Genomic DNA, 54891 nt, shown 5'->3' on the forward strand with positions numbered 1-54891 from the left:
AATGCCGCCCTTGGCCTGGCTGGCCTTGACGATGGCGTCGGCCGGCATGCCCTTGTAGAAGGCGTCCGTGCCCTTGTCGGAAATGCTCGACAGCACGGAAGCCAGTTCCGGCTGGACCAGCTTTTCGCCCGAGGTGAAGAGCTTGCCGTCGGGCTTGAGGAAGATCTTGGCGGCGGCTTCGTCCTTGGCCAGCCGCTTGGCGCTGCCCTCGATCGAGGCGACGTCGCCCTGCTCGAGGGTGAAGCCGTCCCTGGCGTAGCGGATGGCGGGAGCAAGGAGATCCTGGCGCGACTTGGTGCCGTATTTTTCGCGAGCGGTCTCGAAGCCCATGACCGAGCCCGGTACGCCGACGGCCAGATAGCCGTCGAGGCTGGCGCGGGGCACGATGTCGCCCTTGGCGTCGAGATACATGGTCTTGGTGGCGGCCAGCGGCGCGCGTTCGCGGAAATCGAGGAAGCTGGTCTTGCCGTCCTTCATGCGGATGGTCATGAAGCCGCCGCCGCCGATATTGCCGGCGGTCGGATAGACCACGGCCAGCGCATAACCGACGGCGACCGCGGCATCCACGGCGTTGCCGCCGTTCTTCAGCACGTCGACGCCGACATCGGTCGCCAGGTGCTGGGCCGTGACGACCATGCCGTTGTCGGCCTCGACCGGCGCGGGCGAGGCGGCGAGCGCCGGCGAGATTGGCGCGAGTGTCAGCGACAGGGCGGCTAGCAGTGCCGCGAATTTCGTGCGAAGGCGGTCCATGATATTCCCCTCGGTGGACGGCGGTAGGGAAGATATGGGGCTGCAGGCGCGGCGGGCAATGCGCTGCGCGCGTCAAACGCTGCCTTGCAGGTCCGGGGTGGCGATGGGTCGCGGCGCGGGGGCTTTCGGTAGATTGGCGTCAGGTGCAACAGCGGTTGCCAGCCTTGCCTCGGCGACGCGCGCGGCTGCCTGGAGATCGCGGTCGTGGCCTGCGATCTTCTCGAGCGCGGCGATGGCGACGTCGGTGGCGAGGTAATCCGGCTTGTGGCCGACGCCCTTGATCATGACCAGTTCGGAGCCGGCGATATCGCGGGCGAGGCCCTGCGAGTGCAGGTGCTCCCAGACGATGTCGTCGCTGTCGCCCGTGATGATGACGGTGGGCGCCGATATCCTGATATAGAGATGCGACTGCGTCTTGAAGTAATCGAGAAGACGCACGAAGTCGGCGGCGTTGTTGTGGAAGGTGGCGGGGCGCAGCACCAGCGACGGGCCTGTTTTCATGATGTAGTCGTCCGGCCTCGGGTTGGGGCGGAAGACGTTGTGCGTGCCGCGCTCCAGGCGCCTCAAACCCAGCGGTATGACGAGCGCGTGGTTGAAGAGCCAACCGATCACCGGCGCGGTGGAGACGTGATAGTACCAGTCGACGCCGCCTGGCCAAGGGTGGGTGGCGGGCGCCAGAAAGAGCAGGCCCGCCGTCTTTTCCGGGTGACGGACGCCGAAGGCGGCGGCGATGGCGCCGCCGAAGGAGTGCCCGACGATGATCGCCTTGTCGATGCCGCGTTTTTCCATCAGCGCGGCGATGGCGTCCGCCTGGCCTGAGGGCAGGGCATTGTCCGGTCCGCCGCGTTCGGAATAGCCGTGGCCGGGGCGATCGACGAAGAGCATTTCGGCGCGGCCGCGCAGAGGCTCCAGAAAGGCGCCGATCTGGTCGAGCAGGTTGCCGCTGGCGCCGTGGATGAAGACGAGCGGCGGCAGGTCGGCGGTTTCGGGGCGCTCGATATGGACGGCGTTCATGCGGTAGCCGCCGATATCCGTCAGTTCGCCGATGTTGGGATAGGCCTGCTCGAACTGGCGGGCCTTATAGGAGGAGTAGCCGATCGCGGCGGCTATGGGGGCGAGGATGGCGGAGACGAGGGTAAGCATGGCGTAACCTGCGGCATGGACTAACGGACCATACGTTAGATTGGCTCGCCCGGTTCACCTTCAAGAGGGCGAGGCTGCTAGATATTGCGCGTCAGGTGCGGCTGCCGGCAAGCTTTTCGGAGAGCGTGTTCAGCTGCTCCTGCGCATTGCGGTTGGCGGGGAATATTTCGAGAAAGCGCTCCCATGCCTTCAGCGCCAGCTGGTCGTTGCCGCTGTCGCCGAGGATCGCGGCCATGCCGGCGAGCGCGCCGAAATGGCGCGGCTCGATATCGAGCACACGTTCGATATCGGACATCGACTTGCGCATGGCGCCGTTGGTGTAGTTCAGCGTGGCGCGGCGGTTCCAGCTCTCGGAATAGCCGGGCTTCAGCGCGATGGCCTGGTCGAGGAAATCGAGTGCGGCGCTGTTGCGCTTCTCCTCGACCGCCTTGTCGGCCCACTGCATCAGGAGATTGACGGTGGCGCTGCCCGAATCGTTCCACTCGGCGCGGATCTGGTTGGCGATATCGTCCGCCTTGTCGGCATCGCGCTCGCGCTTCAATTGCGCGAAAAGCTGGTCGAGATGTTCCCTGGGCGAAAGGTTCGCGGCCTGCTGCTCGACGAGCTTTTCCTTTTCCCGCACGGGTGCGGGCTCCTGCGCGTGGGCAGGCAGGGACGTGGAAAGCAGTGCGAGGGAGAGCGGCAGGGCCGCGCAGGTCATAGCCAAAAAACGCATGGCGGGCATCATAGCCCGCCAACGCGAAAGATCAAAACACTTTAACGGGATCATTCATCGAGAAGATGAAACCCGGGACCCTTCCGGACAGGCTCAGGCGCTGAAACGCTGCCGAGCCATCCGGCCAGCAAAATCAGCCCTGACGAGCCTTGAAGCGTGGGTTCAGCTTGTTGATGATGTAGATGCGGCCCTTGCGGCGAACCAGGCGGTTGTCACGGTGACGAGCCTTGAGCGACTTGAGCGAATTCTTGATCTTCATTGTTTTGATCCGCGATGTTTGGGGGAATTCACATTCGCCCGTATCTATTACATTCAAAAAGCGCGCTCAGGGCGCGCTCTTCAGGTTGGGCGTGCAGATAACCCGGCCTCTTGTCTGTGTCAACCACGTGAAGGTGTTTTTCCCGTGGCGGTGGCCGGTTTTGTCAGGGAAAAACCCCTTATTTCCCCGCAAGTGTGGTGGCAAGCGTGGTGACATGGCCCATCTTGCGGCCGGGTCTCGATTCCGTCTTTCCATAGAGGTGAACGAGCGTGTCGCGCCGCTTCAGCCAGTCCGGAAGATCAAGGATATCGTCGCCGATCAGGTTCCGCATGACGCAGTCGGAGTGGCGATCGGCGTTGCCGAGCGGCAGGCCGGATACGGCGCGAATATGCTGCTCGAACTGCGAGATCACGCAGGCCGCTTCCGTCCAGTGGCCGGAATTGTGCACGCGCGGCGCCATCTCGTTGGCGATCAGGCTGCCGTCGGAGAGCGCGAAGAACTCGATGCCGATGACGCCGACATAGCCGAGCGTCGTCAGGATCTTCTCGGCGGCCTCGCGCGCGGCGCTGGCCGTGGCGTCGGTGATTGACGCTGGAACCGTCGACGTGTGCAGGATGCCGTTGCGGTGCACGTTTTCGGCCGGGTCGTAGCTGACGACGCTGCCGTCGGTGCCGCGGGCGGCGATGACCGAGATCTCGCGCTCGAAGGCGACGAAGCTCTCGAGGATCAGCGGCACGCCGCCGAGTTCGGCGAAGGCGCCGTCGGCGCTGTCCGATGTCGAGCGGAAGACTTTCTGGCCCTTGCCGTCATAGCCGAGCCGGCGCGTCTTCAAGACACCCTGGCCGCCGAAATCGGCAAGGGCTGCCTCGAGATCGGCCTGGCTGTCGACGGCGTGGAATTTCGCGGTGGGAATGGCGCAATCATTGATGAAGCGCTTTTCGACGAGACGGTCCTGGGCCGCTTCCAGCGCCTTCGGCGGCGGATAGACCGGCACGGTCTGGGCCAGCGCTTCGGCTGCGGAGACGGGGACGTTCTCGAATTCGTAGGTGACGACGTCGCAGACGGTCGCCAGTTCCTCGAGTGCCGCGGGATCGTCATAGGCGGCGACGATCTGCCGGTTGGCGACCTGCGCTGCCGGGCAATCGGCCTGCGGCTCGAGAATGATGGTGCGGAAGTTCAGGCGGGCGGCAGCCATGGCCAGCATGCGGCCAAGCTGGCCGCCGCCGATGATGCCGATCGTTGTCATGCTCATAGGTCGTCCATCGGATATTCGGCGATCGCCGCACTTTGGCTCTCGCGCCATTCGTCAAGCCGGTCGGCGAGGTCTTCGTCCGACAGCGCCAGAACCGCCGCGGCGAGAAGCGCCGCGTTGATGGCGCCGGCCTTGCCGATCGCCAGCGTTCCGACCGGGATGCCACCAGGCATCTGCACGATCGACAGCAGGCTGTCCTGGCCGGACATCGTCTTCGACTGCACGGGAACGCCGAAAACAGGAAGCGGGGTCATAGCGGCGGTCATGCCGGGAAGATGGGCGGCGCCGCCGGCACCGGCGATGATGACCTTGAAGCCTTCCGCCTTGGCGCCCTTGGCGAACTCGACCATGCGATCGGGCGTGCGATGTGCCGATATGATCCTGGCGTCATAGGGGATCTCGAGCGCTTCCAGCGTATCGGCGGCGTTCTTCATGGTCTCCCAATCGGACTGGCTTCCCATGATGATGGCAACGGTCGGTCTGTCTGTCATCGTCACGACACTTCCTTCAGGCGATGATATCCGGGATGATCTGGTCTTCGAGCTTCGACAGCTTGTCCTTGATAACAAGCTTCTTTTTCTTCATGCGCTGAACGCGCAGCGCATCGCAGCCAGTCGCGATCATGGCGTTGATGGCGACATCGTAATCCTCATGCTCCTGGCGCAGGCGCGCCACGATGAGCCTGACTTCCGCCTGTTCCTGATCCGGCATACGCAATCCCCATGATCGTCTTCAGACCTTCTCCGGCCTGTCGGTAATTTTTGCAAGCTCCTATCACCAAATAGCGGTAACGGCTAGTTAGTCTCGATCATGAATTTGCCACGCTCTCTCCTTGTTTTCGCCTTCGACAACCCTTCAAAAATGTGTCACAGTTTGAGGGTTGACGCCTTGGATCTCCGGCGGTGTTGGCTGGAGAAAGGCTAGAGGAAGGAAGGGTCATATGACTGTTCAAGCTCATCTTGAATCACTCCAGAAGAAGCATGGCGCTCTCGAGGAGGAGCTCCATTCACTGATGGCATCCCCCTCCAGAGACGACCGTGAGGTTGCCGAGTGCAAGCGCAGAAAACTGCGCATCAAAGACGAGATTGAGCGTCTTAAATCATCCGTACATTAAGCAGAATAGAACGTTACAGGGCGTGGTCGACGCGATGCAAAGGGTAAATATCGCAATATAACCAGTTGTTTAGTCGTTGATCGCGTCCGTTGGAATGTTCCTGCGCGTCGGTTGCCGAAAAGGTCGCAGCCGGCGCGTTTTCATGTCCGGGCAATGCTATGCCCAGAACTGATCCAGCCAGAGATTGAGCCTGTCGAAGCCACGATTGTTGACCGCGTAGATGCGTTTCGTGCCATCCGCGGTGACCGAGACGAGGTCGCAATCGAGCAGGGCCTTGAGGTGCTGGGAAACGGCCGGACGGCTGATCGGAAGCCCCTCGGCGAGCTCGTTGACGGTGCGCGGCGAGCGTCGCAATTCCTCCAGCAGGAAGCGCCGGTGAGGGTCGGCAATCGCAGTGAAGGGGTCCACGTTCGACATGGCGAAAAGCTACGTCAAATGGAGAATTTGGGCAAGCGGATTGTGCGCCGCAGCGAAACCCGGCAAGCCCTAATATCCAAGGCCTTCGCGGGCGATCAGCACGGCGGCGATCAGCGCCATCGCATACATGAACGGATAGAATATTCTCGGTTGCATGCGCTTCACGCACCACGCGCCGGCGATGGTGGCAAGCGGCGCGAAGGGGAGCAGCGTCGCCGAGGTCGCGAGGTTCTGGGTGTCGAGCTGGCCAAGCGCGAAATAGGGGATCAGCTTGACGGCATTGAGGATGGCGAAGAAGCGGACGCTGGTGCCGGTATATTCGCGCGGCGGCATTTGCAGCGGCAGCACATAGATCTGGAACGGCGCGCCGCCGGCGTGCGCCACGAAGCTGCCATAGCCGGAGAAGGTGCCCCAGAGCGTGGCGCGGACCGGCCGCTGTCCATGCGGTGGCACGATTTTTCCTCTGCCGGGGCCGAAGTTGTTCCAGAAATAGCGCAGGCAGAAGAGGATGGTGACGACGCCGATGACGACGCGCAGGACGCTGCCGGGGACGAGCGCCGATGTGGCCCAACCGAGCGCGATACCGGCGAGCGCGCCGGGGAGCATGATCTTCAGCGTCGTCCAGTCGCCGTGCTTGCGCCAGATGACCAGCGAGATCATGTCCATGAAGATCAGGATCGGCAGCAGGATGGCGGCGGCCTGCACGGGGGAGACGACGAGCGCCAGAAAGGGCAGTCCGATCAGCGACAAGGCGTCGCCCATGCCGCCCTTCGCGAGGCCGACGAGAATGACGGCGGGAATGGCGGCGTAGTAAAATGACACGTCCATCGGCATGCTTTTGAAGTCCTCCCCTTGCCAGCCCGGTCTAACGGAATTACTCACACAAAACGAGTGCGGATCGGCCGGCAGACGGCGAAATCCGCTGGAAATGGAAAGAGTTCATGAGCGAACCTGAAAACCGCTGCCGCCTGGTGCTGATCGTGCCCGATATCGCCGATGCCGACGAGCAGGCGAAAATCGTCGGCGATGCCTTGAAGGGCGGCGATGTCGCCTCGATCATCCTGCCGCAATACGGGCTTGGGGACGGCGAGTTTCAGAAGCATGCCGAGAAGATCGTGCCGCTCGCGCAAAACGCGGGTGCCGCGGCGCTGCTGGCCGGCGACAGCCGTATCGTGGGCCGCACCAAGGCGGATGGCCTGCACATCACCGGCGGTGCTGCGGAAATTTCCGAGGCGGTCGAGAAGTATGCCGACAAGCTGATCGTCGGCGGCGGCAACGCGGCCGACCGGCACCATGCGCTCGAAATCGGCGAGGAGCGCCCCGAGTATGTCTTCTTCGGCAAGCTCGAGGGCGACATCAAGCCGGAGGCGCATCCGAAGAACCTGGCGCTCGCCGAATGGTGGGCGTCGATGATCGAGATCCCGTGCATCGTCATGGGCGGCACCGATCCGGCGTCGGCTCTCGCGGTCGCCGAGAGCGGCGCGGAGTTCGTTGCCATGCGTCTCGCGGTTTTCGGCGAGCCGGCGCGGGCGGCCCTTGTCGTCGCGGAAATCAACGCACTTCTTGACGAAAAAGCGCCACGGTTTGAGGGTTGATATCGCCCTCATGCCCATGCTGACACGCCATTTGCGCCTTTCCTTCCTTGCCGCCGCCACATGTGTGGCGGCTTTCGCGCATGGCGCATCGGCCCAGCAGGTCGACAATCTGGTCACGCGGCCGCTTACCGGCGCGCCGGAAACGCTGAAATCCGGACGGCCGCAGCCGGACGGGGTAACGCCGTCCACGGGTGTCGGTGTGTTCGATCGCATGGGCGCGAAGCTTCCCGACCTGCCGCCGGAAAAGGACTACACGGGCAAGACCGACGATGCCTATGGCGCCTACCAGCGCGGCTATTTTCTGACCGCGATGGGCCTTGCCCTGCCGCGCGCGCAGCTTGGCGACCCGGCGGCGCAGACGCTGATGGGCGAACTCCTGGCCGAGGGCCTCGGTGTCAAGCGCGACGCCAAGAACTCCGCCTTCTGGTACGGAAAGGCGGCCGAGGGCGGCGACCCGTCGGCGATGTTCAAATACGCGCTCATCCTGATGGAGGGCCGGCTCGTTACGCGCGACAAGGCGCTCGCCGACGAATACATGCGCAAGGCCGCTGAAGCCGGCAATGCATCGGCTCAGTTCAACTGGGGACAGATCGTCGTTGCCGACAATCCCGGCGAAAAGGGGCTGAAACTGGCGCTGCCCTTCTATGAAAGATCGGCCGAGCAGGGCGTCGCCGACGCGCAGTACGCGGTGGCGCAGATCTATTCGTCGCTGGCCGATCTGCCGCCCGAGAAGAAGCAGCTTGCCCGTGAATGGATGGCGCGCGCCGCCCGTGCCGGATTCGACACCGCGCAACTCGATCTCGGCATCTGGTTCGTCAACGGAACCAACGGCCCCCGCGATTTCGACAAGGGTTTCCAGTGGCTCAGGCTCGCCGCCAATGACGGCAACGTGGTGGCGCAGAACAAGCTGGCGCATCTCTATATCAACGCGCTCGGCACGAAGCCGGACCCGGTCGAGGCCACCAAATGGTACGTGCTCTCGCGCCGTGCCGGTCTGCCCGACCCGGCGCTCGAGGATTTCTACCTCGGTATCGAGGAAGAGCAGCAGAAGGCGGGGATCGAAGCCGCCAACAAGTTCCGCCGCCTGCGCTGATCGCGCCCGATCGGTTTAGAACAACGCGTCCTCGAACAGGTCCTCGTCGCTGGAGGCCGCACTTGCCGGCTCGGGTTCGGCAGCGGCCGTTTCCTCGACCGCGGCGATGATGTCGCGGTGGACGTTTCGCTCCTGCACCATCGTATAGAGCTTGAAGATCCTGCGATCGAGCGGCGCGATGGTCTCGGCCAGGTCCGAGATGTCGGCGATCTCGGCGCCGGCCGCGTCCTCCAGCGCGTCGGCGCAGCCCGCCAGCACGTCACCGAGGTCCTTCTGGAAATCCAGCGTGCCGATCAGGAGATTGATCTTGCCGGCGACCTCGCGGCCGTGTTCGGAGAGGATTTTCAGCTCCGCCTCCATCGTATCGGCGGCGGTGCGGATATCGGCGACGGCGGTGGTGAGGTTCTCGGCCAGGCCACCTGACGTCGTCTCGCTCGAGGGCGCCACGCGACCGGCGGCTTCCTCCAGTGCCGGCAGGCCGTTGACGATGGCGTCGGCGCTGTCATCCAGCTTGCCGGCGAAAATGCGCAGCTCCGCCGTGACGACGTTGATCGACTTGCCGGCTTCGCCGAGCCGGCTGCAGCGCAGATTGGTGTTCAGCGCCATGTAGTGAATATCGGTCTTCACCGCCTTGATGTTGCCGATCGCCTCCAGAAGCTTGGCGGTGGTGTCGCGCGTCGACTGGCTGACCTGGTCGGCCTTGAGGGTGACGGCGTCGACCTGCTTGACGATCTCGTGGGCGGCCGAGACGCTGGATTCCAGCGCGCGGATGAAGTTGCCCTGACCGCCGCCGCTCATCTGGTCGCGCAGCCGCATGATCTCCTGCGTGTCGTGGCCGAAGCTGGCGATCGTCTTGACGACGTTCTGGGAATCGCGGTGAAAATCGCGGCACATTTCGTTCATCTGCGCTGCCGTCAGGTGCTGGATGACGTTTTGCAGGCGCGCGCGGGCGTCGGCGGTCAGGCCGCGGCCTTCCTCGCCGTCCAGGAATTCGTCGAGCAGCGTGAAGGTGCTCTGCACATGCTCGATGCGCTGGCGGGTGATGTCGCCGATCTGCAGCGCCGACAGGGTCGAGGCGACCTTGCTCTGCACGCCTCTGGCGACGGCGCCGACGTCGCGGGCGATGGCGCTCAAGTTCTGGCGGTGTTCGGCGATCTTGCGGGCGTCGCCGTCAAGGGCGCTCGCCACGGCGGGAACGGTGTCGGCATAGCTTCTGGAGACATCGGCGCCGAAGGTCAGCGCCAGCTTGACTTCCTTTTCCAGTTCCGCGATCCGCTCGGCGAAGCGGTTGACCTCGTCGGTGCCGGAATAGATGCGCTCGAGGATCTCCTGGGCGAAGCCCGCGAACTCGGCAAGACCGGCACCGGTGATCTTCACGGTGACCGCGAAAGTGCGCAGGTAGCGCATGGTTTCCTGCATGTCGGAAACGTGCCGGCGCAGCGAATATCCGGTCTCGGCGAGCGACGAAAGTGCTTCGCGGCGGGACTTTTCCGCGGTCGGGAGATCGCTGAGGCTCTTGACCGTCGCGCGCAGTTCGGCGCCGGCATCGCCATTCTCACCGGCGTCGAGCGCCTTGGTGATGTTGTCGAGCGAGCTCAACAATCGGTTGAGGACGTCCATGACGGAGAGCAACACGGTGCCGCCTTCGAGAAAGCGCTCCTCGACCTTGCTGCGCGCCGCTTCCAATGTTTGGCTGATGGCTGATCCCGATCCCTGGAATGCAGTCAGTGCCGATGTCGCCCCGTTCGTCATTTTCTTGTCCTTTACTTAAAACCCTGGCAAGGTTCGGGACTATTTTTACGGGCATCGTGGAAATGACGGGTAAACAAACGAGACTCGTCAACGTTGTGCTTAACATAGCGTGAATTGCGCGACCGACGTTCCCGACGAAAGCTCATACTTCAGATAACATCATGATTTCTTTTTTGTTTCCAAATATTATGCCGTGCTAATTATTATTTCTCCCGGGTGATAATTCGGGGAGTCGAGACTCGTCCCAATTGTATTTCATTGCAACCTAACTTTACGCGTTGTTAAGTGTGTCGTGAGATTCCTCAGCGGGTTGAAAAAGTATTTCTCCGCCCTAGGAGGCCGAAGTGAGTGTGCGTGAACAGTACCCCGAGTCTATGTCCCTGCCTGAATCCCTGAACATCAGGAATATATCGGATATATTCTCAAGAATTGTGTCTTTATTTAAGAACAACAGCTCCGTTGTTCTCGATATTCCCGAAAAAGCTGAAGCCGATTTGAGTTTTGTGCAGCTGATCGAAGCTGTTCGTCGGCATGCCGATAGCAACGACAAAGCGCTCGCACTCGCGGCTCCGGCCCGCGGCCAGGTCCTGAAAGTGCTGGAGCGTGCCGGCTTCGTGGAAGCCTTCAACGGCGAAGATACAAAATTCTGGTTGCATGAAGAGGTAAAGCCATGAGCGCCAACATTCTTACCGTCGACGATTCCGCGAGCATCCGGCTGACGACCAAGGTCACGCTCACCAATGCCGGCTACACCGTCAGCGAGGCGGCCGATGGCGCTCAGGGCCTGGCGGCTGCCAAGGCCGGCAATTACGACCTGATCATCACCGATCTCAACATGCCCGTCATGGACGGCCTGACGATGATCGAGGAGCTGCGCAAGCTGCCTGAGCATACCGGCGTGCCGATCATCTTCCTCACCACCGAATCCGACGCCGACCTCAAGGCCCGCGCCAAGGCCGCCGGCGCCACCGGCTGGCTGACCAAGCCGTTCGACCCGGAAAACCTGGTCAAGATCGCCAGGAAGGTGCTCGGCAGATGAGCTCTCTCGATCCTGTAGCGGTCTTTCGCACCGAGGCGGCCGAATGCCTCGAAGCCATCGAGGCGGGTCTTCTCGACCTGACGCACAAGCTCGACGACAAGGACGTCGTCGATGCCGTCTTCCGTGGCCTTCACACGCTGAAGGGCTCGGGCTCGATGTTCGGCTTCGATGCGCTGGCCGCCTTCACGCATCATTGCGAAACGGCGTTCGACCGGGTTCGCAAGGGCGAGGTGCCGGCGACGGCCGAACTCGTCGCCGCCGTGCTTGCCGCTCAGGATCACATGCGCGCGCTGGTCGATCGGCCGGACGCCGATCACGGCGATACGGGCCAACTGTTGCTTGCCCAGTTGCAGGCCGCGGTCGGCGAGACCTCGGGTGGCGCCGCGGTGTCCGCCGCTCAGCCGGCTCCGGTGGCCGTTCCCGCCGCCGCTGCCGCCAAGACCACCACATGGCGCATCCGCTTCAGCCTTCCGGCGAATTCGATGGCGAACGGCACCAATCCGCTCGGCCTGCTCGACGAGTTGCGCGATCTCGGCGAATGCAGCGTCAAGGCCAATCTTTCTGCCATTCCGCCGCTCGAAGAGCTCGTTCCGACGGATCTCTACGTCACCTGGGACGTCACCCTGACCAGCACGCAGGAACGCTCGGCGATCGACGACGTGTTCATCTTCGTCATGGACGACATGGAGCTCGAGGTCGAGGAGATCGCCGGTCCGGTGGCCCAGGAAACCAAGGCTGAACCGGTCGCTGCCGTAGTAGAGGTGAAGGCCGAGCCTGTCGTCGCCGCGCCTGCTCCCGTCGCCGCGGCGCCGGAATTCAAGCCGGTCGACGCCGTGCCCGCGAAGCGCGAGAGTGCGGCCCAGGCCGACCAGCGGCAGGCGAAGGCCGCCGAAAACGTTCGCGTTCCGGCCGAGCGCCTCGACGAACTGATGGACCGCGTCGGCGAGCTCGTCATCGCCCAGTCGCGCCTCAGCCAGCTGGCCAGCGCCAGCGCCGATATCGCGCTGCGGTCGGTGTCGGAAGAAATCGAGCGCCTGTCGGGCGAACTGCGCGACACGATGATGGTGCTCCGCATGGTGCCGGTGGCGACGCTGTTTTCGCGCTTCCGCCGTCTCGTCCACGATCTCGCCCGCGAAACGGGCAAGGTGATCGAGCTAGTAACCGAGGGCGAAAGCACCGAGGTCGACAAGACCGTGATCGAGCGTCTCGCCGATCCGCTGGTGCATCTGGTGCGCAATTCGATCGACCACGGGCTGGAAACGCCGGCCGAGCGTCTGGCGGCGGGCAAGAGCGAAGCCGGCACGGTGACGCTGTCGGCGCGGCAGGCGGGCGGCGAGGTGATCATCTCGATCAAGGACGACGGCCGCGGCATCAACCGCGAGCGGGTGCGCGCCAAGGCGGAATCCTCTGGCCTCATCGCGCCGGGCCAGCCGCTGACCGATTCCGAACTACTGCAGCTGATCTTCGCGCCGGGTTTTTCGACGGCCGCGGCAATCACCAATCTCTCCGGCCGTGGCGTCGGGATGGATGTGGTCAAGAAGACGGTCGAGGCGCTGCGTGGCGCGATCGACATCACCAGCCTCAATGGCCAGGGCTCGGAAGTGTCGCTGCGTATTCCGCTGACGCTTGCGATCATCGACGGCCTGCTCGTGCGCGTCGGCAATGGCAGCTACGTCATTCCGCTCTCGGCCGTCGAGGAATGCCTGGAGCTGTCGCTGGAAGAGGACCTGCGTTCGCGTGGCCGCAGCTTCATCTCGCTGCGTGACAGCCTCGTGCCGTTCCTGAGACTGCGCGATCTCTTCCGCACCGGCACCAAGCCCGACGTGCACCAGAAGGTCGTGGTCATCTCCACCGGCACGGAGCGTGTCGGCCTGGTGGTCGACCAGATCATCGGCGATCACCAGACGGTCATCAAGTCGATGTCGAAGCTGCACAACGACGTGTCCACCTTCTCGGGCGCCACCATTCTCGGCGACGGCAGCGTCGCCCTCATTCTCGACGTCGGCCATCTCGTGGCCGCCGGTCAGCAACAGGAAACACAGATGCGGGTGGCAGGATGAGCGCGGCAGCCGAGAAGATAGACCATCATTGGAACTATGCCGACGAGGTCGAGGTCCTGACCTTCGACATGAACGGCGAGACCTTCGCGCTGGAGGCGGTGATCGTCCAGGAAATCCTGGACCTCTTGCCGGAGACGGCGGTGCCGGGGGCGCAGCCCTTCGTCGCCAGCGTCATCAATTTCCGCGGCAAGGTCATTCCGCTGGCCGACCTTCGCCTGGCCTTCGGCATGGACGGCACGGAAGCGACGATCGACAGCCGCATCATCGTCATCGAGATCGATCTCGATGGCGAGGCGACGCTGGTCGGCCTGCGCACCGACAAGGTCAACGAGGTGACGACGCTGGCGCGGGCAGCCAGCGAACCGCCACCGAGCGTCGGCATGCGCTGGCGCGCCGACTACATCGACTGCCTGGTGAAGCGCGGGGGCGAGTTCATCATCCTGCCAAATCTGCAGGCACTGTTTTCTTCACGACACGAGACACCGACCGCCGTTTAGGCAGCGTCATCGAGGGTAAGGGGTTACAAGATGCGATTGACGATCAAGACGAAACTGGTGTCGGCGTTTGCCTTCATCATCCTCATGCTACTGGGCACATCGACCTATTCGATCATCAGCCTCAGCGGCCTGAACAACACCATCTCCGCCGTGTTGACCGGGCCGGCGGCGCGGCTGGAACTGGCGCAGAGCATCAATATCGGCCAGCTGGAAGCCATCCGCCAGCAGAAGAACCTGCTGATGGCGACGAATGCCGCCGAAGTGGACGGCTCCATCGCCAAGGGTGATGCCGGACGCAAGGAATTCGCGCAGTCGCTGGCATCCGTGCTGCAGATCGCCACGGAACAGGGCCGTCCGCGCTGGGAACAGGTCTCCGAGCTCTCGAAGGCCTTCTTCCAGGCCGACGACCAGATCCGCACATTCGTGAAAGCGGGCAACATGGAGGCGGCCAACAACATTTCCGTGACCACGGCGCGTACCGCCGCCAACGAGATCGATGCCGCGCTCGCGGAAATCCTGACGCTCGAAAAGCAGCGCATGAGCACCGCCGACGACGAAGCCGAGGCAAGCTATGTCGCAACGCGCACGACGATGATCGTCGCGGTCGCCGCAGCGCTTGTTTTCGCCGCCATCACCGCCTTCTGGATCGCCAGCACCATCTCCAAGGGTCTGAGCCGCGCCAACATGGTGGTGCGCGAAGTCGCCGAAGGCGATCTCACGAAGATGGCCGAGATCACCAATCGTGACGAGATCGGTGAAATGCTCGGTAACGTCAACCTGATGATCGAGCGCTTGCGTGGCGTCGTCGGCGATGCGCTTTCGGCTTCGGAAAACGTCTCCGCCGGCAGCCAGGAGCTGTCCGCCAGCTCCGAGCAGGTGTCGCAGGGTGCGAGCGAACAGGCGGCATCGGCCGAGGAAGCCTCGGCTTCGATGGAAGAGATGGCCGCCAACATCAAGCAGAACGCCGACAACGCGGCGCAGACCGAGAAGATCGCGCGTCAGTCCGCCAAGGACGCGGAAGAGAGCGGCGCCGCCGTCAGCCGTGCGGTTGAGGCCATGCGCACCATCGCCGACAAGATCGTCATCGTGCAGGAGATCGCGCGCCAGACGGACCTTCTCGCCCTCAACGCCGCCGTCGAGGCAGCGCGTGCCGGCGAGCATGGCAAGGGCTTCGCGGTCGTTGCTTCGGAAGTCCGCAAGCTCGCCGAACGCAGCCAGTCGGCAGCCGCCGAGATCAGCGCCATGTCTGGTGATACCGTCAAGGCCGCCAGCAACGCCGGCGACATGCTTGGCCGCCTGGTTCCCGATATCCGCAAGACCGCCGAACTGGTTTCCGAGATCAGTGCGGCCTGCCGCGAGCAGGATATCGGCGCCGCCCAGATCAACGAAGCGATCCAGCAGCTCGACAAGGTGACGCAGCAGAACGCCGGCGCCTCCGAGCAGATGTCGGCGACATCGGAAGAGCTCGCCGCCCAGGCGGAGGAACTGCAGGCCTCGATCGCCTTCTTCAAGGTCGATACCACCGGCAGCAAGGCCGGCTTCAAGAAGCCCGCGACCAAGCCAGCCGCCAAGGCTCCGGCCGCACGGCCCGCCGTCGTCAGCAACAAGAATGTCGCCACCCGTTCCGTCGCCGCCCAGCAGGCGCGCGCCAAGGGCTTTGCCCTCGACATGTCGATGGGCGGCCCGGATGCCAGCGACGACGATTTCCGCGAAAGCGCGTGATCGATGACCATGTCGTGGCCGGTTGGCCGGCCACGATAATCGCATGCCAACGAATGGATCGTTGGAGGCGCGGCGCGCGACAGCAGCCGGCCATGAGCGGATGAAAGCTCCCACTTTTAACAAGAATTTCAGTGCCCGCTCGGTCTCGGCCCAGCAGGCACGCGCCAAGGGTTTCGCTCTCGACCTGTCGATGGGTGGCCCGGACGCCGGTGACGACGATTTCCTCGAAAGCGCCTGATTTACGTTTCGTCGCCTCGGGCGTTCAGCCCGGAGCGACAACCCGACGTGTGAATACGTCGGTTGAAATATCCGGACTCCGGAGATCGCAGAAGGGTGGATGTACAGTCTTCCTGCGCCTGTCATGCCACCATTTCCCCTAATGGCGGCGTCTTTAATACTGCGATTTCAAGGACATGAAGAAATGCGGTTCACCATCAAATCGAAACTGGCCATCGCCTTTGGCCTGATGATCGTCTTGCTTCTGGCTACGGCCGGCTACGGCATCTACAGCCTCTCCAACCTCAATACCGCGATCAGCGATGTCATCGCCGGACCGGCCAAGCGTCTCGAGCAGGCGCAGAATCTCGGCAACTTCCAGCTTCGCATCGTTCGCGCGCAGATGAACATGGCGACCGCGACGACGCCCGAGGACGTCGCCAAGTACATCGAGGCCAGCGACAGCAACCGCAAGCAGTTCTCCGAGACCCGCCAGTGGTTGCTGGCCAACATCACCACCGAGGCCGGCAAGAAATCCTGGCAGGACGTGGGTGATCTGGAGCAGAAGCTCTATTCGCTCGACGACCGTGTCCGCCAGCTTGCCCGCGACGGCAATGGCAGCGAGGCCGTTCGTCTGGCGACCGGCGAGGGCCGTGCGATCGTCGACGAGATCGAAGCGCAGGTACAGGTCCGCATCGATGCAAGCCGCACCGCGATGCAGCAGGCGGACGAGGATACCAACACGCAGTACGCGACAACCCGCAACTTCATCTTCGCGGTTGCCGCCATCGCCCTGCTGATCGCCGTTGCGGCGGCTCTGTGGATCGCTCTGGGGATCAGCGCCGGTCTCAACAAGGCGAAGGCCGCCGTCAACGCGGTCGCCATCGGCGATCTCGACCAGGACGTTCTCGTCAAGACCAATGACGAAATCAAGGATCTGGTCGATACGCTGAACGTCATGACCGCGAACCTGCGCAACACGGCGAACATCGCCACGCAGATTTCGAACGGCGACCTGACCGTCGCGCCGAAGCCGCTGTCGGACAAGGACACGCTCGGCATGGCGCTGGAGCAGATGGTCGAGCGTCTGCGCGGCGTCGTCGCCGATGCGATCGCGGCCGCCGAGAACGTCTCGGCTGGCAGCCAGGAGCTGTCGGCGAGCTCCGAGCAGGTGTCGCAGGGCGCCACCGAACAGGCGGCATCGGCCGAAGAAGCCTCGGCCTCGATGGAAGAGATGGCCGCCAACATCAAGCAGAACGCCGATAACGCAGCGCAGACCGAGAAGATCGCTCGCCAGTCCGCGAAGGATGCGGAAGCCAGCGGCGATGCCGTGACGCGCGCCGTCGACGCCATGCGCACGATCGCCGAGAAGATCAGCATCGTTCAGGAAATCGCTCGCCAGACCGACCTTCTCGCGCTGAACGCCGCCGTTGAGGCAGCGCGTGCCGGCGAGCATGGCAAGGGCTTCGCGGTCGTGGCTTCGGAAGTCCGCAAGCTTGCCGAACGCAGCCAGTCGGCAGCGGCTGAAATCAGCGCCATGTCTGGTGATACCGTCAAGGCCGCCAGCGAGGCCGGCGACATGCTCGGCCGCCTGGTTCCCGATATCCGCAAGACGGCGGAACTGGTCTCCGAAATCAGCGCGGCATGCCGCGAGCAGGACATCGGCGCCTCGCAGATCAACGAAGCGATCCAGCAGCTCGACAAGGTGACGCAGCAGAACGCCGGCGCATCGGAAGAGATGTCGGCGACATCCGAAGAACTGGCTAGCCAGGCGGAAGAACTGCAGACCTCGATCGCCTTCTTCAAGGTCGACATGGCCGGCAGCCGCGAGGCCCGCAAGCCCGCCGCGCGCATCAGCGTTCGCAGCCCGGCACCCGTTGCCGCACGCAAGCCCGCATCCAAGCCGGCGGCCAATTCGGTCTCGGCGCAGCAGGCGCGCGCCAAGGGCTTCGCACTCGACATGGCCATGGGCGGACCCGATGACGGCGACGCCGATTTCAAGGAAAGCGCATAATATGGCAACCACCTCCCAGGAAGCGCAGTTCGTCACCTTCAGCCTCGGCGAGGAAATCTTCGCCGTGCCTGTGGAGGTGGTCCGCGAGATCCTCGACTATGCCGAGGCCTTCAAGATCCCCAATGGTCCCGACTATCTCCTTGGCCTGCGCGACGTGCGCGGCCAGGGCGTCCCGACCATCGATCTCAGGCTGAAGCTCGGCATGTCGAAGACGGTTCCAACGTCGCACACGCGGGTTCTGGTCCTCGATATCCCGATGGAGAGCCGTGTGCTCACGCTCGGCCTCGTCGCCGATCGGGTCTTCGAGGTCACGCCGTTCCGCCAGGACCAGATCGAGGCGGCGCCTGACATCGGCGTGCGCTGGCGCTCGGACTACATTTCCGGCGTCGTGCGCCGGGAAACCGGCTTCGTCGTCATCGTCGATCTCGCGCGGCTTCTGTCGCGCGAGGACGCCTCCGTCCTGCAATCGGCCGCCTGAGCGGACACGCTGGAGTATTTTGATTTATGAGAATGGCTGCCGTTGAGGCCCCGATGGTGGGCGACAGGATCAGCAAGCGGAATTTCGAGAAGCTTGCGCGATTCATCTATGATTACAGTGGCATCAAGATGCCGCCGACGAAGCTGACGATGCTCGAGGGCCGGCTCCGCCGCCGGCTGCGGGCGACGCAGCACGCGACCTTCGACGACTATTGCGACTTCCTGTTTCACGACGACGGGCTGGAGCAGGAGACGGTCTATCTGATCGACGCGGTGACGACCAACAAGACCGACTTCTTCCGCGAGGCGCGCCACTTCGAGTACATGCAGCAGGTGGCGCTTCCGGCGCTCGTGTCGAGCGGCGTCCGCACGATCCGCACCTGGAGCTCGGCCTGCTCCACAGGGGCCGAGCCCTATACGATGGCCATGGTGCTCGAAGAGTTCGTCGCCGACCGGCGCGACCTCAACTACAGCATCCTCGCGACCGATCTCAGCACCGACGTGCTGGCCACGGCGCGGCGCGGCATCTATGCCGAGGACATGGTGCATCCCGTGCCGCGCGAACTGCAGCGAAAATACGTGATGGTCGCCAAGCAGCAGAACCGCCGCGAGGTCAGGATCTCGGCCGAGCTGCGCAGCCGCGTCGGTTTCGCCCGCATGAACCTGATGGACGAGAACTATCCCGTGGGCGAGGGGATGCACATGATCTTCTGCCGCAACGTGCTGATCTACTTCGATAAGCCGACGCAATCGGGCGTGTTGAAGCGTCTGTGCGCGCGGCTTTCGCCTGGCGGCTACATGTTCATCGGCCACTCCGAATCCATCACCGGTATCGACCTGCCCCTGAAGCAGGTTTCCAACACCGTGTTCCAGCGCATCTAGGTCAAAGAGCATATGGGCAAGAAGATCCGCGTTCTCGTCATCGACGATTCCGCAAGCGTTCGCCAGACGCTCGTTCGCGTGCTGCAGGAAGATCCGGATATCGAGATCATGGGGGTGGCGACCGATCCCTTCATGGCGGCGAAGAAGATCCAGGAAGAGATTCCCGATGTCATCACGCTCGATGTCGAGATGCCGCGCATGGATGGCATCACCTTCCTGCGCAAGCTGATGTCGCAGCGGCCGATCCCCGTCGTCATGTGCTCGTCGCTGACGGAGGCGGGGTCGGAAACGCTGATGCAGGCGCTGGAGGCCGGCGCCGTCGACGTGATCCTGAAATCGAAGATCGGCGCCGCCGACGGGTTGGCCGACGATGCGGTCCGCATTCGCGAGGCGGTGAAGAGCGCTTCGCATGCGCGTCTCGGTAACGTCCGGCGTAACGTCAACAGCCTGCGGCCCGGCGCGCCGATGCCGGCGCAGAAGCTGACGGCGGATGCAATGCTGCCGCCGCCGACGGGCAAGGCGATGGCGAAGACGACCGAGATGGTGGTCTGCGTCGGCGCGTCGACCGGTGGAACGGAGGCGCTGCGCGAGTTTCTGGAGGCGCTGCCGGCCAATGCGCCTGGCATCGTCATCGTCCAGCACATGCCGGAGAAATTCACCGCCGCTTTCGCCAAACGGCTGAACAGCCTGTGCGAGGTCGAGGTCAAGGAGGCCGTCGATGGCGACCCCGTGCTGCGCGGCCATGTGCTGATCGCGCCCGGCGACAGCCACATGCTGCTCGAGCGGCGCGGCGCGCGCTATCACGTGGCTGTCAAGAGCGGACCGCTGGTCTCGCGCCACCGGCCTTCGGTCGATGTGCTGTTCCGCTCGGCGGCGCGCTCGGCAGGGTCCAACGCCATGGGCATCATCATGACCGGCATGGGCGACGATGGCGCAAGAGGCATGCTGGAGATGCACCAGGCCGGCGCCTACACGGTGGCGCAGGACGAAGCGACCTCCGTCGTGTTCGGCATGCCGAAGGAGGCGATCGCCAAGGGCGGCGTGGACCGCATCCTGCCGCTCGAGCAGATCGCCCGCGAGGTCCTGATCACGCAGCAGAAGTTCTGAGGCGAGGGCGTTCGCCTGATATCCGCGACCGCGGTGTCGACCGTTGCCCGGCGAACGATCAGGCCGACGTTTGGCGGCGCTCTTGAAATTTCCCCGATTTTGTGGTCTTGAAGCCGCCAATCTTATAAAGCGCAGCTTCTACCGGCGATCAGGGACCATCCCCGCCCTGACAACGCGCATCTATTTAGCCCAAGGAAAACCGCCCACATGGCCCGTTCAGCTCTTCTCAATGTCATGGTTCAGGCTGCCCTCAAGGCAGGAAAATCGCTGGGGCGTGATTTCGGCGAAGTGCAGAACCTGCAGGTTTCGGTCAAGGGACCGGGCGATTTCGTCTCGTCGGCCGACCGCAAGGCCGAGAAGATCGTGCGCGAAGAGCTGCTGAAGGCACGCCCGACCTATGGCTTCCTCGGCGAGGAAGGCGAAGAGATCAAGGGTACCGACGGCGCGCATCGCTGGATCGTCGATCCGCTCGACGGCACCACCAACTTCCTGCACGGCATTCCGATGTTCGCGGTCTCGATCGCCCTCGAGCGCAACAACGAGATCGTCGCCGGCGTCATCTTCAATCCGGCGACGGACGAACTCTACACCACCGAGCGTGGCGGCGGCGCCTTCCTCAACGATCGCCGCCTTCGCGTCGGCGCGCGCCGCGTGCTGTCGGATTCGGTTGTCGCCTGCGGCGTTCCGCATCTCGGCCGTGGCAACCACGGCAAGTTCCTCGTCGAACTCAGGCACGTCATGGGCGAAGTCGCCGGTGTGCGCCGCATGGGCTCGGCCTCGCTCGACCTCGCTTACGTCGCGGCCGGCCGTTTCGACGGCTTCTGGGAAACCGGCCTTTCGGCCTGGGATATCGCGGCCGGCATCCTGCTCATCCGCGAAGCCGGCGGCTATGTCAGCGATTGGGATGGCGGCAACTCGATTCTCGAGACCGGTAGCGTCGTGGCTGGCAACGAGTACATCCAGAAGGCGCTGATGGAGGTTGCCAAACGCCCGGTGCCCAGCCGGTAAGTCTTTGTTATAAAGACAGGCTTTTTCGTTCGGCATACTTCAATTCGGCACAATGATGATCTAGTCTCCGGCTGTGATGAAGCCGGAGGCTGCGGAATCTATGGAAAATGTGAGTGTGGCGGAGTTCGGCTCGACCGAAAAAACCACGGGAAATTATACCTATAAGCTATCCAGCCCGATGCCCTTTCTGTGGACGATGGTGCTGTTCCTCGTCATCGTCGGGTTCATCGTGTCCATCCTGTTCAGGCAGGCGCAGACGGCCTTCATGCACAATCCGGGGCTGAATGGCCTCATTCTCGGCGTTCTCGGCATAGGCGTCATTCTTGTGTTCAGCCATGTGCTGTCGCTCAGGCCCGAGGTGCGCTGGTTCAATTCGTTCCGCGCCGCGGGTAGCGCCGACAAGGTGAACCGCAACCCGAAGCTGCTGGCGCCGATGCGCACGCTGATCGGCAGCCGAAATGCGTCGGCGAGCGGCATCTCGACCACGGCTTTCCGCTCCATCCTCGATTCGATCGCCAACCGCCTCGACGAATCCCGCGACGTTTCGCGCTATCTCATCGGCCTGCTGGTCTTCCTCGGCCTGCTCGGCACTTTCTGGGGCCTCATCGGCACGATCGGCTCGATCAGCTCAGTCATCCAGTCTCTCGATGCCGGCACCAGCGGGTCTTCCGATGTTCTGACCGCGCTGAAGGAGGGGCTGTCGCAGCCGCTTTCGGGCATGGGGCAGGCGTTCTCGTCGTCGCTGCTCGGTCTCTCGGGCTCGCTCATCCTCGGCTTTCTCGACCTGCAGGCCGGTCGCGCGCAGAACCGTTTCTATACGGAGCTGGAAAACTGGCTGTCGTCGGTGACCGATGTCGGCTCCGATCTCGCGGCACCCGTGATCGACACCAAGGGCGGCGTTTCGCCCGAAGAGATCCGCGCGCTGTCGGAATACATGCAGAAGGTCTCGGAAGAGGGCGGCGGCAGCCAGCGCTCGGTCGCGGCCATGGCCAATCTCGCCGAGGGCATCCAGGGGCTGGTCAAGAACATGCGCAACGAGCAGCAGATGCTGCGCGACTGGATCGAGGCGCAGCAGGACGAGGCGAAGGCCATGCGCCGCACGCTCGACCGGCTGGCCGAGCGGATCGGCGCGCAGGAAAAGCACGCCGAGCGCCCGCGCATGCCGCAGACCGAAAAGAGCGAGGGCAAGTAAGCCATGGCTCTTGCCCGCAACCGTCGCCGCGAACGCACGGTCGACTACTGGCCCGGCTTCGTCGACGCGCTATCGACGCTTTTGATCGCGGTGATGTTCCTGCTGACGGTGTTCGTCGTCGGACAGTTCATTCTCAGCCGCGAGATATCCGGCCGCGACGAAGTGATGAGCCGGTTGAACAGCCAGATCAACGAGCTGACGCAGCTGCTCGCGCTCGAAAAGGGCAGCAAGCAGGATCTGGAGGACAGCGTCGCCAACCTGCAGGCGTCGCTGGCCAACGCCGAGGGCGAGCGCTCGCGGCTGCAGGCGCTGCTTTCGGCTGGCTCCGGCGGCCAGGACGCCGCGCAGCAGCGGATCGGCTCGCTGACCAAGGAACTCGACGAGCAGAAGGAGATGAGCGACCGTGCGATGAGCCAGGTCGAGCTGCTGAACCAGCAGATCGCGGCACTGCGCAACCAGATCGCGGCGGTCGAATCGGCGCTGCAGGCTTCCGAGCAGAAGGACCAGCAGTCGCAGACCAAGATTGCCGATCTCGGCCGCCGTCTCAACGTGGCGCTTGCCGCGCGCGTGCAGGAACTCAACCGCTACCGCTCGGACTTCTTCGGCCGGCTGCGCGAGATCCTGTCGGACCGCGAGAACATCCGCATCGTCGGCGACCGTTTCGTGTTCCAGTCGGAAGTGCTGTTCCCCTCCGGCGGCACCGATCTCAATCCCGAAGGGCAGACGGAGATGGCCAAGCTTGCGACCGCGCTGCTCGACGTCGCCAAGGAAATTCCGCCCGAGATCAACTGGGTGCTGCGCGTCGACGGCCATACCGACAACGTGCCGCTCGCCGGCACCGGCCGCTTCGCCGACAACTGGCAGCTGTCTTCGGCACGCGCCATCTCGGTGGTCAAGTTCCTGATCGCGCAGGGCGTGCCGGCGGACAGGCTGGTGGCGGCCGGCTTCGGCGAATATCAGCCGATCACGCCTGGCGATACGCCGGAAGCGCGCGCGACCAACCGACGGATCGAGCTGAAGCTGACGGAGAAGTGACGGGGTGGCTTACCCTCCCTCATTCCTGTGACGAGCACAGGGATGAGGGGAGTTGGAGTTTGCGCTGGCGCATCCACCGCGGCATCCCGCACCATTCATGGCCAGCATCGCAAAAACGGCGGCGCCCTGGGGTGCCGCCTTTGATGTGTCAGGCGTCTGCCGCCTTGGTGGTGTCGTCGATGACGGCGCCGGGAGCGTTCTTCTTGATGGATTCGATGGCGTTCAGCGCCGACGCCTTGGCCTTGTAGCCTTCGGAGCCGAACATCGACTCGCCGTTCGATGCCTTGAAACGGAAACGAAATTCGCCTGCCTTGTCCTTATAAACTTCGAACTTATACATCGATTGTCTCCCGGAATCAGGATGTTGTTTACATCTGCAAGCGCAGCCTAAAACAAAAAATCCAATTATTCCATCGAGATGTTTGGGCGGGCTTTCGATCTCGCCGCGCCGCTTGCCGGTCGCCGGCCCGTTGGGTCACGGCTTGAAAAATGAAAATGCCGACGAGAATTTGTTGACGATATAGGGGGCGAAAAGCACGATGCCGGAATAGAAGAAGCTCGAGCCCTTGGACATGTCGGGAATATTCTCGCCATCGGCGAAGCGGCGAAGGCAGGCAAGCCCGAAGCCGACATAGAGCATGAGGATCGCCACCGTTCCGATCATGGCGATGAAGCGGCTGGAGCTTGCTTTCATCAAAGTCACGGTGATCGGCGCCTGACCGGGAGGCAATGGCTTGCCGACGGCATCGACAGGGTTTCCATCCGCATCGGTCTTGGTCAGCGGCACCTCTTCCGAGAGCGCGTCGGTGAGCGACCAGCTCTTGGCATCACGCAACGAGCGATAGCACAGCATCATCGATATGATGACGCCGAAGGCGACGACGATCACCAGTATTTCGGAAAAGCGGATCGAACTCATCTGACGATATCCCACCATGAGAACGGACGGTTTCAACGATGTCCGAATGTAATCTATTGGTGTATATTGTCAATATGCTCGCAAAGGTAGTTGGTGTGGTTGTATCGGTTGTGGAACGAGCCGGCGCATGTCCACCCCGGCGATCCGATCCCTACTTCACCGCGGCGAGAAGCTCCTCGGAACCGGCATCGAACTGCAGCCGGGCCAGTTTGGCGTAGATGCCGCCCTGGCGGACGAGGCTCTGGTGCGTGCCTTCCTCGACGACGCGGCCCTGGTCGAGGACCAGGATGCGGTCGGCCTTGAGCACGGTTGCGAGACGGTGGGCGATGATCAGCGTGGTGCGGCCGTCCATGAGGCCGTCGAGGGCGCGCTGTACCAGCGTTTCGCTTTCGGCATCGAGCGCCGAGGTGGCTTCGTCGAGCAGCAGGATCGGCGCGTTCTTCAGGATCGCGCGGGCAATGGCGATGCGCTGGCGCTGACCGCCCGACAGCATGATGCCTCGTTCGCCGACCTTGGTGTCGTAGCCCTCCGCCAGCCTTGCGATGAACTCGTCGGCCTGGGCGGCGGTGGCTGCGGCGCGCACCTCCTCGCGCGTGGCGCTCGGGCGGCCAAAGGCGATGTTGTCGTGGATGGAGGCGGCGAAGATGGTCACGTCCTGGGGCACGATGGCGATGCGCGTTCGCAGGCCGCCGGTGTCGGTCGCGCGGGCATCGACGCCATCGATCGTCACGGCGCCCTGCTGCGGATCGTAGAAGCGCAGCAGCAGCGAGAAGATCGTGGTCTTGCCGGCGCCCGACGGCCCGACAATGGCGACGGTCTCGCCTGGTTTCACCGCGAAACTCAAGCCATGCAGCGCCGATGTGTCGGGGCGCGAGGGGTAGGCGAAGTGGACATCCGCGAACTCGACGCGGCCGAGGCTCGGCTCGGGCAGGACGACGGGCGAGGCCGGCGTCACGATCGGCGATACTTCGTCGAGCAGTTCGGTCAGCCGGTCGGCGGCACCCGCTGCCTGCGACAGCTCGCCCCAGACCTCGGAGAGCGCGCCGAGCGAGCCGGCGGCGATGACGGAATAGAGCAGGAACTGGCCGAGCGTGCCGGCCGACAGCGTGCCTTCCAGCACATTGCGCGCGCCGACCCACAGAACGGCGACGACGCTGCCGAAGATCAGCGTGATGGCGATGCCCGTCAGAAGCGAGCGCGAGCGGATGGCGGCGCGGGCAGCCGTGTAGGCGGCTTCGACCGCGTTGCCGTAGCGGCTTGCCGCGGCCGTCTCGCCGCCGAAGGCCTGGACCGTGCGGGTGGCGGCGATGGTTTCGTTGGCGAAGGCCGAGGCCTCGGCCAGCGTGTCCTGCGCCGCGCGCGAGCGCTTGCGCACCGAGCGGCCGAAGGCGACAAGCGGGAAGACGATAAGGGGTATGGCCGACAGCACCAGGCTGGCGAGCTTCGGCGACGTGACGACCATCATGACGATGGCGCCGAGACACAGAATGATATTGCGCAGGGCCACCGAGGCGGTGGCGCCGACGGCGGACTTGATCTGCGTGGTATCGGCCGTCAGCCGCGACACGATCTCGCCGGACTGGTTGACGTCGAAGAAGGAGGCCGACAGCCGCGTCACATGCGCGAAGACATCGCGGCGAAGGTCGGAGACGATGCGCTCGCCAAGCGTGATCACGAAGAAATAGCGCAGCGCGCTCGCTATGGCGAGAACGACGGCCATGGCCATGAGCATGATGAAGTAGCTGTTGATGAAGCGACCATCGGAGTAGCTGAAACCGTGGTCGATCATGCGGCGTACGGCGAGCGGAAGCGCCAGCGACGTGAGGGCGGCAAGCGCCAGCGAGAAGAGGGCGCCGGTGACGAGGCCGCGATAGCGCATGACGTAAGGCGTCAATCTGCCAAGAGGCTTCAGAGAACGCGACTTTTTCTTCTCGGTCTGCATTGCGTCTGCCAATTCAATCTCCAGCGCCATCAACGCCGTGCAACACGGCGCGGGGCTCTTGTTATCCTAGTGGCCTTCATGTATAGGCACCGCATCCTAATGGGAAGCCGTAGCCAGAAGCGACTGCGGCTTCATTTATTCAATCGGTCCTCTTGTCGCAACGTGGTGCGTCAAATGGACGTGACATCGCAGGAAGATTGTTATGAAGGCTGATATCCATCCCGACTACCACACCATCAAGGTGGTCATGACCGACGGCACCGAATACGAAACCCGCTCGACCTGGGGTTCGGAAGGCGCCGTGATGAACCTCGAAATCGATTCCAAGTCGCACCCGGCCTGGACGGGCGGCAACCAGCAGCTCATGGACCGCGGCGGCCGCGTTTCCAAGTTCAACAAGCGTTTCGGCGGCCTCGGCCTCTAATCGCTGCTGTTGCACTGATTTCGAAGGAGCCCTGCGAAAGCGGGGCTTTTTTGCGTTTGGGATATGCTCGATCCGAACGTCTATCGCCGGCTCCCGAACGGACAATAAAAAACCGGCCGCGCAGGGAACGCAGCCGGTTCATGTCGTCCACTTCGAATGGATCAGTTGTTGCCGAAGGCCGTCTGCAGCAGGCTGAGCTGAGCCTGCACGCTGTTCTGGTTGTCGGGCACGATCGGTGCTTCGTTCGGGCGGTAGATTTCGCGGTCGAGCAGGGCGACGCGGTTCTGCAGGCGCAGCGAACGTTCGATCAGGTCGCGGAAGGCTTCCGGCAGGTCGCCCCAGCCCGGCGCGTTGCGATCGACGTTGAAGCCGTCGAGGCGAACCTTGTTCTTCTCGGCCAGAACCTGATCGCGCGACATCTCGCCATTGTTGACGGCGCGCTGCAGCAGGAGCCAGGAGGCCATCTGCATCAGGCGGGTGGTGAGGCGCATGGATTCCGCGGCGTAGAGAACCGATGCCATGCGCGGCAGAACCTTGGATGCGGTGCGGCCATTGCCATCCAGATAGGCGGCGGTCTCTTCGACCAGCGACATGCCCTCGGCATACAATGTCTTAAACTGCGACGATGCGGCGGCGCGTCCGGCAAAACTGATCGTGTTCAATCCAAGCTCTGACATCTAAGGGGTCCCTGTTGCACGCATCTACTTATTGATCAGGTAACGCCGGCCGATGCTAAAAGGTTTCACGGGCCCGCTTCAATGACTTTAAAGATGGTAGCTTTAGCCCAATAGCGCAAGGCGTTTCTTAATAAAGGGTTAACTTCCACAGTTTCGTGGTTTTCGTCCCCAGCCAATGCGAAAAAGGAGAGCCGCAAAAGCGGCTCTCAAGGTAAAACAGGGAGAAAAATCAGACCAATTCACCGCATGGGAAACTGTCTGAGATCCAGAGCAAGTCCGGATGAGCACATCAATACATTAGAAAGCTTAACGCCTCATTAAGTGTGTGCCGAATTAACACTTGCGCGGTGGCTATAAATCAAATCCGGCCTCTCGGCGGATCACGATTTGAAGAGGTTTTCTGCAGCCAGTCTTCCCGATGCCTTGCGCGCCGCTTCCTGTTCGATGCGCGAAATCTCGGCTTTCAGCATGTCTATGCGCGCGTTCAGCTCGTCCACCGACATCATCGACAGGTCCATGCCGATCTCGTGATTCGCCTTCTTTTGTGGCCGGTCGTCATCCATGAAGCTCATCTTCGGTCCTCCGTCCTCGTGCCGGCCGGGCCGCGCCCGGCCTTTCTCGCTTCACCTTATCGCGCCGCCGGCTCCATCGGCGGTTCGGGCGTCTTGTTCTGTCCGCGATCGGCCAGCGACATGCCCTCGGGCGTCATCATCTGCGAGGTGGCCGTCGGGATGGTCGTATAGGCGTCGCGGTCGCTGGCCGGAATGGCGGCGCGCATGCGGCTGCGAACGATCGCGTAGGCGGTGATCAACACATGGGCGAGCGCTGTGACCAGGAACAGTGCGTGCGGGTTGATCAACGACATCACGGGGCCGCCGATCGTCGGGCCGATGATGGTGCCGATGCCGTAAAGCAGCAGCAGGCCGCCGGAGACCTTCACGAAGTCCTCCGACGAGGCATAGTCGTTGGCGTGGGCGACGGCGATCGGATAGAGCGTGTTGGCGACCGCGCCATAAAGCACCACGAGCGTGATGATGAAGACCGGCGAGGCGGGCTGGAATACGACGAGCATCAGGCCGGCGAGTGCCGCGATCGCCGACATGGCGGCGAGCACGTAGCGACGGTCGATGCGATCCGACAGGCGGCCGGCGGGAAGCTGCATGACCGCGCCGGCGAAGATGGTGGCGCTCATCATCACGGCGATCGAGGTGTCCGAGAGGCCGGCGCCGGCGCCGAACACGGCTCCCAGCGTGCCATAGGCGCCGTTGGCGATGCCAACAAGGAGAATGCCGAGGCAGGAGACCGGCGAATTGCGATAGAGCGCCTTGAGATCGAGCTTCACGGCCTTCAGCGGCTGCGGCGAGGCGGCGGTCGACAGAAGCGTCGGCAGCATGGCGATGCAATAGAAGATGCCGCAGATCATGAAGAGAACGGGCGTGCGGACGTCCTCGAGCGGGATCATCATCTGGCCGGCGACGACGCCGATAAGGGTGATGGCGATATAGAGCGAGAAGATCGCGCCGCGGCTTTCATTGGTCGCCCGCTCGTTCAACCAGCTCTCGATGATCATAGAGGTGCCGGCCGTGGCAAAGCCGGTGACGGCGCGCAGCAGCACCCACCAGACCGGATGAACGGCGATGCCGCTTACCAGCGCGATGATGGCGATGATCGATATGAAGCCGGAGAAGGCGCGCACATGGCCGACACGGCTGACCATGCGGGGCGCGACGAGGCAGCCGATGACGAAGCCGGCGGCCCATGAGGTGCCGAGCAGGCCGAGCGTGGTGGTCGCATAGCCTTCGAGATTGCCGCGGACGGGGAGGAGGATGCCCTGGAGGCCATTGCCCATGAACAGAAAAAGCGTGCCGAACAGAAGTGATGCGACGGATAGAAGATTTCGTTTCATTGGCCCCCCATGCAACTCGACTTAGCTACGCGAAGACATATGGCAGCCCGCGATGCCGCCCAGTCTCTGACATGTTGATTGTCTCCCCGAATGCCTTTACGGCGTATTTAGATACACTCGTCGCGCGAAATAATGTCCGTCCTGTGACATCAAGAACGTATGGAAAAATAAAGACATGACGAAGCTCATCGCGCTTCTGCTGATGCTTGCGATGGTCGTGCACCTGATCAAGCCGCTCGGTCTGCCGGGTCTGAGGAAGCGCGCCGATTTCTGGAAGATCGCGCTCTTCGCCTTCGCGATCTGGGCGGTCGCGCTTTTGGGGCGGGATCTGTTCGTTTAACGGTCCGGGAGCGGTCCCGTTGGCAGGATCTGCTTGGCTTCGTCCCGCGACCTTACCGAAGCATTATGCCGACCACGGATCGTCCGGCAGCGGGGTTTCCTGCTGGATGCTCTGGAGGATGCCGATCAGGCGTGGCGCCATTTCGCGGATTTCCCTGAGGTGGATGGTCGTCAGCTGTTTGAGGACTGCTTCGGCCTGGTCCGTCAGGATGAGCGTCTGGCGGCGGCGGTCGTTGGGGTCGGCGCGGCGGCTGACGTAGCCGGCGGTTTCCAGCCGCCCGACGAGTTCGGTCGCGGTATGCGGCGCGATGATCAGCCGTTCGGCGAGCAGGCCGACGGTCATCGGATCGGGGGAGCGGTGTCCCTTGATGGCGAGCAGCGCCTGATGCTGCTGCGCGGGCAGGCCGGCTTCGAGCGCGGCCGAGGCGCTGAAATCCATGAAGCGGCGCAGCGTGTGGCGAAGGTTCGCGAGCGCTTCGTAATCCTCGTCCGTCAGGTCGTCCCGCATCGCCACATCCTTCCGTCGATACCCGTGAAAATCAGGGCGATCTCTACCCGTTATCGCTGTCATCCGCAAAGCCCCGCAGCGCGCGGGCGGACCACCGTATCGGGCATGAACGCGGGCGCCTTGATTTATATCGTATTACGATATATTTGAGCGCGCAGACAAACACCAGACAGGATCGACGATGCCCCCCAAGTCTCTTCCGCCCGATACCTCACCCAACGTTGCCTCGCTTGTGCCGCGCCGCGCGGCCGGTGATTTCACCACCGACAAGCGCGTTCTGGCGCTGACCTTGATGGCTGTCGTCGTCGGCACGGGCGGCGCGTTCGCGGCATGGCTGCTGGTCAGCCTGATCTCGCTGGTCTCCAATATCGTCTGGTTCGGAAAGTTCAGCCTCGTTGCCGAAAGCCTGGCGAATGCGCGTCCGTCGTTGTGGATGCTTGTCGTTCCCGTTATCGGCGGCCTGGTCATCGGGTTGATGGCGCGCTTCGGTTCGGAGAAGATCAGGGGGCACGGCATCCCCGAAGCCATCGAGGCCATCCTGATCGGCGGAAGCCGGATGTCGCCGAAGGTGGCGGTGCTGAAGCCGCTGTCGTCGGCGATTTCGATTGGTACCGGCGGTCCGTTCGGAGCCGAAGGTCCGATCATCATGACCGGCGGAGCGATCGGCTCGCTGTTCGCGCAGTGCTTCGAGATGAGTTCTGCGGAGCGCAAGTCGCTGCTGGTGGCGGGTGCGGCCGCCGGCATGACCGCGATCTTCGGCACGCCGATCGCGGCACTTCTGCTCGCGGTGGAACTGCTTTTGTTCGAATGGAAACCGAGAAGCTTCATTCCGGTCGCCGTGGCCGTGTGCGTATCGGCCTGCTGGCGGCCGGCTCTGTTCGGCGCCGGTCCGCTGTTTCCCGTGCAGTTCGCCATGAACTTGCCCTAGTGGGGGATCGCCTTGTGCGCCGGGCTCGGCATTCTCACCGGGTTCGGCTCGGGTCTCCTGACCGTGCTCCTCTACAAGGTCGAGGACCTGTTCGAGGCCTTGCCCATCCACTGGATGTGGTGCCCGGCGATCGGCGGGTTGTTCATCGGGCTCGGCGGGCTGATCGAGCCGCGCGCGCTCGGCGTCGGCTACGACATCATCGAGGATCTGCTGCACAGCAACGTCCTTCCGGCCGCCGTCCTCACCATCCTCGCCGTAAAGGTGGCGATCTGGCTGATCGCGCTCTCCTCCGGCACGTCGGGTGGCGTGCTGGCGCCGCTGCTCATTTTCGGCGGCGCGATCGGCTGGCTGGCGGGGCTGTTTCTGCCGGGCGACCAGGGTTTCTGGGCGCTGATCGGCATGGCGGCGATGATGGGCGGCACGATGCGCGCGCCGCTGACCGGAACCTTCTTCGCGGTCGAGCTGACGGGAGACCTGTCGGCGCTCCTGCCCCTGCTTGCCGCCACGGTGTCCGCCTATGCGGTGACGGTGCTTGTGCTTCGGCGGTCGATCTTGACGGAAAAGATCGCCCGGCGCGGCCAGCACATCACGCGCGAATACGGCATCGACCCGTTCGAGCTGACGCGCGCCCGCGACATCATGATCGCGGATGTCGACGTGCTTTCCTCGCGGCAGACGGTGGGGGAGGTGAAGACCTTCTTCGAGACGGCCGAGAAGACGCATCGCGTCTATCCCGTCGTCAACGACCAGCGTGTGCTGCTCGGCATGGTCTCACGCGCTGACGTGCTGCGGTGGCAACAGGAGAGCGTGGCGCCGGACATGAGCATTGCCGACGCGACCTCGGACGCTGACATCGCCTATGCGCTTGCCGATGACACCGTCGGGCACGTCACCGATATCATGCTGAATTCGGGGGAAGGGCGCATCCCCGTCATCGACCCGCAGACGAAGCGGCTGGTCGGACTGATCGCACGCAAGGACCTGCTGCACCTTCGGCATTCCTTCAAGACGAGCGAGACCGAACGCCGGCCCTACCTGTTTTCAAACGCGGCGTAGCCGATGCAAAATTAGCCGCCCGTCACGCATCGCGTGGCGGGCGCTCTTATTTTCCTACTTCTCGACCCCATCGATAGCCGGCCCCTTCCGATCCCTGATATGGCGAAGCGAAACGCCTGATGGGATGGTGCCGATGGCGCGGCGCTTCGGCACGCCGAGGCGCTGGGCCAGATAGATGCTCGAATGGCCGCTGCAGAGATAGGCGAGGAAGCAGGCGACGGCGAGGTAGACGGCGTGGGTGGCGCCGAAGAGCTCGATGCCCATGATCATGCAGGCGAGCGGCGTGTTGGTGGCGCCCGCGAAGATCGCGACGAAGCCGAGCCCGGCGAAGAGATCGGACGGCGCGCCCAGGAGGGCCGCCAGCGCGTTGCCGAGCGCCGCGCCGATGAAGAACAGCGGCGTCACCTCGCCGCCCTTGAAGCCGGCGCTCAGCGTGACGATGGTAAAGAGCGCCTTCCACAACCAGCTCCAGTCATCGACGGCGCCGGGCGCGAAGAAGCCCGGTATCGTCGGGTCGGCGGCATTTGGCGACCAGACGCCGAGGCCGAGATAGGCGCGGGTACCCAGCAGATGGACGAGGCCGATGACGATCAGCCCGGCGAGAACGGGACGCAGCGGCGCGTAGGGCAGGCGCTTCCTCAACAGCGCGGAGGCGGCGTGGGAGAGCTCGGCGAAGGATTTCGCGGCAAGCCCGAAGATGACGCCTGCGACCGCGACCTTCAGCAGCAGGATCGCGTCGAGACGGAAGACATCGGCGGAGGCGTCGGCGAGATAGGCGATGTGGTAATGCGTGTGCTCGATGCCCCAGGCCTGGGTGGTCCAGTCGCCGGTGATCGATGCCATCAGGCAGGGGATCAGCGCCTCGTATTGCATGCGGCCGATGGTCAGCACTTCGAGCGCGAATATGGCGCCGGCGATCGGCGTGCCGAACACCGCGCCGAACCCGGCCGCGACCCCGCCCATGAGGAGAATTCGGACATCGGCGGGTGAGAGGCGGAAGAGCTTCGCCACGGCGCTGGCGACGCTGCCGCCGAGCTGCACCGCCGTGCCTTCGCGGCCGGCGGAACCGCCGAAGAGATGGGTGGCGATGGTTGAGACCAGAATGAGCGGGGCCATGCGCAGGGGAACGCCGGCGCCGGGCTCGTGGATCTGATCGACGATGAGGTTGTTGCCGCCCTCGGCCGACTTTCCGAATCTCTGGTAGACCAAGACCATGAGAAAGCCGGCGACGGGCAGGCCGTAGAGCAGCCAGGGATGATCGAAGCGGGCCCGAGTCGCGATCTCGAGCGCCCAGAGAAAGAAGGCGCAGAACGAGCCCACGACGATCGCCATCGGAACGATGATGGCGATCCACTTGCCGATGTCGCGAAGCTGGCGGAGACGGATGCCGAAAATGTCGGAGAAGGCGATCATAGCCCAACCCCCTGATGAGGGGCGGCATCGCCGGCTATTTGTGATGACAATGAGACTTCGAACATGACTCTACCCTTTCGCGCGATGGCAAATGAAGTAGGAGTCATCGGCTTCGTCGGGGAAGCGGTTCAGCCTTTTTGGCCTCGGCAGAATCCATTGCCGATACGAGGCGTGATATCGCTCGCGACGGATCGCTGTCAAGCGCGGGGGAGCGTCGATCCGTCGTCTTCAAGCGTGCTGCGCTCAGCAGTCGATGACGCCGCGCATGAGCTCGACGCAGGCGCCAGAGATCACCACGTCGGTCACGACGCCATTCGTCTTCGTCACCTCGATGCCGATGAGGCTGCGACGGCCCATTTCGACGCCCTGCTCGATGGTCAGCGACACCCTCATGTCGGGATCGGGTTCGAGCGAGACAAGGTAGGCTCCAAGCGCCGCCGAGGCGCTACCGGTCGCGGGGTCCTCGGGGACATTGTCGAGCGGGGCGAACATGCGGGCGCGGATGTGCCAGGGCTTGTCCGCCGATCGGACGTAGACGAAGAGCGAGAAGTCGTGGTTTCCCTCCAGCGTGGGGCCGGCGGCATCCTGAAAACAGGCGAGGTTGGGTCGGGCGTTGCCGAGTGTCTGGAGATCGGCGAGTTCGGCGACGGCGAAGCTCAGGCCGACGGACACTGACAGCGGCCGGTGGATGCGCGCGCTGACCTTCGAGCTGTCGATGGCGATACAGCGGGCGATGGTGTCTTCGGCGACGGTAGAGCCAGTGGATAGCGGCTTCGGGGCGCGGATCGCGGTCGAGACCACGCGGCCCTGTTCGCGGCGCACGTCGACGGTGACCACGCCGGCCTTTTCCTCGAAGCGCATGATGTCGCCGACCGGCTTGCCGAAAATGTCGTCGAGGTTGCCGAGCACATAGGCCGTGCCGACATTGGGGTGGCCGGCGAAGGGGACTTCCGTCGTGGGCGTGAAGATGCGCACGCGGGCGGTATTTTCGGGGTTTTCGGGCGGCAGCACGAAGGTCACCTCCGAATAGCCGAACTCGGCGGCGATCTTCTGCATCCGGTCGTCGGAGAGGCCGCGTGCATCCGTCATGACGGCCAGAGGGTTGCCTTCGAAGCGGGTGGAGGTGAAGACATCGACGGTGGTGAAGGAAACGGCTGTCATCGCGTGCTCCGATGGTTTCAGGAGCCTCACTCAGTAGCCATCGCCACCGCCCGGCAGAAGGGCAATTCTTGTCGCCGTGACAATCGACCGGCAATAAAAAACCGGCCGTCAGAGGCGGCCGGGTTTCCGTCGGTTCCAGTGAAAGGTCGGCTCGCGCGTCAGGCCTTGTTGACGCTGGCGGCGTAGATCTCGTCGATGGTTTCGGCGAGGCTGGCGTTGAACTCGGCGTCGCTCATCGAAACGCGCAGGTTTTCCGTCAGGGCGCGCGAGAAGCTTGCAATCATGCCGTGGTTGCGGCTGAGCTTCTCGCAGGCATCGACACGGCTGTAGCCGCCGGAAAGGGCGACGACGCGCACGACCGACTTGTGGGCGATCAGCGGTGCGTAGAAATCGGCGACGGTCGGGATGGTCAGTTTCAGCACCACCTCTTCGCCCGCCGGAAGCAGGTCGAGCTGCTTTGCGATCTCGTCGCGAAGAATGGCTTCCGCCTCCTGCTTCGTCGGGCTCTTGATGGAGACTTCAGGCTCGACGATCGGCACGAGGCCGTTGCCGATAATCTGGCGCGCCACCTCGAACTGCTGCTTGACGACGGCCGCGATGCCGGCCTTGTCGGCGTTTGCGATGACCGAGCGCATCTTGGTGCCGAAAATTCCCTTGTCGCGGCCGCGCGCCAGGAGGGCATCGAGATCGGGCATCGGCTTCATGATCTGGACGCCGTTTTCTTCGGCGGCCAAGCCCTTGTCGACCTTGAGAAGCGGCACGACGCCGCGCTTTTCCCAGAGGTAGGAGGGAACCGGCTGGCCGTCGACGTCGCCATCCATGGTGCGTTCGAACAGGATGGCGGCAACGATCTTGTCGCTGGTAAAGGCCGGCGCGCTCATGATGCGGACGCGCATGGCGTGCATCAGGCGGAACATTTCCTCGTCACCATGGTAATCGGTGTCGGCAATGCCGTAGAGGCGCAACGCTGCGGGTGTCGAACCACCGCTCTGGTCCAGCGCTGCAATGAATCCTGGCGCCGAGCTGATCTTGTTCAACATCTTCGCGTCCACCATAGGTCACTCCTTATTCGAACCGGCGCCTCGCGCGCGGGTTATTTTCTATCTCAAAACCGATCGGCAACGCCTGATCGATCAATCAACGGATCGACATCGGCAAGATGTCGGGTCCTTTCACGCTCTCGAAGCACTGGATCTGCGATATCAGAAGAATTTTAAAAGGAAAATCCTGGGTTAAGCTATTGAAACGATTGAAATCATTTCAAACGTTTGAAACTTAAGGCTTATTCTAGCATCAACTAAAAGACCGCGAAAGCGCTGGCTTTCGCGGTCTCGATTAAACGGTTCAAACCGGCCAGAAGCCCGGTTTGGCTTACTTGGCCTTGGTCAGGACTTCGACGCCAGGAAGGACCTTGCCCTCCATCCATTCCAGGAACGCGCCGCCCGCCGTGGAGACGTAGGTGAAGTCGTCGGCAACGCCGGCATGGTTCAACGCCGAGACGGTATCGCCGCCGCCGGCGACGGAGGTGAGCTTGCCGGCCTTGGTGCGCTCTGCCGCATATTGGGCGGCGGCAACGGTCGCCTTGTCGAAGGGTTCGATCTCGAAGGCGCCGAGCGGGCCGTTCCAGACCAGCGTGTTGGCGCGCTCGATCCAGGCCTTCACGGCTTCGACCGACTTCGGGCCGACGTCGAGCATCATGGCGTCATCGGGGATGGCGTCGATGGCGACGATCTCGTTGGCGGCACCCGCCTTGAATTCGCGGGCGACGACGCCGTCCTCGGGCAGAACGATCGCGCAGCCGGCGGTCGCGGCTTCGATCATGATCTGGCGGGCGGTGTCGGCGAGGTCATGCTCGCAGAGCGACTTGCCGACGCTGGTGCCGCGGGCGGCGATAAAAGTGTTGGCCATGCCGCCGCCGATGACGAGCGCGTCGACCTTCTTCACGAGGTTCATGAGGAGATCGATCTTGGTGGAGACCTTGGCGCCGCCGACGATGGCGACAACAGGACGGACCGGCTGGCCGAGGCCCTTTTCCAGTGCTTCCAGTTCAGCCTGCATGGTGCGGCCGGCGTAAGCGGGAAGGTGACGTGCGAGGCCTTCGGTGGAGGCGTGGGCGCGGTGCGCCGCCGAGAACGCGTCGTTGACGTAGATATCGCCATTGGCGACCAGCGCCTTGACGAAATCGGGGTCGTTCTTTTCCTCACCCTTATGGAAGCGGGTGTTTTCGAGAAGCAGGATATCGCCATCCTTCATGGCGGCGACGGCGCCGGCGGCGACTTCGCCGATGACATCGGTCGCCGTCTGCACGGGATGGTCGAGCACGGCTTCGACGGATGGGGCGATGAGGGTCAGCGACAGGTCGGCCGAGGGGCCATCCTTCGGGCGGCCGAAGTGCGCGAGCAGGATAACCTTGGCGCCCTTCTTGGAGAGTTCCTTGATGGTCGGGGCGACGCGCTCGATGCGGGTTACGTCCGTCACCTTGCCGTCCTTGACGGGAACGTTGAGGTCGACGCGGACGAGAACGCGCTTTCCGGCAATGTCGTTAAGATCGTCGAGTGTCTTGAAGGAGGGCATTGGGAAATCCGTTCGTTTATTGCCTGAAAAGATGCGGGGACCATAGCAAGGATCATCGCGGACGCAAGGCGTTCAGCGCGGGTTTTCGTCGGCTTTTCCAGCCGCGGCGGCGGCCGCCGCCTCCTTGTTCTTGCGGCTCTTGAAGCGGTCGTGCACGCGGTCGATGATATCGCGCAGATTGATGAAGATCGGCAGCGTCACGGCCGGCTCGACGGCCTCCAGCGACATGCCGATGGCGCTGATATGATCGTGGTCGTCGAGGTCGCGGACGATCAGGATGATGGAGCCGAGGCGCACGCGGTCGGCATATTCCGCCTTGCCGCCGAGACGCTGCTTCATCAGCTCGGCGATGGTCAGGCCCTTCTCGTTTTCGTTCAGAAGGCCGGGGCCGTAGGCGGCGTCGAGATCGGTGGCCGGGCGGCTTGGGGAAAGCGCGAAGGCGCCGAAGAAATCGGTGTCGTCTTCCTCGACGGGGACGCGGCTTGCGAAGAGCTTGTCGAGCAGGCGCGAGTAGGAAGGAACGATGAAGAGGTAGACGAGATCGTTCTCGCGCAGGCGGCCGGCATATTGATAGCGCATCGACTTGCCGTCGCGGATGACGAGCGAGGGGGTGGCCCAGCGCGGAATGCGCTCGCCGCGCAGCACCGGGCTGTCCTTGACGACGCGGTAGGAGAGGAGTTCGTGGTTGGCGGCGCCCGGCAGGTCGACCTCCACCTTGTCGACGGCGCCGATGCGCGGCGGAATGATCAGGCCGAGCTTCTTGGCGACCGGCTTGATGGTCCAGCCCTGCACGAGAAGCGAGACGAGCACGATGATGAAGGCGGTGTTGAAGTAGACCTGACCATTTTCCAGCCCGCCCAGGATCGGCATGATGGCGAGCAGGATGGAGACGGCGCCGCGCAGGCCGACCCAGGCAACGAAGCCGATTTCCTGCTGCGTGTAGTCGAAGGGCAGCAGCGACAGCCAGATCGCAAGGGGGCGGGCGATGAAGATCAGGAAGAGCGCAAGCAGCACGGCGGGAATGGCGATCGTTCCGAACTGCGATGGCGTCGCCAGAAGGCCGAGCACCAGGAACATGATGATCTGCGCCAGCCAGGTCATGCCGTCCTGGAAGCGCTTGATCGAGGCGTAGCCGGGCAGCTTGCGGTTTCCCGCATAGATGCCGGCGACGTAGACGGCGAGGAAGCCGCTGCCGCCGACGGCGCCGGTGAACGAGAAGACCAGAAGCGCCAGCGCCAGCACGAAGATCGGCGTCAGGCCGCGATCGGTCTCGAGCCGGCCGACGATGAGCACGATCATCATGCCGCCGAGCAGGCCGAGAATGACGCCGAGGCCCATCTGCTGCACGAACATGGCGAGCATGCCGATATTGATGCCGCTGTAGCGCTCGCCCGACGCCAGAACCTCGACCAGCGCGATGGTGAGGAAGATCGCCATCGGGTCGTTGGTGCCGGATTCGACCTCGAGCGTCGAGCGTACCTTGTCGCGAATGTTGATGCCGCCGATGCGCAGCAGGAAGAAGACCGCCGCGGCGTCGGTGGAGGCGACGATGGAGCCAAGCAGCATGCCCTCGAGCCAGGTGAAGTTCAAAAGCCACATGGCGGCGACGGCAAAGAGCGCCGCCGTCATCAGCACGCCGACCGATGCCAGGGTTATGGAGGGAACGGCGGCGAGCTTGAAGGCCTGTACCGGCGTGCCGAAGCCGGAATCGAAGAGGATGATCGCAAGCGCGATCGAGCCGAGGATGTAGGCGAGGTAATTGTTGGTGAATTCGATGCCGAGGCCATCACTGCCGGCAAGCAGGCCGATACCGAGGAACAGGAGCAGCAGCGGGGCGCCGAAGCGGAAGGCGAGCAGGCTGGAGAAAGCGGCAAGAAGCACAAGCGCCGTCGATACCAGCACGACGATGTAGAATGCTTCCATGCCCAAGCCCCTTCACGCAAAATCAATCGCCGCAGTTTCGCTTCGCGTCGAATGCGGCTGTCTCAAAAGATCGTATCGCTTCTCCGGTTCCTGTCCGATGCCTGCCAGTAAAGGGCAAAATTCAGGCGAAGGGTAGACCTGAAGGGCTATCCTTGCGCCTTGCATGCATCATGCTGCTGAGTGGTCCGCCCGGGGCAAATCGAATGAACGGTTGGAAAGTGATCCTGCGTAAAGTGTAGGGTCAAATCAGGCGAGAGCAGGGCAAAAATCGCTGCCCTGTTCTTTTCTTGCACATTCGTATTCCGGGATATTTGTGACGGCTCACGCGTCGTCGTTGCCGTCGTCTTCGTCCGCGTCGGAAATCGGGATCAGGAAGACGACGAATTCGTCTTCGATTGTGCGGGAGGGATCGTCGTCGAACTCGTAGGCATGCTCGACTTCGCTCGCCTCATCCGGGGTCGCCTTGCGCAATGTGATTGCCGCCGCGCCATCCCATACGGGCTTGCCTTCGGTCTGAAGCACGGTCAGGTCCTCGCGGAAATCCTCGGCCTCGAAGAAGTGCCGGGCGTCCTCGGCGTTTTCGGAACGGAAGCTCGCGATGGGTTTGCCTGATATCTCGATGGTGAAGTAGTCCATTGAATTCTCTTTCGCTTTTCGTTTGTCCGACACTATGGTGTTCGGTGATGCCATGCCAGCCCGCCGCCAGTATAATTATCGCGGTCCCATCAAGCGCGAGGAGGAGGCGAGCAGCGGCTGTCCCTTGGCGATCTGCCTGGAGCCGCCGCCGACGACGGTGAGGCTGAGCACGCCGGCGATCATGACGAGTAGGATTGCCAACATCAGCATTCTCATGGGTGATCCGCCTGTTGCAGGTCCGGCTTCTCGTTGGGCGCCGCGTTGCAGCCTGTGGCTTGAATTTACCGCATCCGGCAGGATGCGGGCAAGCGCGTTTGACCGTCGCGGCTCGTCTCGACAAATGAAAAGCGGCCCGGTTTCCCGAGCCGCTTTCCGAAACCCATATCGCCGACCTTAGATGGTCTTGGCGTAGGCGACGGCCGTGTCCGACATGCGGCTGGAGAAGCCCCACTCGTTGTCGTACCAGGTGAGGATACGAACGAAGTTGCCTTCCATGACCTTGGTCTGGTCGGTGGCGAAAATCGACGAGTGGCTGTCGTGGTTGAAGTCGCGGGAAACCAGCGGCTCGTCGGTGTAGCCGAGGATGCCCTTCAGCTTGCCGTTCGACGCGGCCTTGATGGCTTCGTTGATCTCGCCAACCGTGGTGGCCTTCTTGGAGACGAACTTGAAGTCGACGACCGAGACGTTCGGGGTCGGAACGCGGATGGACGTGCCGTCCAGCTTGCCCTTCAGGTGCGGCAGAACCAGGCCGACGGCCTTGGCGGCGCCGGTCGAGGTCGGGATCATGGACAGGGCTGCGGCGCGGGCGCGGTACAGGTCCTTGTGCATGGTGTCGAGCGTCGGCTGGTCACCCGTGTAGGAGTGGATCGTGGTCATGAAGCCATGATCGATGCCGACGGCGTCGTCGAGAACCTTGACGACCGGAACCAGGCAGTTCGTGGTGCAGGAGGCGTTGGAGATGACCAGGTGGTCCTTGGTCAGCTGGTCGTGGTTGACGCCGAAGACGACGGTCAGGTCGGCACCATCGGCAGGCGCCGAGATGATGACGCGCTTGGCGCCAGCCGTCAGGTGAGCGGCAGCCTTGTCGCGCGAGGTGAAGATGCCGGTGCATTCCATGGCGATGTCGACGCCGAGTTCCTTGTGCGGCAGCTGCGCCGGATCACGCACGGCGGTGACCTTGATCGGCTTGCCGCCGCCAACGGTGATCGTGTCGCCTTCGACCTTCACTTCGGCCGGGAACTTGCCGTGGATCGAGTCGTAACGCAGCAGGTGCGCGTTGGTCTCGACCGGGCCGAGGTCGTTGATGGCAACGACTTCGATGTCCGTGCGACCGGATTCGACGATGGCGCGGAGAACATTGCGGCCGATACGACCGAAGCCGTTGATGGCAACCTTTACAGTCATGTGTGTCTCTCCCGAGAGTAGGGCTTGCGTTATGGAATGAGGAGCGCCCTCAGGCGCTCCTTTATCACATCAAAGCTTGGCTTCAACAGCAGCGACGACAGCTTCCGTCGTGATGCCGAATTTCTTGAAGACATCCTTGGCCGGGCCGGAAGCGCCGAAGCTCTTCATGCCGACGAAGGTGCCTTCCGGTCCGATGAAGGCATCCCAGCCTTCGCGGACGGCGGCTTCGACGGCGATCTTGATCGGCGACTTGCCGAGGATCTCGGCGCGGTAGGCATCCGGCTGCTCGAAGAACAGTTCGGTCGAGGGGACCGAGACGACGCGGACGGTAACGCCCTTTTCCTCGAGCGTCTTGCGGGCGGCGACCGCCAGCTCGACTTCGGAGCCCGAAGCGAAGATCGTCACCTTGGCGTCGGCATTACCAGCCAGCGTGTAGGCGCCGAGTTCGCAGAGGTTCTTCTCGCTGTATTCGGTCCGGACGGTGGTGAGGTTCTGGCGGGTGAGCGCCAGGCCCGACGGACGGTCCTTGGTGTTCAGCGCGATCTGCCAGCACTCGGCGGTTTCGACGGCGTCGGCCGGGCGGAACATCATCAGGTTCGGGATGGCGCGCAGCGAGGCCATCTGCTCGACCGGCTGGTGGGTCGGGCCGTCTTCGCCGACGCCGATAGAATCGTGCGTGAGAACGTGGACGACGCGGATGCCCATCAGCGCCGCGAGGCGGATCGGAGGGCGGCAATAATCCGAGAAGATCATGAAGCCGCCGCCGTAGGGGATGAGGCCGCCGTGCAGCGCGATGCCGTTCATGGCGGATGCCATGCCGTGCTCGCGGATACCCCAGTGCATGTAACGACCGGCGAAATCCGTCGGCGTGATCGAATGCATCTGGCTGGTCTTGGTGTTGTTCGACGGCGTCAGGTCGGCGGAGCCGCCGATCGTTTCCGGCAGGAAGCCGTTGATGACTTCAAGCGCGTCCTCGGAAGCCTTGCGGGTCGCAACCGTCGGCTTGGTCTCAGCGAGCTTCTTCTTGTAGTCGCTGATGGCGGCGTCGAAGCCCTGGGGCAGGTCGCCGGCGAAGCGGCGGTTGAACTCGGCCTTGGTCGCTGCCTTCTCGAGGCGGCCTTCCCATGCCTTGACGGCGTCGGCCGAACGGGTGCCGGCGGCGCGCCAATCGGAGAGAACGTCGTTGGGGATGACGAAGGGTTCGTATTCCCAGTTCAGCGCCTTGCGGGTAGCGGCGATTTCCTCGGCGCCGAGCGGCGAACCGTGAACCTTGTGGCTGCCCTGCTTGTTCGGAGCGCCGAAGCCGATGACGGTCTTGCAGGCGATGAAGGTCGGCTTGTCGGACTTGTGGGCTTCCTCGATGGCTGCCGCGATCGCCGCCTGGTCGTGGCCGTCGACTTCGATCGTGTGCCAGTGAACGGCCTTGAAGCGCATGATCTGGTCGGTCGAATCCGACAGGGAGACGGCGCCGTCGATGGTGATCGAGTTGTTGTCCCAGAAGAGGATGAGCTTGTTGAGCTTCAGGTGGCCGGCGAGCGCTATGGCTTCATGGCTGATGCCTTCCATCAGGCAGCCGTCGCCGTTGATCACGTAGGTGTAGTGATCCTGCAGGTCGGCGCCGAATTCCTCGCGCAGCTTGCGTTCGGCGATCGCCATGCCGACGGCATTGGCAATGCCCTGGCCGAGCGGACCGGTGGTGGTTTCGATGCCCGTGGCGTGGCCGTATTCGGGGTGGCCGGCGGTCTTGGAGCCGAGCTGGCGGAACTGCTGGAGGTCATCGACCGACATGTCAGGGTAGCCGGTTAGATAAAGCAGCGAGTAGAGCAGCATCGAGCCGTGGCCGGCCGACAGCACGAAGCGGTCGCGGTCTGGCCAGTGCGGCTTCAACGGGTCGAACTTCAGATACTTCGAGAACAGGACGGTCGCGACATCGGCCATACCCATCGGCATGCCCGGATGGCCGGAATTCGCCTTCTCGACTGCATCCATTGAGAGGAAACGGATCGCGTTTGCCATCCGGTCGTGTTGTTCAGGAGAAATCATCGCTATTCCGCTTGTTCCGGGGTGTCGGGGGATGGCCTCAAGCCTGCGGAGACCATCAATGAGAGCGGGTGCACAAATAGCAGTTGGAGCAGGCAAGTCAATAAATCGAAGCCCTATTAGAGGGGTCGGAATGACGATTTTTGACATTTGACCAACGATTTTAACAAAAGTTGACAGGCGTGTGACAGGCCCGCTGACGGAGCCGCCGATTTCAGTCATCCACAACTAGCTCGCCTGCCGCCCTCAGGCCTTTATTGACGGGCAGTTGGCGAGCTGCATATCCTTTTGAAAACATCGCGTCGGGCCTCGATACCGATTCGCGGGTCTTGCGCGGGGAACCGGAAAGACATGACATCCACTGGCAACAGCATCGATGCAGCGCTCTTGGAGCTCAGGCAGGCGATTTCGGCGCTCGACAGCGCCGTCGACGCCCGGATCGAGCGGCAGCGCGAGACCGGCGAGATCGAGGGCGAGGTTCGCCGCGTGCATGCCGATCGCTCCAAGCTGGCGCAGGAGCTCGACCAGGCGGAATTCCGCGCGAACCGGCTGGAAGAGGTCAATCGCGAGGTGTCGCGTCGCCTGGTGACGGCGATGGAGACCATCCGCGCGGTTCTCGACCGCTAATAAAGGGCTTAGGACATGGCGCAGGTAACGGTAATGATCGACGGCAAGGCCTATCGCATGGCCTGCGAGGAGGGACAGGAAGAGCACCTGACCGATCTCGCCACCCGTTTCGACCGTTATGTCGGCCATCTCAAGGGTCAGTTCGGCGAAATCGGCGATCTCCGTATCACCGTCATGGCCGGCATCATGATCATGGACGAGATCTCAGAGCTGACGCGGCGCGTCGCCAGCCTTGAAGATGAACTCAACAGCCTGCGCAGCAACCGCGACACGGTGCTGGCCGCGACGAGCCGCACAGAAGAAAGCATCGCCGCCGCCATCGTCGAGGTCAGCAGCCAGCTGCGCGGGATCACCGACAAGCTGAACGGCCGGGCGCCCGCAGCGCTGAACTAGCGCCTTGAATTAAATCCGGGACGTCCGCGTCAGCCTCTGGCGCGCGTCATGGATCGGTCTTATATAGCAGTTGCGATCTGCGCCTCTCGACAGGAACCACAATCCCTGGGGCCATACTCGATCCAAAGGGAGCTGTCCCTGGCCAGGCCCGTGGGCTTGGACATATGGCGCCCACCTACGTTTGTAGGCACCCAGGATCGTAAACCTCCATCGGTTGCCGCGGATCGCACTCTTCCTTCCCATCGCCCGTGATCGCGTCGCGCTTAGAGCGCCCTGGCGTCCGGCCTTATTCGCCGCCGTTTTCCTTCATGCAGGTCAGCAGCTCGGTGAACGCCTGCTCCGTGCCGGTCAGCGGCAGGATGACGTCGATGCCGTTGGCGGTGACGGTCAGCTCCTTGCCGGAGGTCAAGGCGGTGACGGTCGGCGCATCGTTCGGGACGTCGATCGTCACGGTCTTGTCGCTGTCTGCGGTCGAGGAGAATTCCGCGGCGGCGGCGCCATCCACGGACCATGTACCCTTAACGCGCTCGCCCTTGGTGATCGCGAAGGCGTCCGCATTGGCAAACAGGGCCAGCTTGTCGCCGACCGCGAGGTAGCCGATGCCGGTGCGGTTGTTCTGGGCGAGGCAGCCGATGAAGCTGTCGCCATCCATCATCGGGGTGACGCCGAAATCGGCGGCGCGGGCCGTGGCCATGGAGAGCAGGGTGGCCGCAACAAGCGTGGCCGCGGCGAGGATATGCTTCATGTGACTTCCTTGTTGCGCGGGTACTGGCACGGCCGCCGAAGGTCGCGCACTCGACCGCATCGGCGCGTCTCTACTGCCGTATGCCGGGTTTGCTGGCAATGGGGCCGTCGGCTGTTCGCGGCGAAAAGCGGTGTGTCGGCGCGCATTCGGGGATGGTTCTGGCGCGCTGTCGCAGGGGTGTGGAGAATGTATGCGCTGAGCGCATTGGAGGAAATTCGTGTTTTTGCAGCCGTGAATTGCCGGGTATCTGTAATTTCAAGCGGATATCCGTCGATTAAAACGGTTAAAACACTTTAACGAATGTGGCCGGGGCGGCCTCGCTCCGCGGAGATCGGGGCGAAAGTTCCCGAAAAGAGCGGCTTTCTGAAACGTTTACGGCTTTTTCAGGGGCAAAAATATTAAGCAGCACCGGTTTAGTTATGCGCTGCACGCATTGGTGTTCTGATGCTTTAGCGCTGTTCGCCGACGGGGAGGACGCCTATATTCACATCAACAGAGAGACACGGGCAGCAAAGGCGCTGCCAGGCGCTGAAAGCCCTAGGAAAGGGGATTTACCATGAACGTAGCACGCTCCTTCAATAACTGGCGCAAGTATCGTCAGACCATCAACGAACTCGGCCGCATGTCCAACCGTGCGCTCAGCGATCTCGGCATCAACCGCGCCGACATCGAGCGCGTTGCCCGCGACGCCACGCGCTAACACGCGACCGCCGCTCCTGGCGAGCGGAGACATTTCAAACGCCCGTTGCCTTGAGCTGCGGGCGTTTTGCTTTTCCGGCTTCCGATTTGCGGTCGGGAGCTTCCGGCGGGAGCCGGTTTTGCTTGCGAAGCGAGCGTTGCTGGCGATATGGCAATGGCCATGTTTTCACTTATCCGCACCGAGACACTCGAGCAGATCGTCAAGAAGAGCCGGTTTCTGGCTGTCGCGGCGCCGATCGGCTCCGAGGAGGATGCTCGGACGTTTCTGGCGGCGCATGCGGATCCCGCCGCCAATCACAATTGCTGGGCATGGCGGATCGGCCAGAGCTATCGGTTCAACGACGATGGCGAACCGAGCGGCACCGCCGGCAAACCGATCCTGCAGGCGATCGACGGACAATCGCTCGACCGGGTGGCCGTCGTCGTCACCCGCTGGTTCGGCGGCGTGCTTCTTGGAACCGGCGGGCTGATCCGCGCCTATGGTGGCACGGCGGCGGCCTGCCTGAGAGCGGCGACGCTGGTCGAGCTGGTCGCGACCGTCGAGGCCGAGATCGCGGTGAATTTCTCGGATCTCGCCTTGGTCAAGGCGCGGATAGCGGCCTCGGCCGGCGTGCGCGTCGTGGCCGAGGTGTTCGTGGACGCGGGAGCGCTGCTGACACTGTCCATCCCGGAAGCCGTGGCGCCCGAGACCGCGCGGATGCTCAGCGACGCCACCAGCGGCCGCGTTATTCTTGCAGTGCAGCAATGAGCCGTGGGGTGAGCGGCGGTCCGCGGTTGACATTCGCGATATTTTTTCAAGTTCAAGATTCGACGGAATGCCCTGCGCGCTCGCGGTTTCAGCGATGATCGGCATGCGATGCGTTGACGTTCCCGTCATTGTGACGGAGACTTCGCTTGCTTGCTGCAGCGCGAGTGATAGGTATTCGCGCATAATATCGATTAGATTCTTAATTCTCAGGAGATTATGAGATGCAGCTTGGTATGGTTGGCTTGGGCCGCATGGGCAGCTTCATGGTCCAGCGCTTGATGCGCGATGGCCATGAATGCGTGGTCTACGACGCGAAGACGGAAAGCGTGAACGATCTGGTCGGCAAGGGCGCCGTCGGCAGCGCTTCGCTGGAAGAGTTCGTTTCGAAGCTGTCGCGTCCGCGCGCCGTGTGGCTGATGCTGCCGGCGGCCATCACCGACAAGGTCATCGCGCAGATCACGCCGCTGCTCGACAGCGACGACATCATCATCGACGGCGGCAACTCCTATTACCACGACGACATCCGCCGTGGCGGCGAACTGACGGCCAAGGGCCTGCACTATGTCGACGTCGGCACCAGCGGCGGCGTCTTCGGTCTCGAGCGCGGCTATTGCCTGATGATCGGCGGCGAAAAGCCGGTGGTCGACTCGCTGTCGCCGATCTTCAAGTCGCTGGCGCCGGGCGTCGGCAACGTCGCGCCGTCGGCCCATCGCCCCGACCAGGCCGGCAGCACGGCCGAGCAGGGCTATCTGCATTGCGGTCCGCACGGCGCGGGCCACTTCGTCAAGATGGTGCATAACGGCATCGAATACGGCCTGATGGCCGCCTATGCCGAAGGCTTCAACATCCTGAAGCGCGCCAATATCGGTGCTGCCACGCATGAAGTCGATGCCGAGACGGCGCCGATCGCCAATCCGGAGCACTACCAGTACGACTTCAACCTGCAGGACGTCGCCGAAGTCTGGCGTCGCGGCAGCGTCATCACCTCCTGGCTGCTTGATCTCACCTCGGACGCATTGCATGCCGATCCGGTGCTCGGCGCCTATGCAGGCCGCGTGTCGGATTCGGGCGAAGGCCGCTGGACGATCATGGCCGCCATCGACGAAAGCGTGCCGACACCGGTGCTGAGTGCCGCGCTCTACAGCCGCTTCTCCTCGCGCGACAACGACGAATTCGCCAACAAGGTACTGTCGGCCATGCGCGCCGGCTTCGGCGGCCACGTCGAAAAGCCCAAGGCATAAACCATTCAGCAATAATGCTTATCCAAGCCCGCGCCGCCGCAAGCCGCGCGGGCTTTTCTTTCCCGCGCTTCAATATAAGCTATGCTATATATGTTGGAGGGCTGGCGATGGGTCTGGGGTTTGGCGCACGCGTTATGAAGCGGCTTCTGCCGCTAGTTGCATTCATGATGACCAGCTGGGGGGCCGTGGCGCAGACGCCGCCGGCCGCTTCGACAGCAACGGTGCCGCCGCCCGCCGAGGTGCGGCAGATATTCGAGCTGATGGAAAAGCCCGCCGTCAAGCAATGGATGGCAACGCAGGCGCCCACCCAACCACTTGTCCAACCAGCCGCGCAGCCATCGACCCCGGCACCGACGGCGGCGGCTCAACCGGCTGCACCCGCTGGCGAGATGTCCGGCGAACAGATGTCGGTGCTGTCGGAATTCCTCGGTCATACCCGCACGCATTTCAACCTGGTGTCCGGCGCGGCGATGACGCTGCCTGACGAGGTGGAGAATGCTTCCGAGATCGTCGAGCGCGAGGTCCAGCCGAGCGGCTGGGCCGCCGTGTCGTTCGAGCTTCTGGCTCTCTTCCTGGCCGGGGCGGTCGCCGAAGTGCTGTTCCGGATGATCGTGCCGCGCCCGCGCATCAAACAGGAGGATGGCGCGGTGGCCACGGTCGCGCATCATGCGGCGACCAATCTCAGTTACCGGGTGGTGCCGGCGCTGGTGTTCTGCATCGCGACGCTCGTTCCGCTCGTGCTCTTCAACTGGCCGCCGATCACGCAATCGCTGGCGATCGCGGTTGCCATCGCGCTGATCGTCTCCCGCGTCACCATCTCGGTCGGCCGCATCCTGGTGTCGCTGGTGACGCTGCCGCATGCCGACGGCGCGCGCGACGTCTCGCGCGAGACGGCGATGTTCTGGTTCAAGCGCAGCTGCACGTTCATCATCTATTTCGTGTTCGGCTGGGCGCTGATCCAGCTCCTGGCACCATTGGGCTTTTCCAACGGGTCGCGCTATCTCGTGGCCTATGTGCTCGGGCTGGGGCTGCTCGCCATCGCCACGGAAGCGGTCTGGTCGCGTCCGGCCGAGGGCGGACATAAGAGCGCCACGGCATCCTGGATGCTGACGATCTATTTCGTGGCGCTCTGGCTGCTCTGGGTGGCGGGCTTCAATCTCCTGCTGTGGATCGGTATCTATCTCGTCCTCTTGCCGCGTGTGCTGCGCATCTCGACGCTCGCGGTGCGGTCGCTCGACAAGGCCGAGGCCGGGTTCGTCGCCAGGAAGCGGATCGCGGCGGTGCTGTTTGATCGCGGCGTGCGGGCCATCATCATCACCATCGCGGCCATCTGGCTCGGCCGCATTCTCGGCTTCGCGGCCGACCGGATGGCGGCCGGCGAGACGATGGTCGACCGGATCGTGCGCGGTTCCGTCGGTGGCATCGTCATCCTGCTCGCGGCCGACCTGGTCTGGCATCTGGCGCGCGCCTATATCAACGGCAGGCTGGCCGACTCGTCTCTCGAAGGGACGATCAGCGATGACGAGAAGGCGAGGCGCGCGCGGCTGCAGACGCTGTTGCCGATCTTCCGCAATATCCTCGCCGTCGTCATCGCGGTCATCGCCGTGCTGATGGTGCTGTCCGGCCTCGGCGTCGAGATCGGGCCGCTGATCGCCGGCGCCGGCGTCGTCGGCGTGGCGGTCGGTTTCGGGGCGCAGACCATCGTCAAGGATGTGATCAGCGGCATGTTCTATCTCTGGGACGATGCCTTCCGCGTCGGCGAATATATCGAGAGCGGCAGCCACAAGGGCGTGGTCGAGGCCTTCAGCCTGCGATCGGTCAAGCTGCGCCACCATCGCGGGCCGCTGACGACGGTGCCGTTCGGGACGCTCGGCGCGGTCCGCAACCTCAACCGCGACTGGACGATCGACAAGATCACCCTCAACGTCACCTATGACACCGATCTCGTGCTGGCCAAGAAGGTGATCAAGCAGATCGGCCAGAAGCTGCTCGACAATCCCGATTACGCGCCTCACATCATCGAGACGCTGAAGATGAAGGGCGTCGAGCAATTCGGTGAATTCGCGATCGTCATCCGCCTGGCGATGATGACGAAGCCCGGCGAGCAGTTCGTCATCCGCCGCAACGCGCTGGCGATGATCCGCACGGCCTTCAAGGAAAACGGCATCGAATTCGCCGTTCCCACCCTGCAGGTTTCGAGCGAGGGGCACGATGCCGACGCCAACGCGGCGGCGGCGCGCTATGCCGCGCAGAAGACCAACCAGGCCGCGGCCGCGGGTGCGGGGACCGAGCCGGCGGCATAAATGGCGGGCCGGCATCTTCGGATGCCGGCAGTGGCCCGTCGAAGAATTTAACCTTACGAAAATACAATATTGAAACCTCTGTCCGCGCGCCAAAAATGCCCCAATTGGGGATAAAGCAGGCGTCGTTAGACGGCATTGGGGTAGTGTTGCCATGTATTCGAGGACTTGCGTCCAAGAACTTACATGTAGCTTATGTTAGATGTCCAAGACATGATTTCCGCTCATATGTAGGTTTACGACGGTCCGTGATGTCGAAGCACGCCAACTTGGAAGAGATTGAAGTTATAGAAGAATCCGCGATCGCGCGATTTTTCAGCCGATATCGGACACATCTGACGGCGCTGGCGACGCTCGCCGTGTTCTGCATGGTCGGTTTCGCGATCGAGCGGCTGACGACCGAGGTGCGTTACGAGGACGTGGTGCAGGCGCTGGCCGATACCAGGATCAGCTCGATCGTGCTGGCGCTGTTCTTCACGGCGCTCAGCTTCCTGGCCCTGGTGTTCTACGACGTCAACGCCATCGAGTATGTCGGCAGGAAACTGCCGTTCCCGCAGGTCGCCCTGACCGCGTTTTCCGCCTATGCCGTCGGCAACACGGCGGGCTTCGGCGCGCTCAGCGGCGGCGCGATCCGCTACCGCGCCTATTCCAGGCTTGGGCTGACGCCCGAGGAGATCGGCCGCGTCATCGCTTTCGTCACCATCGCCTTCGGGCTGGGGCTGGCGGGCGTCGGCTCCATCGCGCTTCTGGCGATCGCCGACGAGATCGCGCCGCTCATCGATGTCAGCAGCTGGGTTCTGCGCGTCATCGGCGGGGCGATCGTGCTGGTGCTGGCGGCGGGCGTCGTGCTCGGCCGTGGCGGCCGGGCGGTCAGCGTCGGGCGCTTTTCGCTGAGGCTGCCGGATTCCGCCACCTGGTCGCGGCAGTTCCTGGTCGCCGCCTTCGATATCGCGGCGTCGGCCACCGTTCTCTACGTTCTCCTGCCGCAAACGGCGATCGGCTGGCCGGTGTTTCTCGCCGTCTACGCGATCGCCGTCGGTCTCGGCGTGCTCAGCCATGTGCCGGCCGGCCTTGGCGTGTTCGAGACCGTCATCATCGCGGCGCTCGGCAGCGCCGTGAATATCGACGCCGTACTCGGCTCGCTGGTTCTCTACCGCCTGATCTATCATGTCGTGCCGCTGTTGCTCGCGGTTCTGGCGGTCTCGGCGACCGAGCTTCGCCGCTTCGCGGACCATCCCGTCGCATCCGGGTTCCGCCGGATCGGCATCCGGCTGATGCCGCAGCTCCTGTCGGCGCTGTCGCTGCTGCTCGGCGTCATGCTGATCTTCTCGAGCGTCACGCCGACGCCGGATTCCAACCTGGAGTTTCTCGCCAATTACCTGCCGCTGCCGATCGTCGAGGGCGCGCATTTCCTCTCTAGCCTCGCCGGCCTGGCGCTGGTCGTCGCCGCGCGCGGCCTTGGCCAGAAGCTCGACGGCGCATGGTGGATCTCGATCTTCTCGGCCGCCGCCGCGCTCATGCTGTCGCTGCTGAAGGCCGTCGCCCTCGTCGAGGCGTCGTTCCTGGGCTTCCTGATATTCGGCCTGCTGGTCAGTCGCCGGCTGTTCCGGCGTCGCGCCTCGCTACTCAACCAGACGCTGACCGCGTCATGGCTGACGGCGATCGCCGTGGTCTGCGTCGGCGCCGTGGTGATCCTGCTCTTCGTCTACCGCGACGTCGACTACAGCAACGAGCTATGGTGGCAGTTCGAGTTCGCCGAAGAGGCGCCGCGCGGCCTGCGCGCCGTGCTGGGGATCACCATCATCTCCACCGCCATCGCCGTCTTCAGCCTGCTGCGGCCGGCCACGACCCGGCTCGAGCCGGCATCGGACGAGGCGCTGGAGCGCGCCGTCGATATCGTCGAGAAGCAGCGCTACGCCGACGCCAATCTGGTGCGCATGGGCGACAAGAGCGTGATGTTCTCCGAGAGAGGCGACGCCTTCATCATGTACGGACGCCAGGGGCGCTCCTGGATCGCGCTGTTCGATCCGATCGGCGACCGCAGCGCCATGCCCGAACTCGTGTGGCGTTTCGTCGAAACGGCTCGCGCCTCCGGCTGCCGCGCCGTGTTCTACCAGATCTCGCCGGCGCTGCTTTCGCATTGCGCCGATGCCGGGCTCCGGGCCTTCAAGCTCGGCGAACTCGCCGTCTCGGACCTCTCGACCTTCGAGATGAAGGGCGGGAAATGGGCGAACCTGCGGCAGACCGCGAGCCGCGCCCAGCGCGACGGACTGACCTTCGAGGTGGTCGCGCCGGAAGACGTGCCCGGCGTGATGGACGAACTGGCGGCGGTTTCCAACGCCTGGCTTTCCGACCACAACGCCAAGGAAAAGGGCTTCTCGCTCGGCGCGTTCACGCCGGATTACATTCTCGCCCAACCCGTCGGGATCCTGAGGCTCGAAGGCAAGATCGTCGCCTTCGCCAATATCCTGATCACCGGGGCCAAGGACGAGGGAACGATCGACCTGATGCGCTTTTCGCCGGACGCGCCCAAGGGCTCGATGGACTTCCTGTTCGTGCAGATCATGGAGTATCTGCGGGCCGAGGGCTTCGCGCATTTCAACCTCGGCATGGCGCCGCTTTCGGGCATGTCGAAGCGCGAGACGGCGCCGGTATGGGACCGGATCGGCAGCACCGTGTTCGAGCACGGCGAACGCTTCTACAACTTCAAGGGCCTCAGGGCCTTCAAGTCCAAGTTTCACCCTCAATGGCACCCGCGATATCTCGCGGTGTCCGGAGGAGGCAATCCGATGATCGCCCTGATGGACGCGACGCTCCTGATCGGCGGTGGATTGAAAGGGGTCGTAAGGAAATGATGAAAAGATACATTCTGGCCGCCGTCTGCGCGCTGGCGCTCTGTGTTCCCGCCGCAATGGCAGCCGACGAGACCACGCAGACATTCGAAAGCGGGCTCATTCCTTCGCCGCGCGTCTTCCTTCCCCAGGGAGAGGTGAAGGGCACCGTGATGCTGATCTCCGATGCGGCGGGCTGGGGCGACAACGAGAAGGCCGAGGCCGACAGGCTGGTCGGGCAGGGGAGCGTCGTCATCGGCGTGGATTTCCCGTCCTACATGGATTCGCTGCGCAAATACGACGCCAGCGAGAACGATGGCTGCATCTATCTCGTTTCGGATATCGAATCGCTCAGCCAGCAGGTGCAGCGCGCCGCCGGCAACAGCCCGTACCGTCTGCCGATCATCGCGGGTATCGGCGAGGGTGGAGCGCTCGCCCTGGCGATCGCCTCGCAGACACCCGATGCCACGATCGGCCAGACGCTGGCGATCGACCCGCTTGCCGGCATCCCGCTGACGCAGCAGCTCTGCACGCCGGCCAAGAAGAAGACCGTCGGTGACCGGATGATCTATGGCCTCAGCGACACGGCGCTGCCCGATCCCATCATCGCGGCCTTCACGGCTGGCGCAGACAAGGATGGCCGCGCCCATGTGGAGGAGTTGAAGAAGGCGCAGCCGGATATCGACATTCGCGATTCAGAGGACGATGCACGGACGACGCTCAGCAATACGCTCGACGAGGTGATCGCCGCATCGGGCAATGCCGACAACCCGCTCGGCCTGCCGCTGACGATCCTCGACGCCAAGCCGGCCTTCGACACGATGGCGATCATCTATTCCGGCGACGGCGGATGGCGCGATATCGACAAGGAGGTGGGTGCCGCGCTGCAGAAGCAGGGCATTCCCGTCGTCGGCGTGGATTCGCTGCGCTACTTCTGGTCCGAGCGCCAACCGCAGGAAACCGCCGACGATCTCGGCCGGATCATCGAGCTCTACCGCAAGCAGTGGAAGGTCAAGCATGTGCTCCTGGTCGGCTATTCCTTCGGCGCCGATGTCGTGCCCGCCGCCTATTCGCGGCTGAAGCCGGCGGCCAAGAGCGCGGTGGCGCAGATGTCCCTGCTGTCGCTGTCGCGCCAGGTGGATTACCAGATCTCGGTCATGGGCTGGCTCGGCGCCAAGACCGACGGCGCCGGCGGTGACCCGGTAAAGGATCTCAAGGCCGTCGATCCCAAGATCGTCCAGTGCGTCTACGGCAAGGATGACGACGGAGCCGCCTGCCCGGATGTGAAGGACAGCGGCGCCGATGTCATCGCGCTCGATGGCGATCATCACTTCGACGAGAACTACGCGGAGCTCAGCAAGACGATCATCGACGGGTTGAAGGGGCGGCTGCAGGATTAGTCCATGATCCGTGCTTCGCTCCAGCCGAGGGCGGCGAGCTCGTCGCCCCGGAACCTGGCGTCGTCGGCGACGATGAACTCGTCCAGCTGCGGCGGCTTCACGCTGGTGCCCGCCAGCATGGCATGCACCTGGCCGCGATGATGCGTCTGGTGCTGGAAGAGATGGCTGAGCACATCCTCCATCCGCTCCCGCTGGATGCGCTCGCCGCGATGGATCGCGACGCCTGAGACCAGTCCTTGCGGCGAGAGCGCCTCGACGAGTGTCACCAGTCTTTGATCGACGGCTTTCTGTTCGGCGGCAAGGCTCGCGATATCGGGGCAGGGCTCCTCGACCGCCCATGCGCTCGGGCCGAGCGTTCCACCCTCCAGCGCATCGACATAGAACCAGTCCACCGTCAGCATGTGGTTCAGCGTCGAGCTGATCGACGGGAAGAAGCTGACGCGCGGCGCATCGAACTCGCCCGGCTGCAACAGCGCGCAGGCCATGTGCAGGCGATGATTGGCGAGGGCGTTGTTATAGGCGAGCTTGCGGAAGGATCGGATGGGATCGAAAGCCGTCATGGCATGTCCTCGTCGTTGCAGCGGCTGGAGCATGCAGGCGCTTTACGCCGCCGTCAGCCGGATTTCTTCAGCTCTGAATGGCTCTTCAGCACCTTGCCGCCGTCTTCCTGCTCGATCAGATAGGCCGGTTCCTCGGTGCTCGCCTTCCGCTTGATGAC

54 protein-coding genes, 1 other RNA gene, 2 pseudogenes and 1 riboswitch (2 of these 58 only partly in view) are annotated in these 54891 nt (G+C 63.4%); of the genes and pseudogenes, 28 read left to right on the plus strand and 29 right to left on the minus strand.

The annotated features are described in order from the left end of the window. The 7 genes and pseudogenes from ggt to P3R82_RS28885 all read right to left on the minus strand — a co-directional run. A pseudogene (gene ggt / locus P3R82_RS28855) lies at positions 1-750 on the minus strand (gamma-glutamyltransferase); it reaches 995 nt to the left of the window's first position. Positions 751-822: 72 nt separating this feature from the next. After that, positions 823-1893: an alpha/beta hydrolase gene (locus tag P3R82_RS28860; RefSeq protein WP_283196241.1), complete on the minus strand. Its 1071-nt coding sequence runs from the start codon at positions 1891-1893 to the stop codon at positions 823-825. 91 nt (positions 1894-1984) lie between these two features. Continuing rightward, positions 1985-2617 (minus strand): hypothetical protein, encoded by a 633-nt coding sequence (locus tag P3R82_RS28865; RefSeq protein ID WP_283196242.1) that lies wholly within the window; start codon positions 2615-2617, stop codon positions 1985-1987. Between the two features lie 124 nt (positions 2618-2741). Beyond that, positions 2742-2867: a type B 50S ribosomal protein L36 gene (gene ykgO, locus P3R82_RS28870; protein WP_003566454.1), complete on the minus strand. Its 126-nt coding sequence runs from the start codon at positions 2865-2867 to the stop codon at positions 2742-2744. A gap of 178 nt (positions 2868-3045) precedes the next feature. Next, positions 3046-4119, minus strand: a complete 1074-nt coding sequence (locus P3R82_RS28875) for a 5-(carboxyamino)imidazole ribonucleotide synthase (RefSeq protein ID WP_283196243.1) — start codon at positions 4117-4119, stop codon at positions 3046-3048. Continuing rightward, the gene (purE, locus tag P3R82_RS28880; RefSeq protein ID WP_283196244.1) at positions 4116-4610 is read right to left on the minus strand and encodes a 5-(carboxyamino)imidazole ribonucleotide mutase; all 495 of its coding nucleotides are present in this window, start codon (positions 4608-4610) and stop codon (positions 4116-4118) included. The genes P3R82_RS28875 and purE overlap by 4 nt, the downstream gene beginning before the upstream one ends. A 16-nt stretch (positions 4611-4626) precedes the next feature. Next, entirely contained in the window at positions 4627-4830 is a 204-nt protein-coding gene (locus tag P3R82_RS28885; protein WP_112433111.1) for a YdcH family protein, read from the minus strand. A gap of 229 nt (positions 4831-5059) precedes the next feature. On the opposite strand from P3R82_RS28885, the gene P3R82_RS28890 reads away from it, so the two are divergent. Beyond that, on the plus strand, positions 5060-5233 hold the full coding sequence (locus tag P3R82_RS28890; RefSeq protein ID WP_183900419.1) for a DUF465 domain-containing protein: 174 nt from the start codon (positions 5060-5062) through the stop codon (positions 5231-5233). A 156-nt stretch (positions 5234-5389) separates the two neighbouring features. On the opposite strand, the gene P3R82_RS28895 is transcribed toward P3R82_RS28890, so the two are convergent. Together P3R82_RS28895 and P3R82_RS28900 are read right to left on the minus strand one after the other, a co-directional pair. Continuing rightward, on the minus strand, positions 5390-5650 hold the full coding sequence (locus P3R82_RS28895; RefSeq protein ID WP_018899705.1) for a metalloregulator ArsR/SmtB family transcription factor: 261 nt from the start codon (positions 5648-5650) through the stop codon (positions 5390-5392). 69 nt (positions 5651-5719) lie between these two features. After that, positions 5720-6484 carry a sulfite exporter TauE/SafE family protein gene (locus P3R82_RS28900; protein WP_283196245.1) on the minus strand — a complete coding sequence of 255 codons (765 nt, stop codon included), beginning with the start codon at positions 6482-6484 and terminating at the stop codon, positions 5720-5722. A gap of 107 nt (positions 6485-6591) precedes the next feature. Between P3R82_RS28900 and P3R82_RS28905 the strand changes: the two genes are divergently transcribed. Together P3R82_RS28905 and P3R82_RS28910 are read left to right on the plus strand one after the other, a co-directional pair. Then, on the plus strand, positions 6592-7245 hold the full coding sequence (locus P3R82_RS28905; protein WP_283196246.1) for a thiamine phosphate synthase: 654 nt from the start codon (positions 6592-6594) through the stop codon (positions 7243-7245). A 10-nt stretch (positions 7246-7255) separates the two neighbouring features. Next, positions 7256-8338 carry a tetratricopeptide repeat protein gene (locus P3R82_RS28910; RefSeq protein ID WP_283196247.1) on the plus strand — a complete coding sequence of 361 codons (1083 nt, stop codon included), beginning with the start codon at positions 7256-7258 and terminating at the stop codon, positions 8336-8338. 15 nt (positions 8339-8353) lie between these two features. Here the strand turns inward: P3R82_RS28910 and P3R82_RS28915 are convergent, their stop codons facing one another. Continuing rightward, positions 8354-10090: a chemotaxis protein gene (locus P3R82_RS28915; RefSeq protein ID WP_283196248.1), complete on the minus strand. Its 1737-nt coding sequence runs from the start codon at positions 10088-10090 to the stop codon at positions 8354-8356. A 344-nt stretch (positions 10091-10434) separates the two neighbouring features. Between P3R82_RS28915 and P3R82_RS28920 the strand changes: the two genes are divergently transcribed. The 13 genes from P3R82_RS28920 (at position 10435) to P3R82_RS28980 (ending at position 23339) form a co-directional block, all read left to right on the plus strand. Further along, positions 10435-10764, plus strand: a complete 330-nt coding sequence (locus tag P3R82_RS28920) for an STAS domain-containing protein (protein WP_283196249.1) — start codon at positions 10435-10437, stop codon at positions 10762-10764. Continuing rightward, positions 10761-11129, plus strand: coding sequence for a response regulator (locus tag P3R82_RS28925; protein ID WP_018899699.1), 369 nt, complete (start codon positions 10761-10763; stop codon positions 11127-11129). Before P3R82_RS28920 ends, P3R82_RS28925 begins: the two co-directional genes overlap by 4 nt. Then, positions 11126-13189 carry a chemotaxis protein CheA gene (locus P3R82_RS28930; RefSeq protein WP_283196250.1) on the plus strand — a complete coding sequence of 688 codons (2064 nt, stop codon included), beginning with the start codon at positions 11126-11128 and terminating at the stop codon, positions 13187-13189. The genes P3R82_RS28925 and P3R82_RS28930 overlap by 4 nt, the downstream gene beginning before the upstream one ends. After that, positions 13186-13686 carry a chemotaxis protein CheW gene (locus P3R82_RS28935; protein ID WP_183900425.1) on the plus strand — a complete coding sequence of 167 codons (501 nt, stop codon included), beginning with the start codon at positions 13186-13188 and terminating at the stop codon, positions 13684-13686. Before P3R82_RS28930 ends, P3R82_RS28935 begins: the two co-directional genes overlap by 4 nt. 30 nt (positions 13687-13716) lie before the next feature. Further along, complete coding sequence (locus P3R82_RS28940) at positions 13717-15408, plus strand: methyl-accepting chemotaxis protein (RefSeq protein WP_283196251.1); 1692 nt, start codon at positions 13717-13719, stop codon at positions 15406-15408. Between the two features lie 43 nt (positions 15409-15451). Beyond that, the gene (locus tag P3R82_RS28945) at positions 15452-15646 is read left to right on the plus strand and encodes a hypothetical protein (RefSeq protein WP_283196252.1); all 195 of its coding nucleotides are present in this window, start codon (positions 15452-15454) and stop codon (positions 15644-15646) included. 183 nt (positions 15647-15829) lie between these two features. Beyond that, positions 15830-17638 (plus strand): methyl-accepting chemotaxis protein, encoded by a 1809-nt coding sequence (locus P3R82_RS28950; protein ID WP_283196253.1) that lies wholly within the window; start codon positions 15830-15832, stop codon positions 17636-17638. A gap of 1 nt (position 17639) precedes the next feature. Beyond that, positions 17640-18116, plus strand: a complete 477-nt coding sequence (locus tag P3R82_RS28955; RefSeq protein WP_183900428.1) for a chemotaxis protein CheW — start codon at positions 17640-17642, stop codon at positions 18114-18116. 26 nt (positions 18117-18142) lie between these two features. Then, a complete protein-coding gene (locus P3R82_RS28960; protein ID WP_283196254.1) occupies positions 18143-18997 on the plus strand; it encodes a CheR family methyltransferase in 855 nt (284 codons plus the stop codon). A 12-nt stretch (positions 18998-19009) separates the two neighbouring features. Further along, positions 19010-20104, plus strand: coding sequence for a chemotaxis response regulator protein-glutamate methylesterase (locus P3R82_RS28965; RefSeq protein ID WP_183900430.1), 1095 nt, complete (start codon positions 19010-19012; stop codon positions 20102-20104). Between the two features lie 207 nt (positions 20105-20311). Further along, the gene (locus P3R82_RS28970) at positions 20312-21112 is read left to right on the plus strand and encodes an inositol monophosphatase family protein (RefSeq protein WP_113235219.1); all 801 of its coding nucleotides are present in this window, start codon (positions 20312-20314) and stop codon (positions 21110-21112) included. Positions 21113-21212: 100 nt separating this feature from the next. Next, positions 21213-22304, plus strand: coding sequence for a flagellar motor protein MotA (locus tag P3R82_RS28975; protein ID WP_283196255.1), 1092 nt, complete (start codon positions 21213-21215; stop codon positions 22302-22304). A gap of 3 nt (positions 22305-22307) precedes the next feature. Then, the gene (locus P3R82_RS28980) at positions 22308-23339 is read left to right on the plus strand and encodes a peptidoglycan -binding protein (protein ID WP_283196256.1); all 1032 of its coding nucleotides are present in this window, start codon (positions 22308-22310) and stop codon (positions 23337-23339) included. 148 nt (positions 23340-23487) lie between these two features. Here P3R82_RS28980 and P3R82_RS28985 read toward each other — a convergent pair whose 3' ends face one another. The 3 genes from P3R82_RS28985 to P3R82_RS28995 form a co-directional block, all read right to left on the minus strand. Beyond that, on the minus strand, positions 23488-23679 hold the full coding sequence (locus P3R82_RS28985) for a YegP family protein (RefSeq protein ID WP_283196257.1): 192 nt from the start codon (positions 23677-23679) through the stop codon (positions 23488-23490). Positions 23680-23814: 135 nt separating this feature from the next. After that, positions 23815-24258: a hypothetical protein gene (locus tag P3R82_RS28990; protein ID WP_283196258.1), complete on the minus strand. Its 444-nt coding sequence runs from the start codon at positions 24256-24258 to the stop codon at positions 23815-23817. 151 nt (positions 24259-24409) lie between these two features. Next, complete coding sequence (locus tag P3R82_RS28995) at positions 24410-26212, minus strand: ABC transporter transmembrane domain-containing protein (RefSeq protein ID WP_283196259.1); 1803 nt, start codon at positions 26210-26212, stop codon at positions 24410-24412. A 190-nt stretch (positions 26213-26402) separates the two neighbouring features. Between P3R82_RS28995 and rpmE the strand changes: the two genes are divergently transcribed. Then, on the plus strand, positions 26403-26624 hold the full coding sequence (rpmE, locus tag P3R82_RS29000) for a 50S ribosomal protein L31 (protein ID WP_007527409.1): 222 nt from the start codon (positions 26403-26405) through the stop codon (positions 26622-26624). A 161-nt stretch (positions 26625-26785) separates the two neighbouring features. Here rpmE and P3R82_RS29005 read toward each other — a convergent pair whose 3' ends face one another. The 3 genes from P3R82_RS29005 to P3R82_RS29015 form a co-directional block, all read right to left on the minus strand. After that, positions 26786-27301 (minus strand): DUF1465 family protein, encoded by a 516-nt coding sequence (locus tag P3R82_RS29005; RefSeq protein ID WP_183900436.1) that lies wholly within the window; start codon positions 27299-27301, stop codon positions 26786-26788. Between the two features lie 380 nt (positions 27302-27681). Next, the gene (locus tag P3R82_RS29010; RefSeq protein ID WP_283196260.1) at positions 27682-27873 is read right to left on the minus strand and encodes a DUF1192 domain-containing protein; all 192 of its coding nucleotides are present in this window, start codon (positions 27871-27873) and stop codon (positions 27682-27684) included. Between the two features lie 56 nt (positions 27874-27929). Continuing rightward, the gene (locus P3R82_RS29015) at positions 27930-29207 is read right to left on the minus strand and encodes an MFS transporter (RefSeq protein ID WP_283196261.1); all 1278 of its coding nucleotides are present in this window, start codon (positions 29205-29207) and stop codon (positions 27930-27932) included. 175 nt (positions 29208-29382) lie between these two features. On the opposite strand from P3R82_RS29015, the gene P3R82_RS29020 reads away from it, so the two are divergent. Beyond that, positions 29383-29547: a hypothetical protein gene (locus tag P3R82_RS29020; protein ID WP_018899677.1), complete on the plus strand. Its 165-nt coding sequence runs from the start codon at positions 29383-29385 to the stop codon at positions 29545-29547. Positions 29548-29610: 63 nt separating this feature from the next. Here P3R82_RS29020 and P3R82_RS29025 read toward each other — a convergent pair whose 3' ends face one another. Beyond that, positions 29611-30054 carry a MarR family winged helix-turn-helix transcriptional regulator gene (locus P3R82_RS29025; protein ID WP_283196262.1) on the minus strand — a complete coding sequence of 148 codons (444 nt, stop codon included), beginning with the start codon at positions 30052-30054 and terminating at the stop codon, positions 29611-29613. A gap of 181 nt (positions 30055-30235) precedes the next feature. Between P3R82_RS29025 and P3R82_RS29030 the strand changes: the two are divergent. Then, a pseudogene (locus P3R82_RS29030) lies at positions 30236-32038 on the plus strand (chloride channel protein). Positions 32039-32092: 54 nt separating this feature from the next. On the opposite strand, the gene P3R82_RS29035 reads toward P3R82_RS29030, so the two are convergent. The 9 genes from P3R82_RS29035 to tkt all read right to left on the minus strand — a co-directional run bounded on the left by P3R82_RS29035 (position 32093) and on the right by tkt (position 43192). Then, positions 32093-33451, minus strand: coding sequence for a voltage-gated chloride channel family protein (locus P3R82_RS29035; protein WP_283196263.1), 1359 nt, complete (start codon positions 33449-33451; stop codon positions 32093-32095). A gap of 90 nt (positions 33452-33541) precedes the next feature. Beyond that, positions 33542-33621, minus strand: a riboswitch (Fluoride riboswitch). 73 nt (positions 33622-33694) lie between these two features. Beyond that, positions 33695-34612, minus strand: coding sequence for a PhzF family phenazine biosynthesis protein (locus P3R82_RS29040; protein ID WP_283196264.1), 918 nt, complete (start codon positions 34610-34612; stop codon positions 33695-33697). Positions 34613-34770: 158 nt separating this feature from the next. Further along, a complete protein-coding gene (locus P3R82_RS29045; protein ID WP_283196265.1) occupies positions 34771-35667 on the minus strand; it encodes a fructose bisphosphate aldolase in 897 nt (298 codons plus the stop codon). Positions 35668-35983: 316 nt separating this feature from the next. After that, on the minus strand, positions 35984-37186 hold the full coding sequence (locus tag P3R82_RS29050) for a phosphoglycerate kinase (RefSeq protein ID WP_283196266.1): 1203 nt from the start codon (positions 37184-37186) through the stop codon (positions 35984-35986). Between the two features lie 72 nt (positions 37187-37258). Then, the gene (locus P3R82_RS29055; RefSeq protein WP_283196267.1) at positions 37259-39109 is read right to left on the minus strand and encodes a potassium/proton antiporter; all 1851 of its coding nucleotides are present in this window, start codon (positions 39107-39109) and stop codon (positions 37259-37261) included. 321 nt (positions 39110-39430) lie between these two features. Next, entirely contained in the window at positions 39431-39745 is a 315-nt protein-coding gene (locus P3R82_RS29060) for a hypothetical protein (RefSeq protein WP_183900446.1), read from the minus strand. A 75-nt stretch (positions 39746-39820) separates the two neighbouring features. Further along, the gene (locus tag P3R82_RS29065; protein WP_281393585.1) at positions 39821-39949 is read right to left on the minus strand and encodes a hypothetical protein; all 129 of its coding nucleotides are present in this window, start codon (positions 39947-39949) and stop codon (positions 39821-39823) included. 189 nt (positions 39950-40138) lie between these two features. Continuing rightward, a complete protein-coding gene (gap, locus tag P3R82_RS29070) occupies positions 40139-41149 on the minus strand; it encodes a type I glyceraldehyde-3-phosphate dehydrogenase (RefSeq protein ID WP_183900447.1) in 1011 nt (336 codons plus the stop codon). Between the two features lie 69 nt (positions 41150-41218). Continuing rightward, a complete protein-coding gene (tkt, locus tag P3R82_RS29075; protein WP_183900448.1) occupies positions 41219-43192 on the minus strand; it encodes a transketolase in 1974 nt (657 codons plus the stop codon). A 348-nt stretch (positions 43193-43540) separates the two neighbouring features. Here tkt and P3R82_RS29080 point away from each other — a divergent pair, with 348 nt between their 5' ends. The 3 genes from P3R82_RS29080 (at position 43541) to ssrS (ending at position 44439) form a co-directional block, all read left to right on the plus strand. After that, positions 43541-43816 carry a DUF4164 domain-containing protein gene (locus P3R82_RS29080; protein WP_018899664.1) on the plus strand — a complete coding sequence of 92 codons (276 nt, stop codon included), beginning with the start codon at positions 43541-43543 and terminating at the stop codon, positions 43814-43816. 15 nt (positions 43817-43831) lie between these two features. Beyond that, positions 43832-44209 carry a cell division protein ZapA gene (gene zapA, locus P3R82_RS29085; RefSeq protein WP_283196268.1) on the plus strand — a complete coding sequence of 126 codons (378 nt, stop codon included), beginning with the start codon at positions 43832-43834 and terminating at the stop codon, positions 44207-44209. 71 nt (positions 44210-44280) lie between these two features. Continuing rightward, a non-coding RNA gene (gene ssrS / locus P3R82_RS29090) (6S RNA) lies at positions 44281-44439 on the plus strand. 56 nt (positions 44440-44495) lie between these two features. Here the strand turns inward: ssrS and P3R82_RS29095 are convergent. Then, positions 44496-44954 carry a hypothetical protein gene (locus P3R82_RS29095; RefSeq protein WP_283196269.1) on the minus strand — a complete coding sequence of 153 codons (459 nt, stop codon included), beginning with the start codon at positions 44952-44954 and terminating at the stop codon, positions 44496-44498. A gap of 556 nt (positions 44955-45510) precedes the next feature. Here P3R82_RS29095 and P3R82_RS29100 point away from each other — a divergent pair. The 6 genes from P3R82_RS29100 (at position 45511) to P3R82_RS29125 (ending at position 54173) form a co-directional block, all read left to right on the plus strand. Beyond that, a complete protein-coding gene (locus P3R82_RS29100) occupies positions 45511-45654 on the plus strand; it encodes a DUF1127 domain-containing protein (RefSeq protein WP_183900451.1) in 144 nt (47 codons plus the stop codon). A 159-nt stretch (positions 45655-45813) separates the two neighbouring features. Then, complete coding sequence (locus P3R82_RS29105; RefSeq protein WP_183900452.1) at positions 45814-46401, plus strand: YigZ family protein; 588 nt, start codon at positions 45814-45816, stop codon at positions 46399-46401. A gap of 221 nt (positions 46402-46622) precedes the next feature. Beyond that, positions 46623-47642: a phosphogluconate dehydrogenase (NAD(+)-dependent, decarboxylating) gene (gene gnd / locus P3R82_RS29110; protein WP_183900453.1), complete on the plus strand. Its 1020-nt coding sequence runs from the start codon at positions 46623-46625 to the stop codon at positions 47640-47642. Positions 47643-47749: 107 nt separating this feature from the next. Beyond that, the gene (locus P3R82_RS29115; protein ID WP_283196270.1) at positions 47750-49945 is read left to right on the plus strand and encodes a mechanosensitive ion channel family protein; all 2196 of its coding nucleotides are present in this window, start codon (positions 47750-47752) and stop codon (positions 49943-49945) included. A gap of 248 nt (positions 49946-50193) precedes the next feature. Then, positions 50194-52797 carry a bifunctional lysylphosphatidylglycerol flippase/synthetase MprF gene (gene mprF, locus P3R82_RS29120; RefSeq protein ID WP_283196271.1) on the plus strand — a complete coding sequence of 868 codons (2604 nt, stop codon included), beginning with the start codon at positions 50194-50196 and terminating at the stop codon, positions 52795-52797. Then, the gene (locus tag P3R82_RS29125) at positions 52794-54173 is read left to right on the plus strand and encodes an AcvB/VirJ family lysyl-phosphatidylglycerol hydrolase (RefSeq protein ID WP_283196272.1); all 1380 of its coding nucleotides are present in this window, start codon (positions 52794-52796) and stop codon (positions 54171-54173) included. Before mprF ends, P3R82_RS29125 begins: the two co-directional genes overlap by 4 nt. On the opposite strand, the gene P3R82_RS29130 is transcribed toward P3R82_RS29125, so the two are convergent. Continuing rightward, positions 54170-54733, minus strand: coding sequence for a DinB family protein (locus P3R82_RS29130; protein WP_283196273.1), 564 nt, complete (start codon positions 54731-54733; stop codon positions 54170-54172). The two genes, P3R82_RS29125 and P3R82_RS29130, sit on opposite strands and share 4 nt — an antisense overlap. A 53-nt stretch (positions 54734-54786) precedes the next feature. Further along, positions 54787-54891, minus strand: partial view of a DUF2945 domain-containing protein gene (locus P3R82_RS29135; RefSeq protein ID WP_283196274.1) — the end only. The gene runs 114 nt beyond the window's last position; only the last 105 of its 219 coding nucleotides appear in the window; its start codon lies off the right edge, out of view; its stop codon occupies positions 54787-54789.

The sequence above is a fragment of the Rhizobium sp. AN80A genome (genome assembly GCF_030053015.1).
Taxonomy (GTDB): domain Bacteria; phylum Pseudomonadota; class Alphaproteobacteria; order Rhizobiales; family Rhizobiaceae; genus Rhizobium; species Rhizobium metallidurans.

What these genes read in the sequence shown, in the direction of transcription:
- P3R82_RS28860 (WP_283196241.1), bottom strand. Translation starts at nt 1,893, where the DNA reads ATGCTTACCCTCGTCTCCGCCATCCTCGCCCCCATAGCCGCCGCGATC.
- P3R82_RS28865 (WP_283196242.1), bottom strand. Translation starts at nt 2,617, where the DNA reads ATGCCCGCCATGCGTTTTTTGGCTATGACCTGCGCGGCCCTGCCGCTC.
- ykgO (WP_003566454.1), bottom strand. Translation starts at nt 2,867, where the DNA reads ATGAAGATCAAGAATTCGCTCAAGTCGCTCAAGGCTCGTCACCGTGAC.
- P3R82_RS28875 (WP_283196243.1), bottom strand. Translation starts at nt 4,119, where the DNA reads ATGAGCATGACAACGATCGGCATCATCGGCGGCGGCCAGCTTGGCCGC.
- purE (WP_283196244.1), bottom strand. Translation starts at nt 4,610, where the DNA reads ATGACAGACAGACCGACCGTTGCCATCATCATGGGAAGCCAGTCCGAT.
- P3R82_RS28885 (WP_112433111.1), bottom strand. Translation starts at nt 4,830, where the DNA reads ATGCCGGATCAGGAACAGGCGGAAGTCAGGCTCATCGTGGCGCGCCTG.
- P3R82_RS28890 (WP_183900419.1), top strand. Translation starts at nt 5,060, where the DNA reads ATGACTGTTCAAGCTCATCTTGAATCACTCCAGAAGAAGCATGGCGCT.
- P3R82_RS28895 (WP_018899705.1), bottom strand. Translation starts at nt 5,650, where the DNA reads ATGTCGAACGTGGACCCCTTCACTGCGATTGCCGACCCTCACCGGCGC.
- P3R82_RS28900 (WP_283196245.1), bottom strand. Translation starts at nt 6,484, where the DNA reads ATGCCGATGGACGTGTCATTTTACTACGCCGCCATTCCCGCCGTCATT.
- P3R82_RS28905 (WP_283196246.1), top strand. Translation starts at nt 6,592, where the DNA reads ATGAGCGAACCTGAAAACCGCTGCCGCCTGGTGCTGATCGTGCCCGAT.
- P3R82_RS28910 (WP_283196247.1), top strand. Translation starts at nt 7,256, where the DNA reads ATGCCCATGCTGACACGCCATTTGCGCCTTTCCTTCCTTGCCGCCGCC.
- P3R82_RS28915 (WP_283196248.1), bottom strand. Translation starts at nt 10,090, where the DNA reads ATGACGAACGGGGCGACATCGGCACTGACTGCATTCCAGGGATCGGGA.
- P3R82_RS28925 (WP_018899699.1), top strand. Translation starts at nt 10,761, where the DNA reads ATGAGCGCCAACATTCTTACCGTCGACGATTCCGCGAGCATCCGGCTG.
- P3R82_RS28930 (WP_283196250.1), top strand. Translation starts at nt 11,126, where the DNA reads ATGAGCTCTCTCGATCCTGTAGCGGTCTTTCGCACCGAGGCGGCCGAA.
- P3R82_RS28935 (WP_183900425.1), top strand. Translation starts at nt 13,186, where the DNA reads ATGAGCGCGGCAGCCGAGAAGATAGACCATCATTGGAACTATGCCGAC.
- P3R82_RS28940 (WP_283196251.1), top strand. Translation starts at nt 13,717, where the DNA reads ATGCGATTGACGATCAAGACGAAACTGGTGTCGGCGTTTGCCTTCATC.
- P3R82_RS28945 (WP_283196252.1), top strand. Translation starts at nt 15,452, where the DNA reads ATGCCAACGAATGGATCGTTGGAGGCGCGGCGCGCGACAGCAGCCGGC.
- P3R82_RS28950 (WP_283196253.1), top strand. Translation starts at nt 15,830, where the DNA reads ATGCGGTTCACCATCAAATCGAAACTGGCCATCGCCTTTGGCCTGATG.
- P3R82_RS28955 (WP_183900428.1), top strand. Translation starts at nt 17,640, where the DNA reads ATGGCAACCACCTCCCAGGAAGCGCAGTTCGTCACCTTCAGCCTCGGC.
- P3R82_RS28960 (WP_283196254.1), top strand. Translation starts at nt 18,143, where the DNA reads ATGAGAATGGCTGCCGTTGAGGCCCCGATGGTGGGCGACAGGATCAGC.
- P3R82_RS28965 (WP_183900430.1), top strand. Translation starts at nt 19,010, where the DNA reads ATGGGCAAGAAGATCCGCGTTCTCGTCATCGACGATTCCGCAAGCGTT.
- P3R82_RS28970 (WP_113235219.1), top strand. Translation starts at nt 20,312, where the DNA reads ATGGCCCGTTCAGCTCTTCTCAATGTCATGGTTCAGGCTGCCCTCAAG.
- P3R82_RS28975 (WP_283196255.1), top strand. Translation starts at nt 21,213, where the DNA reads ATGGAAAATGTGAGTGTGGCGGAGTTCGGCTCGACCGAAAAAACCACG.
- P3R82_RS28980 (WP_283196256.1), top strand. Translation starts at nt 22,308, where the DNA reads ATGGCTCTTGCCCGCAACCGTCGCCGCGAACGCACGGTCGACTACTGG.
- P3R82_RS28985 (WP_283196257.1), bottom strand. Translation starts at nt 23,679, where the DNA reads ATGTATAAGTTCGAAGTTTATAAGGACAAGGCAGGCGAATTTCGTTTC.
- P3R82_RS28990 (WP_283196258.1), bottom strand. Translation starts at nt 24,258, where the DNA reads ATGAGTTCGATCCGCTTTTCCGAAATACTGGTGATCGTCGTCGCCTTC.
- rpmE (WP_007527409.1), top strand. Translation starts at nt 26,403, where the DNA reads ATGAAGGCTGATATCCATCCCGACTACCACACCATCAAGGTGGTCATG.
- P3R82_RS29005 (WP_183900436.1), bottom strand. Translation starts at nt 27,301, where the DNA reads ATGTCAGAGCTTGGATTGAACACGATCAGTTTTGCCGGACGCGCCGCC.
- P3R82_RS29010 (WP_283196260.1), bottom strand. Translation starts at nt 27,873, where the DNA reads ATGAGCTTCATGGATGACGACCGGCCACAAAAGAAGGCGAATCACGAG.
- P3R82_RS29015 (WP_283196261.1), bottom strand. Translation starts at nt 29,207, where the DNA reads ATGAAACGAAATCTTCTATCCGTCGCATCACTTCTGTTCGGCACGCTT.
- P3R82_RS29020 (WP_018899677.1), top strand. Translation starts at nt 29,383, where the DNA reads ATGACGAAGCTCATCGCGCTTCTGCTGATGCTTGCGATGGTCGTGCAC.
- P3R82_RS29025 (WP_283196262.1), bottom strand. Translation starts at nt 30,054, where the DNA reads ATGCGGGACGACCTGACGGACGAGGATTACGAAGCGCTCGCGAACCTT.
- P3R82_RS29035 (WP_283196263.1), bottom strand. Translation starts at nt 33,451, where the DNA reads ATGATCGCCTTCTCCGACATTTTCGGCATCCGTCTCCGCCAGCTTCGC.
- P3R82_RS29040 (WP_283196264.1), bottom strand. Translation starts at nt 34,612, where the DNA reads ATGACAGCCGTTTCCTTCACCACCGTCGATGTCTTCACCTCCACCCGC.
- P3R82_RS29045 (WP_283196265.1), bottom strand. Translation starts at nt 35,667, where the DNA reads ATGGTGGACGCGAAGATGTTGAACAAGATCAGCTCGGCGCCAGGATTC.
- P3R82_RS29050 (WP_283196266.1), bottom strand. Translation starts at nt 37,186, where the DNA reads ATGCCCTCCTTCAAGACACTCGACGATCTTAACGACATTGCCGGAAAG.
- P3R82_RS29055 (WP_283196267.1), bottom strand. Translation starts at nt 39,109, where the DNA reads ATGGAAGCATTCTACATCGTCGTGCTGGTATCGACGGCGCTTGTGCTT.
- P3R82_RS29060 (WP_183900446.1), bottom strand. Translation starts at nt 39,745, where the DNA reads ATGGACTACTTCACCATCGAGATATCAGGCAAACCCATCGCGAGCTTC.
- P3R82_RS29065 (WP_281393585.1), bottom strand. Translation starts at nt 39,949, where the DNA reads ATGTTGGCAATCCTACTCGTCATGATCGCCGGCGTGCTCAGCCTCACC.
- gap (WP_183900447.1), bottom strand. Translation starts at nt 41,149, where the DNA reads ATGACTGTAAAGGTTGCCATCAACGGCTTCGGTCGTATCGGCCGCAAT.
- tkt (WP_183900448.1), bottom strand. Translation starts at nt 43,192, where the DNA reads ATGATTTCTCCTGAACAACACGACCGGATGGCAAACGCGATCCGTTTC.
- P3R82_RS29080 (WP_018899664.1), top strand. Translation starts at nt 43,541, where the DNA reads ATGACATCCACTGGCAACAGCATCGATGCAGCGCTCTTGGAGCTCAGG.
- zapA (WP_283196268.1), top strand. Translation starts at nt 43,832, where the DNA reads ATGGCGCAGGTAACGGTAATGATCGACGGCAAGGCCTATCGCATGGCC.
- P3R82_RS29095 (WP_283196269.1), bottom strand. Translation starts at nt 44,954, where the DNA reads ATGAAGCATATCCTCGCCGCGGCCACGCTTGTTGCGGCCACCCTGCTC.
- P3R82_RS29100 (WP_183900451.1), top strand. Translation starts at nt 45,511, where the DNA reads ATGAACGTAGCACGCTCCTTCAATAACTGGCGCAAGTATCGTCAGACC.
- P3R82_RS29105 (WP_183900452.1), top strand. Translation starts at nt 45,814, where the DNA reads ATGTTTTCACTTATCCGCACCGAGACACTCGAGCAGATCGTCAAGAAG.
- gnd (WP_183900453.1), top strand. Translation starts at nt 46,623, where the DNA reads ATGCAGCTTGGTATGGTTGGCTTGGGCCGCATGGGCAGCTTCATGGTC.
- P3R82_RS29115 (WP_283196270.1), top strand. Translation starts at nt 47,750, where the DNA reads ATGGGTCTGGGGTTTGGCGCACGCGTTATGAAGCGGCTTCTGCCGCTA.
- mprF (WP_283196271.1), top strand. Translation starts at nt 50,194, where the DNA reads ATGTCGAAGCACGCCAACTTGGAAGAGATTGAAGTTATAGAAGAATCC.
- P3R82_RS29125 (WP_283196272.1), top strand. Translation starts at nt 52,794, where the DNA reads ATGATGAAAAGATACATTCTGGCCGCCGTCTGCGCGCTGGCGCTCTGT.
- P3R82_RS29130 (WP_283196273.1), bottom strand. Translation starts at nt 54,733, where the DNA reads ATGACGGCTTTCGATCCCATCCGATCCTTCCGCAAGCTCGCCTATAAC.